General features: G+C 57.3%; 51 protein-coding genes (1 of these 51 running past the window's edge). 28 read left to right on the top strand and 23 right to left on the bottom strand.

Translation table 11 applies throughout. The annotated features are described in order from the left end of the window. On the bottom strand, positions 1-211 hold the 5' portion of the coding sequence (locus tag CPA59_RS00270) for a sulfite exporter TauE/SafE family protein (protein WP_049855498.1). It extends 596 nt beyond the left edge of the window; only the first 211 of its 807 coding nucleotides appear in the window; the start codon lies at positions 209-211; its stop codon lies off the left edge, out of view. A gap of 188 nt (positions 212-399) precedes the next feature. On the opposite strand from CPA59_RS00270, the gene CPA59_RS00265 reads away from it, so the two are divergent. The 3 genes from CPA59_RS00265 to ghrB all read left to right on the top strand — a co-directional run bounded on the left by CPA59_RS00265 (position 400) and on the right by ghrB (position 2,927). Further along, the gene (locus CPA59_RS00265; protein WP_107758481.1) at positions 400-960 is read left to right on the top strand and encodes a DNA-3-methyladenine glycosylase I; all 561 of its coding nucleotides are present in this window, start codon (positions 400-402) and stop codon (positions 958-960) included. Further along, positions 957-1,412 carry an N-acetyltransferase gene (locus CPA59_RS00260; protein ID WP_107758480.1) on the top strand — a complete coding sequence of 152 codons (456 nt, stop codon included), beginning with the start codon at positions 957-959 and terminating at the stop codon, positions 1,410-1,412. Before CPA59_RS00265 ends, CPA59_RS00260 begins: the two co-directional genes overlap by 4 nt. Positions 1,413-1,964: 552 nt before the next feature. Further along, positions 1,965-2,927 carry a glyoxylate/hydroxypyruvate reductase GhrB gene (ghrB, locus tag CPA59_RS00255; RefSeq protein ID WP_038920655.1) on the top strand — a complete coding sequence of 321 codons (963 nt, stop codon included), beginning with the start codon at positions 1,965-1,967 and terminating at the stop codon, positions 2,925-2,927. Positions 2,928-3,029: 102 nt separating this feature from the next. On the opposite strand, the gene CPA59_RS00250 is transcribed toward ghrB, so the two are convergent. Continuing rightward, positions 3,030-4,238, bottom strand: a complete 1,209-nt coding sequence (locus CPA59_RS00250) for an aldose 1-epimerase family protein (protein ID WP_107758479.1) — start codon at positions 4,236-4,238, stop codon at positions 3,030-3,032. 392 nt (positions 4,239-4,630) lie between these two features. On the opposite strand from CPA59_RS00250, the gene CPA59_RS00245 reads away from it, so the two are divergent. Further along, positions 4,631-5,887: a valine--pyruvate transaminase gene (locus tag CPA59_RS00245; protein WP_038663807.1), complete on the top strand. Its 1,257-nt coding sequence runs from the start codon at positions 4,631-4,633 to the stop codon at positions 5,885-5,887. Positions 5,888-6,323: 436 nt separating this feature from the next. On the opposite strand, the gene CPA59_RS00235 is transcribed toward CPA59_RS00245, so the two are convergent. Further along, positions 6,324-6,575: a YdgH/BhsA/McbA-like domain containing protein gene (locus CPA59_RS00235; protein WP_049855495.1), complete on the bottom strand. Its 252-nt coding sequence runs from the start codon at positions 6,573-6,575 to the stop codon at positions 6,324-6,326. 329 nt (positions 6,576-6,904) lie between these two features. On the opposite strand from CPA59_RS00235, the gene CPA59_RS00230 reads away from it, so the two are divergent. Genes CPA59_RS00230 through CPA59_RS00205 form a run of 6 tightly spaced genes read left to right on the top strand, consistent with a single transcriptional unit; the run spans position 6,905 to position 14,238 of the window. After that, complete coding sequence (locus CPA59_RS00230; RefSeq protein WP_107758477.1) at positions 6,905-8,548, top strand: TIGR04028 family ABC transporter substrate-binding protein; 1,644 nt, start codon at positions 6,905-6,907, stop codon at positions 8,546-8,548. Between the two features lie 25 nt (positions 8,549-8,573). Further along, on the top strand, positions 8,574-9,515 hold the full coding sequence (locus CPA59_RS00225; protein ID WP_038663815.1) for an ABC transporter permease: 942 nt from the start codon (positions 8,574-8,576) through the stop codon (positions 9,513-9,515). A gap of 1 nt (position 9,516) precedes the next feature. After that, positions 9,517-10,377, top strand: coding sequence for an ABC transporter permease (locus tag CPA59_RS00220; RefSeq protein WP_038920660.1), 861 nt, complete (start codon positions 9,517-9,519; stop codon positions 10,375-10,377). Further along, positions 10,374-12,053, top strand: coding sequence for an ABC transporter ATP-binding protein (locus CPA59_RS00215; protein ID WP_107758476.1), 1,680 nt, complete (start codon positions 10,374-10,376; stop codon positions 12,051-12,053). Before CPA59_RS00220 ends, CPA59_RS00215 begins: the two co-directional genes overlap by 4 nt. A gap of 29 nt (positions 12,054-12,082) precedes the next feature. Then, complete coding sequence (locus CPA59_RS00210; protein ID WP_100848631.1) at positions 12,083-13,123, top strand: putative FMN-dependent luciferase-like monooxygenase; 1,041 nt, start codon at positions 12,083-12,085, stop codon at positions 13,121-13,123. Continuing rightward, complete coding sequence (locus CPA59_RS00205; protein ID WP_038920663.1) at positions 13,120-14,238, top strand: alkylhydroperoxidase domain protein; 1,119 nt, start codon at positions 13,120-13,122, stop codon at positions 14,236-14,238. Before CPA59_RS00210 ends, CPA59_RS00205 begins: the two co-directional genes overlap by 4 nt. Positions 14,239-14,433: 195 nt before the next feature. Here the strand turns inward: CPA59_RS00205 and glk are convergent, their stop codons facing one another. Then, positions 14,434-15,402 carry a glucokinase gene (gene glk, locus CPA59_RS00195; protein ID WP_107758475.1) on the bottom strand — a complete coding sequence of 323 codons (969 nt, stop codon included), beginning with the start codon at positions 15,400-15,402 and terminating at the stop codon, positions 14,434-14,436. Between the two features lie 140 nt (positions 15,403-15,542). Next, entirely contained in the window at positions 15,543-15,833 is a 291-nt protein-coding gene (locus CPA59_RS00190; protein WP_038663832.1) for a DUF3861 domain-containing protein, read from the bottom strand. Between the two features lie 110 nt (positions 15,834-15,943). On the opposite strand from CPA59_RS00190, the gene CPA59_RS00185 reads away from it, so the two are divergent. Next, positions 15,944-16,387: a MarR family winged helix-turn-helix transcriptional regulator gene (locus CPA59_RS00185; RefSeq protein ID WP_038921171.1), complete on the top strand. Its 444-nt coding sequence runs from the start codon at positions 15,944-15,946 to the stop codon at positions 16,385-16,387. 24 nt (positions 16,388-16,411) lie between these two features. On the opposite strand, the gene CPA59_RS00180 is transcribed toward CPA59_RS00185, so the two are convergent. After that, on the bottom strand, positions 16,412-16,864 hold the full coding sequence (locus CPA59_RS00180; protein WP_084682755.1) for a GNAT family N-acetyltransferase: 453 nt from the start codon (positions 16,862-16,864) through the stop codon (positions 16,412-16,414). 396 nt (positions 16,865-17,260) lie between these two features. Continuing rightward, entirely contained in the window at positions 17,261-18,157 is an 897-nt protein-coding gene (locus CPA59_RS00175; protein WP_107758474.1) for a LysR family transcriptional regulator, read from the bottom strand. Between the two features lie 700 nt (positions 18,158-18,857). Here CPA59_RS00175 and CPA59_RS00165 point away from each other — a divergent pair. From CPA59_RS00165 to frc (CPA59_RS00145), 5 genes are all read left to right on the top strand, one after another. Then, positions 18,858-20,165, top strand: coding sequence for an MFS transporter (locus CPA59_RS00165; protein WP_038920669.1), 1,308 nt, complete (start codon positions 18,858-18,860; stop codon positions 20,163-20,165). Positions 20,166-20,218: 53 nt separating this feature from the next. Then, positions 20,219-21,964 (top strand): oxalyl-CoA decarboxylase, encoded by a 1,746-nt coding sequence (oxc, locus tag CPA59_RS00160; protein WP_107758472.1) that lies wholly within the window; start codon positions 20,219-20,221, stop codon positions 21,962-21,964. 38 nt (positions 21,965-22,002) lie between these two features. Then, a complete protein-coding gene (frc, locus tag CPA59_RS00155; protein ID WP_107758471.1) occupies positions 22,003-23,280 on the top strand; it encodes a formyl-CoA transferase in 1,278 nt (425 codons plus the stop codon). A gap of 5 nt (positions 23,281-23,285) precedes the next feature. After that, positions 23,286-23,717 carry a PAS sensor domain-containing protein gene (locus CPA59_RS00150; RefSeq protein WP_038920673.1) on the top strand — a complete coding sequence of 144 codons (432 nt, stop codon included), beginning with the start codon at positions 23,286-23,288 and terminating at the stop codon, positions 23,715-23,717. Positions 23,718-23,843: 126 nt separating this feature from the next. Continuing rightward, positions 23,844-25,091 carry a formyl-CoA transferase gene (gene frc, locus CPA59_RS00145; protein WP_107758470.1) on the top strand — a complete coding sequence of 416 codons (1,248 nt, stop codon included), beginning with the start codon at positions 23,844-23,846 and terminating at the stop codon, positions 25,089-25,091. A 273-nt stretch (positions 25,092-25,364) separates the two neighbouring features. On the opposite strand, the gene CPA59_RS00140 is transcribed toward frc (CPA59_RS00145), so the two are convergent. From CPA59_RS00140 to CPA59_RS00120, 5 genes are all read right to left on the bottom strand, one after another. Further along, complete coding sequence (locus CPA59_RS00140; protein ID WP_107758469.1) at positions 25,365-26,627, bottom strand: MFS transporter; 1,263 nt, start codon at positions 26,625-26,627, stop codon at positions 25,365-25,367. A 46-nt stretch (positions 26,628-26,673) separates the two neighbouring features. After that, the gene (locus CPA59_RS00135; RefSeq protein ID WP_038663863.1) at positions 26,674-27,378 is read right to left on the bottom strand and encodes a 2OG-Fe dioxygenase family protein; all 705 of its coding nucleotides are present in this window, start codon (positions 27,376-27,378) and stop codon (positions 26,674-26,676) included. A 15-nt stretch (positions 27,379-27,393) separates the two neighbouring features. After that, positions 27,394-28,800 (bottom strand): acetyl-CoA carboxylase biotin carboxylase subunit family protein, encoded by a 1,407-nt coding sequence (locus tag CPA59_RS00130; protein WP_107758468.1) that lies wholly within the window; start codon positions 28,798-28,800, stop codon positions 27,394-27,396. 22 nt (positions 28,801-28,822) lie between these two features. Then, on the bottom strand, positions 28,823-29,983 hold the full coding sequence (locus tag CPA59_RS00125) for a KamA family radical SAM protein (RefSeq protein ID WP_100848622.1): 1,161 nt from the start codon (positions 29,981-29,983) through the stop codon (positions 28,823-28,825). 233 nt (positions 29,984-30,216) lie between these two features. Further along, positions 30,217-30,444: a hypothetical protein gene (locus tag CPA59_RS00120; protein ID WP_159077917.1), complete on the bottom strand. Its 228-nt coding sequence runs from the start codon at positions 30,442-30,444 to the stop codon at positions 30,217-30,219. Positions 30,445-30,553: 109 nt separating this feature from the next. Here CPA59_RS00120 and CPA59_RS00115 point away from each other — a divergent pair, with 109 nt between their 5' ends. After that, positions 30,554-31,675 (top strand): aminotransferase class V-fold PLP-dependent enzyme, encoded by a 1,122-nt coding sequence (locus CPA59_RS00115; RefSeq protein ID WP_107758466.1) that lies wholly within the window; start codon positions 30,554-30,556, stop codon positions 31,673-31,675. Positions 31,676-31,677: 2 nt separating this feature from the next. Here CPA59_RS00115 and CPA59_RS00110 read toward each other — a convergent pair whose 3' ends face one another. Beyond that, positions 31,678-32,148, bottom strand: coding sequence for an Lrp/AsnC family transcriptional regulator (locus CPA59_RS00110; protein WP_012767803.1), 471 nt, complete (start codon positions 32,146-32,148; stop codon positions 31,678-31,680). A 218-nt stretch (positions 32,149-32,366) separates the two neighbouring features. Here CPA59_RS00110 and CPA59_RS00105 point away from each other — a divergent pair, with 218 nt between their 5' ends. Continuing rightward, positions 32,367-32,996, top strand: a complete 630-nt coding sequence (locus tag CPA59_RS00105) for a YitT family protein (protein ID WP_225622622.1) — start codon at positions 32,367-32,369, stop codon at positions 32,994-32,996. Positions 32,997-33,010: 14 nt separating this feature from the next. Here CPA59_RS00105 and CPA59_RS00100 read toward each other — a convergent pair whose 3' ends face one another. Then, a complete protein-coding gene (locus tag CPA59_RS00100) occupies positions 33,011-33,745 on the bottom strand; it encodes a GntR family transcriptional regulator (RefSeq protein ID WP_107758465.1) in 735 nt (244 codons plus the stop codon). Between the two features lie 207 nt (positions 33,746-33,952). On the opposite strand from CPA59_RS00100, the gene CPA59_RS00095 reads away from it, so the two are divergent. Continuing rightward, on the top strand, positions 33,953-35,305 hold the full coding sequence (locus CPA59_RS00095; protein ID WP_038663885.1) for an adenylosuccinate lyase family protein: 1,353 nt from the start codon (positions 33,953-33,955) through the stop codon (positions 35,303-35,305). Between the two features lie 42 nt (positions 35,306-35,347). Then, positions 35,348-36,769 carry a DASS family sodium-coupled anion symporter gene (locus CPA59_RS00090; RefSeq protein ID WP_049855475.1) on the top strand — a complete coding sequence of 474 codons (1,422 nt, stop codon included), beginning with the start codon at positions 35,348-35,350 and terminating at the stop codon, positions 36,767-36,769. A 159-nt stretch (positions 36,770-36,928) separates the two neighbouring features. On the opposite strand, the gene gorA is transcribed toward CPA59_RS00090, so the two are convergent. Then, entirely contained in the window at positions 36,929-38,281 is a 1,353-nt protein-coding gene (gorA, locus tag CPA59_RS00085) for a glutathione-disulfide reductase (RefSeq protein WP_107758464.1), read from the bottom strand. Between gorA and CPA59_RS22785 the strand changes: the two genes are divergently transcribed. Beyond that, positions 38,270-38,521, top strand: a complete 252-nt coding sequence (locus tag CPA59_RS22785) for a hypothetical protein (protein ID WP_159077916.1) — start codon at positions 38,270-38,272, stop codon at positions 38,519-38,521. The genes gorA and CPA59_RS22785 overlap by 12 nt on opposite strands. Before the next feature lie 49 nt (positions 38,522-38,570). Here the strand turns inward: CPA59_RS22785 and CPA59_RS00080 are convergent, their stop codons facing one another. The 3 genes from CPA59_RS00080 to CPA59_RS00070 all read right to left on the bottom strand — a co-directional run bounded on the left by CPA59_RS00080 (position 38,571) and on the right by CPA59_RS00070 (position 41,561). Then, positions 38,571-39,356 carry a nucleotidyltransferase domain-containing protein gene (locus tag CPA59_RS00080; protein ID WP_038920688.1) on the bottom strand — a complete coding sequence of 262 codons (786 nt, stop codon included), beginning with the start codon at positions 39,354-39,356 and terminating at the stop codon, positions 38,571-38,573. Positions 39,357-39,369: 13 nt separating this feature from the next. Continuing rightward, a complete protein-coding gene (locus CPA59_RS00075) occupies positions 39,370-40,593 on the bottom strand; it encodes an RtcB family protein (protein ID WP_107758463.1) in 1,224 nt (407 codons plus the stop codon). Positions 40,594-40,667: 74 nt separating this feature from the next. Then, the gene (locus tag CPA59_RS00070; protein ID WP_107758462.1) at positions 40,668-41,561 is read right to left on the bottom strand and encodes an SPFH domain-containing protein; all 894 of its coding nucleotides are present in this window, start codon (positions 41,559-41,561) and stop codon (positions 40,668-40,670) included. 256 nt (positions 41,562-41,817) lie between these two features. On the opposite strand from CPA59_RS00070, the gene rtcR reads away from it, so the two are divergent. Further along, positions 41,818-43,407 (top strand): RNA repair transcriptional activator RtcR, encoded by a 1,590-nt coding sequence (gene rtcR, locus CPA59_RS00065; protein WP_107758461.1) that lies wholly within the window; start codon positions 41,818-41,820, stop codon positions 43,405-43,407. A gap of 10 nt (positions 43,408-43,417) precedes the next feature. Next, complete coding sequence (gene rnz, locus CPA59_RS00060) at positions 43,418-44,332, top strand: ribonuclease Z (RefSeq protein WP_049855473.1); 915 nt, start codon at positions 43,418-43,420, stop codon at positions 44,330-44,332. Between the two features lie 36 nt (positions 44,333-44,368). Here the strand turns inward: rnz and CPA59_RS00055 are convergent, their stop codons facing one another. Beyond that, positions 44,369-45,211: a 23S rRNA (adenine(2030)-N(6))-methyltransferase RlmJ gene (locus CPA59_RS00055; protein ID WP_038920694.1), complete on the bottom strand. Its 843-nt coding sequence runs from the start codon at positions 45,209-45,211 to the stop codon at positions 44,369-44,371. Between the two features lie 359 nt (positions 45,212-45,570). On the opposite strand from CPA59_RS00055, the gene CPA59_RS00045 reads away from it, so the two are divergent. The 5 genes from CPA59_RS00045 (at position 45,571) to CPA59_RS00025 (ending at position 51,285) form a co-directional block, all read left to right on the top strand. Further along, the gene (locus CPA59_RS00045; protein ID WP_038920695.1) at positions 45,571-45,855 is read left to right on the top strand and encodes a DUF2623 family protein; all 285 of its coding nucleotides are present in this window, start codon (positions 45,571-45,573) and stop codon (positions 45,853-45,855) included. Between the two features lie 146 nt (positions 45,856-46,001). Further along, complete coding sequence (gene prlC / locus CPA59_RS00040) at positions 46,002-48,044, top strand: oligopeptidase A (RefSeq protein ID WP_107758459.1); 2,043 nt, start codon at positions 46,002-46,004, stop codon at positions 48,042-48,044. Beyond that, entirely contained in the window at positions 48,041-48,793 is a 753-nt protein-coding gene (gene rsmJ / locus CPA59_RS00035) for a 16S rRNA (guanine(1516)-N(2))-methyltransferase RsmJ (protein WP_038920697.1), read from the top strand. The genes prlC and rsmJ overlap by 4 nt, the downstream gene beginning before the upstream one ends. A gap of 195 nt (positions 48,794-48,988) precedes the next feature. Beyond that, the gene (locus CPA59_RS00030; RefSeq protein ID WP_107758458.1) at positions 48,989-50,173 is read left to right on the top strand and encodes an MFS transporter; all 1,185 of its coding nucleotides are present in this window, start codon (positions 48,989-48,991) and stop codon (positions 50,171-50,173) included. Between the two features lie 248 nt (positions 50,174-50,421). Further along, positions 50,422-51,285, top strand: a complete 864-nt coding sequence (locus tag CPA59_RS00025; RefSeq protein WP_107758457.1) for a hypothetical protein — start codon at positions 50,422-50,424, stop codon at positions 51,283-51,285. Positions 51,286-51,413: 128 nt separating this feature from the next. Here CPA59_RS00025 and gyrB read toward each other — a convergent pair whose 3' ends face one another. The 4 genes from gyrB to dnaA all read right to left on the bottom strand — a co-directional run bounded on the left by gyrB (position 51,414) and on the right by dnaA (position 57,572). Further along, a complete protein-coding gene (gyrB, locus tag CPA59_RS00020) occupies positions 51,414-53,825 on the bottom strand; it encodes a DNA topoisomerase (ATP-hydrolyzing) subunit B (protein WP_038920700.1) in 2,412 nt (803 codons plus the stop codon). 17 nt (positions 53,826-53,842) lie between these two features. Next, on the bottom strand, positions 53,843-54,928 hold the full coding sequence (recF, locus tag CPA59_RS00015) for a DNA replication/repair protein RecF (RefSeq protein ID WP_013320098.1): 1,086 nt from the start codon (positions 54,926-54,928) through the stop codon (positions 53,843-53,845). Positions 54,929-55,078: 150 nt separating this feature from the next. Beyond that, positions 55,079-56,179 carry a DNA polymerase III subunit beta gene (gene dnaN, locus CPA59_RS00010; RefSeq protein WP_033568156.1) on the bottom strand — a complete coding sequence of 367 codons (1,101 nt, stop codon included), beginning with the start codon at positions 56,177-56,179 and terminating at the stop codon, positions 55,079-55,081. Positions 56,180-56,183: 4 nt separating this feature from the next. Beyond that, positions 56,184-57,572, bottom strand: a complete 1,389-nt coding sequence (dnaA, locus tag CPA59_RS00005; RefSeq protein ID WP_174213722.1) for a chromosomal replication initiator protein DnaA — start codon at positions 57,570-57,572, stop codon at positions 56,184-56,186. Between the last annotated feature and the right edge of the window lie 99 nt (positions 57,573-57,671).

The following is a 57,671-nucleotide window of genomic DNA, read 5'->3' as shown; positions in this document are numbered from 1 at the left end:
TACGCAGACTGGAGATGGCGGTAATCACAATCGCCGCCATCGACGTGCCCAGCGCCAGATGCACCAAATGCGACGTTTCCACACCCTGCGCGGCAAACAGCGCCGTCAGCACCGGCACCATGATGCCGCCCCCGCCAATGCCCAGTAATCCAGCCATAAAACCCACCACGGCGCCCAGCGCCAGATAGGCCAGCACCCACTCAATCCCCATTCTTGTCCCCTGTCGCTTATACTCTGTTATTTCCGGCGTCATGCCTCACACGGCCCCTGTCTGCGCAGGGTTGCATCGCACCGCGCTTAGGCTGATGATCGCCATGCCACGCGGGTGATGCGCTGAAACCGGCCATCATCAATACCAACAATGCCGGTGGATCTCAACCGGGGAGCAAGGAGAAGAGGATGACGCGCTGTGGTTGGGTCACGCAGGACACGTTGTACCTGGATTATCATGACAACGAGTGGGGGAAGCCCTGTACCGACGGGCGGGAACTGTTTGAACTGTTGTGTCTTGAAGGCCAGCAGGCCGGGCTGTCGTGGATAACCGTGCTCAAAAAACGGGAGCACTACCGCCGCTGCTTCCACGGATTTGATCCCCATCGCGTCGCCGCCATGACCGACGACGACGTGAACCAGCTGGTGCTGGACCCCGGCATCATCCGCCATCGCGGCAAAATTGAAGCCATCATCCGCAATGCTCGCGCCTGGCTGGCGATGCAGCAGCAAGGAGAAGACTTCGCCGCTTTTATCTGGTCCTTCGTCGACCACCAACCGGTTGTCAACCGACACGCCTCGCTGGCCGACGTGCCCGCGAAGACAACGGTGTCGGACGCGATGTCCAAGGCGCTGAAAAAACGCGGCTTTACCTTCATCGGCTCGACCATCTGCTACGCCTTTATGCAGGCCGCCGGACTGGTGAACGACCATACCACCGAATGCTTTTGTCATCCGGAGGCGTCGTGATCCGACCCTATCGGCCGCAGGATCTGGATCCGCTGGTGCGGTTATGGCTGGAAAGCACCACCCGGGCGCATCCGTTTATCTCGCCGCGCTATTGGCGGGAAAGCGAGGAGCTGGTGCGCGGGCACTATATCCCCCACTCGCAGACCTGGATTTATGAGGATGAACAGGGCATCGGCGGTTTTATCAGCGTGATGGATCAGCGTTTTATCGGCGCGCTGTTTGTCCATCACAACCTGTACGGCCAGGGGGCGGGCGCCGCGCTGATGCAGCATATCCAACACCGCTTTCCGATGCTCAGCCTGGAGGTGTATCAGCAAAACCACCGCGCCTGCGCCTTTTACCGCAAACAGGGGTTTATCACCGTGCAGGAAAATTACCAGCACGAAACCCGCTCACGCCTGTTGATCATGCACTGGCAGGATCAGGAACTGCTCGCCTCCGTCATGTCCTGAATCAGGTTTGTGCAGCTGAAGAACGTCCTGCTACGGTTGCATTACCGCCATGAAATGATACTTTATAACATACCAACTCATGCCGCTGGCGTGAGTGTGGCTGCCAATTATTTCATCTTTTTTGTAACACCGCTGATTTCAGCCAATACCAGGGTTTTTAGCGGGAGCGCGCCTTCGGGCACATCAGAAGGCGCGCCGCCCGACTACCGTCTGACTTGCAGTCTCCCGCCATGTCGACCATCATGCCTGAAGCAACCTGTTCAGAACCCGCAGTCTCTGGGCCGATTTATGCCTTACGGGTCGGGCGGCGCTTTCCCCAACAGAACAAATCGCTTCGCATCCGGTCGTTGCGCGTGAATGGAGCGCGGATGATAAGCACATATGACTGTTTACCATCGTATTTTATTGAATCTTCCAATCGTTTTTGGGCGATGGCACGGCAGAGACCGGGCATCAATATGCGAAGCTAGCAGAGAACCCTTTTTTAAAAGACCTCTTTTAAATACAACCGTCGTTTTAATCAGACAATCGCCTATCAGCCGGAGTGAACTGATGAAACCTGAAGTGATCCTCTACAGAAGTATCCCTGACGCCCTGCGCGCTCGCCTTGAGCAATACGCCACCGTGCATGAATTCAACGGGCTGCCGCCGGTCGATCACCCCGTACTGGAACGGGTGGAAGGCCTGATCGGCTCCAGCGCCACGGTTAGCCGGGAATTTCTCTCCCATTTACCGCGCCTGCGCGCCGTCTCAACCATCTCGGTCGGCTACGACAATATCGATCTCGCCACCCTGAACGACAAAGGGGCGCTGTTGATGCACACGCCGACCGCCCTGACGGAAACGGTGGCGGATGCGGTGCTGACGCTGATGCTGATGACCGCCCGCCGCGGGCTGGAAGTGGCAGAGCGGGTTAAGGCCGGAGAGTGGAAAGCCAGTGTCGATAAAGACTGGTTTGGCATTGACGTGCACCACAAAACCATCGGTATTCTGGGTATGGGGCGCATCGGTCTGGCGGTGGCGCAGCGCGCGCATCTGGGCTTCGGCATGCCGGTGCTGTACCACGCCCGCCGTCATCATCAGGAAGCGGAAACCCGCTTCAACGCCGGTTACCGCGATCTGGACGGCTTGCTGGCAGAGTCGGATTTTCTGTGCATTACCCTGCCGCTGACACCGCAGACCCATCATCTGATCGGCCGCGAGCAGTTGAAGAAAATGAAGTCCAGCGCGATTGTGATCAACATCGGTCGCGGCCCGGTTATCGACGAACCGGCGTTAATCGACGCGCTGACTGACGGCACTATTTACGCTGCCGGTCTGGATGTGTTCGAGCAGGAACCGCTGCCGGTGGACTCGCCGCTGCTGAAGTTGCCCAACGTGGTCGCGCTGCCGCATATCGGCTCCGCTACCCATGAAACCCGCTACAACATGTCGGCCTGCGCGGTGGATAACCTGATCGCCGCGCTGAGCGGCAACGTCAAAGAGAACTGCGTCAATCCGGACGTGCTGAAGTAATTCAGCACGTTACCCCCGTTTTATATTCAATATTCCGCCCTCCTGATATCAGGAAGGCGGAATAACAGCATGAATCCTGACCTTAACCTACGGTAAGCGCGATTACTCCACCGCAATCGGTTTTTCGGTCAGCGTCGTGGTGCGATCGCCCTGAATCGCTTTCACTTTCTGCTCGGTTTGTTGTACCGCGGCCGGGCTGCTCAACAGGCTGTAGGTCAGCTCAAACGTGGTGCTCTGGCCGGGTTGCAGCTTCTTCACCCTTCCCTGCTGGCGTTCGATGGTGACCGGGTAGGCGTAATTGGTGCCGGGTTCGATGCCGGTAACGTAGCCCTGTTTCAGGGTGTCGGTGTTTTTCCACAGCGTCAGCAGCGGCAACTGATGGGTATCAAAGGCGATGGACACCCCTTTGTCGCCGGCGCGATTCACCAGCGCAGCCAGCGTCTTGCCCTCTTTATCCGCGTACGGCGTCATGTTAAACACCATTTCGTCGAAGTCTTTGGTCGGCCCTTTATACGTCTGCCAGCTTTTCAGGCCCGCTTTGGCGTAGTCGTTAAACGGCGAAATCTCCTTCACCGGCGCCAGGAAACGTGCGCCTTCTTCCAGAATCGGCGTACCGAAATTACTGTGGTAGATGATCTGGTAATCGCGGGCGTAATCCGACTTGTTGGTCAGCACATCGTGTACGGTAAAGGACTCGCTGCCCGGCACGTAACGCAGTTCGGTCCAGGTTTCGAGATTGGATTTCTTGAAGCTGTTTTCCTTCAGCAAACCGCGCACGGTGATGGTGTAAGGCGCCTTGTCGCTGACGTCCACGATCACTTTCGACGCCGGCGTATTACCGGCACGGCCGTGCAGGGTGTAAATCATGCCGTCGCTGGTGACCGGATGGCCGGTCCACTCATAGCCGCAGCGCACCATCATCTCATTGAAACCTTCCAGCCAGCCCAGCCCGTTGCGGCTTTCAAGCGTGATGGTATTCGGGTTCACCACCTCATCCACCGGCGAATCCCAGCCCAGCCGGATGTTTTTGCCGGTGACATGCAGCAAATCCATGCCGCGAGTCGGACTGAGGGTGATTTGCAGCCCGTTCGGGCTGGTGATGGTGAGAATTTTGCTGCCTTCCTGACGTCCGCCGTGCAGCACTTTCTGCTCTATGCTGAAGCGCTGATCCTTGATCTTCAGCGCGTCGCTGCTGATCTGCCAGTTTCCTTTCTCGGTGCTGCTTTCAACGTCCGTCAGCACAAAGGTCTGAGCCGATGCCTGCCAGGAAACCAGCGCCAGAGCGATACTTATTGCCAGTACATTTTTCATCCCATTCGTCCTTCTAGCTGAATTGATTAAGCCTGCGGAGCTAAAAGACTACAAATCCGGCTGACGGGAGAATGTGACTGCTATCACCAGATAACCAACTGCTCTTTTTTCACGATAGATTTGGATTACACATCACAATTTTAATAAGCATAGTGAGTAATTTTGCAGAAAAAACGTGAGAGAAATCAGCCAAAAGCTGAAGCACGTTCAGCTTTTGGCGTCATGCGGGTGGGTTGCGCTGAAGCAGACAGTAACCACAATAGTTAACTATTGCGCCATAACAAAAATAGACAGCATAAAGAGTGGAGAGGGATTTTCCGTTACGATTGCACCGACCCGGCACGCGCGCTAAGGTGTCGGTTTACCTGTGTTTTACCCTTTATTGACAAACTATGAACTTTTCCCGTTTCGGCAACAAATTTACCCGCCATGCCGGCATTACCCAACTGATGGACGACCTGAACGACGGGCTGCGTACCCCCGGCGCCATCATGCTGGGCGGCGGCAATCCGGCCCATATCCCGGCGATGGACGATTATTTTCAGCAGTTGTGTCGCGACCTGCTGGATCAAGGAAAACTGACCGATGCCCTGTGCAACTACGACGGTCCGCAAGGCAAGGATGTGCTACTGCATTCGCTCTCCGGCCTGCTGCGCGAACAGCTGGGCTGGGAGATTGGACCACAGAATATTGCACTGACCAACGGCAGCCAGAGCGCGTTTTTCTACCTGTTCAACCTGTTTGCCGGCCGCACCGACGACGATCAGCGCCGCCGGGTGCTGTTCCCGCTGGCGCCGGAATACATCGGTTACGCCGATTCCGGGCTGGATGAAGACATGTTCGTCTCCGTTCGCCCCCAGATTGAGCTGTTGCCCGAAGGGCAATTCAAATACCACGTCGACTTCGAACAACTGCGCATCACCGACGACATCGGCATGATTTGCGTCTCGCGGCCCACCAACCCCACCGGCAACGTGCTGACCGACGAAGAGTTGCAGCATCTGGATGCGCTGGCCCGCGAACATCAGATTCCGCTGGTGATCGACAACGCCTACGGCGTGCCGTTCCCCGGCATTATTTTCAGCGACGCCACGCCGCTGTGGAACCCGAACACGATCCTGTGCATGAGCCTGTCGAAACTCGGTCTGCCCGGCTCGCGCTGCGGCATCGTGATCGGTTCGGAGCAGGTGATCGAAGCACTCGGCAACATGAACGGCATCGTCAGCCTGGCGCCCGGCTCCATCGGCCCGGCGCTGGCTCACGAGATGATTCAGCGCGGCGACCTGCTGCGGCTATCCAACGACGTGGTGCGGCCGTTCTACCGTCAGCGGGTGGAACAGACTATCGCCATCATTCGTCGCTATCTGTCGCCGGAAGTGTGCCTGATCCACAAACCGGAAGGAGCGATTTTCCTGTGGCTGTGGTTCAAAGACCTGCCGATCACCACCGAAGTGCTGTACCAGCGGCTGAAACAACGCGGTGTGCTGATGGTGCCGGGCCACTACTTCTTCCCCGGTCTGGAACAGGAATGGCCGCACGCCCACCAGTGCCTGCGCATGAACTATGTGCCGGAACCGGAAAAAATCGAGCAGGGGGTCGCCATTCTGGCCGAAGAGGTAGAGCGGGCGCGGAAAGAAGCCGGCATCTGATACCTGAACATTCCGGACACAAAAAAGCCGCCCGAAGGCGGCCTCAGATTGCCGACAAAGTCCTTAAGTACAGGATGAAGCATTTTTCCGGCGTCAAAAACTGTGCTGAGGTGGGCGACTTCGCCGGGTGAGCGACAGGACGTCGCGAAAGCCCGTGCCGCGTCTGGAGCGCGTCACGGGCGGCCCGAACAGCGAAGGCGAACGCCGAAGGTAGCGCACAGCGCCGCAGTTTAGCCTCCAGCCAGTGGTCAAGGAGAGGTGGCGTTTGAACCTCTCCTTGTCGTGCGTGCGATGAAACAGCAAAGAAATTACACCGCTTATACCGCACGAAACTATTCACTGACCGGACAAACTTCACCATTCACAAGACAACATAGCTGTTTGCCAACAGCCTCAAGCCGCCCGAAGGCGGCCTGTGCGGGCTGGAGAGCGATTATCAGTTGTAGATTTCCGCTACGCCGCGCAGCTGGTTATCGTTGCCGGTGGCGGAGATGATGCGAAATGACTTGGCGCCGGCGGCATTGGCTTTTTCAGACAGGCTGGCCTGCAAGCCGTCCAGCGTACCAGCGGTGGCGCTCACGGTGCCAACAGACTGGCTGCCAGCGTGCTGTACTTCGGTCGCTGCAAAAGTGCCGAAAGAAAGGGTAGCCAGAGCGATAACTGCAACAACGTTTTTGATGGTTTTCATGGTCAATATCCTTCACTTTGAATTCGGTTAGTGTTCTTAACTGGAGGCGTTCTCGCCTTCGATGGAAGTGATAATAGACCTGTTGCCCGCACGTTAAAACCGGGTTTATTTGCAGATATCATTCAAATTTTATGAAATAAAAAACCCGCCATTTCGGCGAATTCTCACCCACCTTCACTTACCCCAAAACCAGATATTTATTACCAGTATTGTACTTTGCGGTTTCACCATGCCTGTGGAAGTATCCCTTTCGTATGACAGCCTTTTTCCAGCCCTGACACCACCTGCACAGCGGCTGATATAACTCTGATAACTAAAAGGAAAAAACCATGTCTGGTTTCTTGAACGCTCGGCAGAAGCGGGGGATTGGTCTGCTTGTTTCATTAGCGCTACTGGGGAATGGCGCTCAGGCGCTGGCCGCCGACGCTTCGCCCAAAACCGGCGGTACGTTGATCTATCTGGAACAACAGCCGCACACCAATTTGTATCCGCCCGCAGGCGGTTTTTACCCCAACGGCGGCATCCTCAACCAAATTACCGACAAGCTGACCTACCAGAACCCGGAAACGCTGGACATCGAGCCCTGGATCGCCGAATCCTGGACTATCAACGCCGACAGCACCGAATACACGTTCAAACTGCGTCCCGGCGTCACCTTCTCTGACGGCACGCCGCTGGATGCCAACGCCGTCGCCAAGAATTTCGACACCTACGGGCTGGGCAACAAAGAACTGAACCAGCCGGTATCCGAGGTGATCAACAACTACCAGCGCAGCGAAGTGATCGACCCGCTGACGGTGAAGTTCTACTTCAACAAGCCGTCGCCCGGCTTCCTGCAAGGTACCGCCGCCATCGGCTCCGGGCTGGTGTCGCTGAGCACGCTGGCGCGCAACTTCAACCAGTTGGGCGATGCTACCCGCATCATCGGTTCCGGTCCGTTTGTGGTCAGCAGCGAGAAACCGGGGCGTGAGCTGAAACTGGCGGCGCGCAAGGATTACCACTGGGCGCCGGTGAAATTCGCCCATCAGGGCCGCCCTTATCTGGACGGCATCACCTATCTGGTCACGCCGGAAGACAGCGTGCGCATCGGCGCGCTGGTGTCCGGTCAGGCGGATTTCATCCGCCAGATTCAGGCCTATGACGAAAAACGGGTGCAAAGCGAAGGCATCCGGATTTATGCCGCCCCTACCCGCGGGGTGAATAACAGCGTCAACTTCCGTCCCGATAACCCGCTGGTGGCGGATATCCGCGTGCGTCAGGCGCTCCGTTACGCCACCAACCCGAAAGAAATCATCCAGACGCTCTACTCCGATAACTACCCGCAGGCCACCTCGGTGCTGGCGAAAACCGCCGCCGGTTACGTCAATCTGTCCGACAAGCTGACGTTCGACCCGGCCGCCGCCGCCCGCCTGCTGGACGACGCGGGCTGGAAAGCGGGCGCACAGGGCATCCGCCATAAAGACGGCCAGTCGCTGGTGCTGACCGCCTATGAATCGCCGCCGCAGCCGCAAAACAAAGAGATGCTGCAACTGGTGGCGCAGCAGTGGGCCAAAGTGGGCGTGAAACTGAACGTGCTGGCGGGCGACGCGGGCACCAAAACCGTCGATAGTCTGGATCCGCTGAAAACCGGCGTATCGCCGGGCATGGTGGGACGCGCCGACCCGGATGTGCTGAAAAGTCAGTATTACCCGACGCTGCGCAACGTGCTGCTGCAAAAAGGCGGCGCCAGCGACAAGGTGAAAACCTTTGAAGACACACGCCTCAACACGCTGCTGGACGGCATCGCTTCCGCTACCGATCGCGGCAAACGGCTGGCGCTGGTGGGCGAGGTGCAGAACTACCTGATCGATCAGGCGTATGTGATCCCGATATTTGAAGAACCGCAGGTGTTCGCCGGGCGCGCCGCCACCAAAGGAATCGGCTTCGAAGCCGTGGGCCGCCCCAGTTTCTACAACACCTGGCTGGACAAGTAACCAAACCGGCGACGGAGGGCAAAACGTGCGGATAACCTATCTGGCGACACGCCTCGGGCAGGCGCTGCTGGTGCTGTGGGCGGCATTTACCCTGTCGTTCATTCTGTTGCAGGCGCTGCCGGGCGACGCGGTGCTGATCAAATTCATGAGTCCGGAACTGGGGCTCAGCGCCGGCCAGATCGCCGAATTGCGGCTGGCCTACGGCGCCGATGTGCCGCTGCTGACGCAGTACGCCGCGTCGCTGTCGCGCCTGCTGCACGGCGATTTCGGGCTGTCGCTACAGGCTGGCTTGCCGGTCAGCGACTTGCTGGCGACTAACCTGCCGCCGACGTTGCTGCTGGCGGTGCTGGGGTTTGGCGTGGCGCTGCTGCTGGCGTTCGCGCTGGCGTTTCTCTCGGCGCTGACGTCGTTCGCCTGGCTGCGCCAGCTGTTTCAGTCGGTACCGTCGCTGCTGATTTCCATTCCCACCTTCTGGCTCGGCATCGTGCTGATTCAGGTGTTTTCCTTCCGGCTGGGATGGATTTCGGTGATCAACCCCGGTGAGTGGGAAGGGCTGATTCTGCCGGTGCTGACGCTCTCGGTGCCGATTGCAGCTCCCATCGCCCAGGTGCTGATGCGCAGCATCGATCAGGTGCTGGCGCAGCCGTTCGTGGCGGTAGCGCGCGCCAAAGGCCTGAGCCGCCGCGGCGTGCTGTGGCGCCACGTGGCGCGCAACGCCATGCTGCCGGCGCTGACGCTGGCGGGCCTGTTGCTGGGCGAGCTGATCGCCGGCGCGCTGATTACCGAAACCGTGTTCGGTCGCAGCGGCCTGGGCCAGTTGACGCAGGAAGCGGTCAACACTCAGGACGCCAGCGTATTGCAGGCCATCGTGCTGGTTTCCGCCACGGCGTTCGTGGCGGTCAACCTGCTGGTCGACCTGCTCTACCCGTTGCTTGATCCGCGTCTGAAAACCGCCCCGGAGGTGTGATATGGCGAGTATTCAACTGGAAAAAATCGCTTTTCCGCTGCTGCGCAAGACGCCCCGCTTGCGCCGTTATGCCGCGCAACCCGGTCTGGTGATCGCCTGGCTGGTGCTGCTGACGGTGGCGCTATGGGCGCTGTTCCCCGGCCTGTTTACCCACGCGTCGCCGATTGAAGGCGTGCCGGGCGCGCAACGGCTGGCGCCGGGCGGCGACTACCTGCTCGGCACCGACCAACTGGGGCGCGACCTCTACACCCGCATCGTCTACGGTTCGGCGCATTCGCTGTCCGGCGCGGTGATCGCCGTGTCGCTGGGTCTGGTGCTCGGCAGCCTGCTGGGGCTGCTGGCAGGCGCGGTCGGCGGCCGGCTGGATACGCTGGTAATGCGTACCGTCGATGTGCTGCTGGCGATCCCCGGCCTGTTGCTGGCGTTGAGCGTCATCATCCTGCTGGGGTTCGGCAACCTGAACGCCGCTATCGCGGTGGGCGTAACCTCGGTGGCGAACTTCACCCGACTGGTGCGCGCGGAAGTGCTGCGCGTACGCCGCAGCGATTACGTTGAAGCGGCGTTTGGCAGCGGCGGCACCTTTTTGGGCGTGCTGTGGCGCCACATCCTGCCCAACTCGCTCACCAGCGTGCTGGCGTTCGCCGCGTTGCAGTTCGGCAGCGCGATTCTGGCGCTCGCCACCCTGAGTTTCCTCGGCTACGGCGCGCCGCCGCCGACGCCGGAATGGGGGCTGTTGATCGCCGAGGGCCGCAACTATCTGGCCACCGCCTGGTGGCTGACTACCTTCCCCGGCCTGCTGGTGGTCGCCGTGGTGCTGGCGACCAACCGCATCAGCCAGTCGATCCGGAGGCCGACGCGATGAGCCTGACGCTGAGTTTGCAAAGCAGCACGACAACGCCGGTGCTGGAACTGGAAGACGTCGCCATCGCCTACCGCGGCGACGACGGCGAACGCACGGTGGTGGAGGGCGTGTCCTTCGTCATCCAGCCCGGCGAAGTAGTGGCGCTGGTAGGCGAATCCGGCTCCGGTAAAACCACCACCGCGCAGGCGGTGATCGGTCTGCTGGCGGATAACGGCCGTCTGGCGCGCGGCGCGATTCGCCTTAACGGCGCCGATATCAGCCGCTGGTCGCAACAACGGCTGGACAGCATTCGCGGCAGCGTGGTCAGCCTGGTGCCGCAGGACCCCGGCAGCTCGCTCAACCCGGTGAAAACCATCGGCGAGCAGGTGGATGAAATTCTGCGGCTGCACCAGAAAAGCGATCGCCATAGCCTGCGCCGACAAACGCTGGCATTGCTGACGCGCGTCGGGCTGACAGAGCCGGAACTGCGCGCCAGCCAGTACCCGCACGAGCTATCCGGCGGCATGAAACAACGGGTGCTGATTGCCATCGCCATCGCGCTGAAACCGGCGCTGATCATCGCCGACGAGCCCACCAGCGCGCTGGACGTCACGGTGCAAAAACGCATTCTCGATTTACTGGACGAACTGCGCCGGGAAAACGGCACCGCCATTCTGTTCGTCACCCACGATCTGGGGGTGGCCGCCGAACGCGCCGACCGGTTGCTGGTGTTCCAGAAAGGCTACATCCAGGAACAGGGACCAACCCGGCAGGTGCTGAGCACGCCGCAAAGCCAGTACGCCCGCACCCTACTGGCTAACATCCCGTCGCTGGCGCCGGCCCGTCGACCATCACGCGCCGCCGTTCACCCCGCCGCATCCGCTCAACCGATTTCCAGTCAACCCATACCCAGCCAACCCATTGTGCAGGTGGAGCAACTGGTGCAGGAGTTCCCGCTGGCGGGCAACCGGAAAGCGCCGTTCCGGGCGGTGGACGGGGTGTCGTTCAGCGTAGCGCCCGGCACCACCCATGCCATTGTCGGCGAGTCCGGTTCCGGCAAAACCACCACCGCGCGCATGATTCTTGGCTTCCAGCGTCCGACCGCTGGCCGCATCCTGATCGACGGCACCGACATTACCCGGCTGCGCGGCGAAGCGCTGCGCCAGTTCCGCCAGACCATCCAGTTGGTTTATCAGAATCCGTTTAGCTCGCTCGACCCGTCGCAACGGCTGTTCGACATCGTGGAAGAGCCGCTGCGCAATTTTAATCGTTACTCCCGGCCAGAGCGGGCCAACCGGGTGCATGAGATGTTCGAGCGGGTGGCGCTGCCCGCTTCGCTGCTGCAACGCCGCCCGCTTGAATTGTCCGGCGGCCAGCGTCAGCGGGTCGCCATCGCCCGCGCGCTGGTGCTGGAGCCGAAAGTGCTGGTGCTGGACGAAGCCGTCTCGGCGCTGGATGTCACGGTGCAGGCGCAAATCCTGCGCTTGCTGGAAGAGCTACAGGCCTCGCTGGGGCTGACCTATCTGTTTATTTCCCACGATCTCGCCGTGGTGCGACAGATAGCCGATACCGTTTCCGTGCTGTATCACGGCAAACAGGTGGAATCCGGGCCGGTAGAGCAGATTTTTGCCCAGCCGGCCGAGCGCTATACCCGGGAACTGATCGACGCGATCCCCGGCCAGCGCCATGTCTCTTAAGGGACACAGCCTAAACCAAGGATTTAATCATGACTCAAAAACGTCTGGGGTTTTTCACCCGGCTGCTGGATGACGCGCCCGCCGGGCAGCGCTACCGGCTGGCCGCCGAGCAAATCATCAAAGCCGAACAGCTGGGCTTCGACAGCGCCTGGGTAGCGCAGCATCACTTTCACGCCGACGAAGGCGGCCTGCCGTCGCCGCTGGTGTTTCTGGCGCAGGTCGCCGCGCAGACTCGCCGCATCCGCCTCGGCACCGGGGTGATCACGCTGCCGATGGAGCAGCCGCTGCGGGTGGCGGAAGACACCGCGGTGCTTGACCTGCTCAGCAACGGCCGGTTGGAAGTGGGCATCGGTTCCGGCGGCACGCCGTCATCGTTCGCCGCCTTCGGCCACAACAGCGAGCAGCGCGGCGAGATTCTGGGTCGCTATCTGGCGCAGGTGCGCGCCGCCTGGGCGGGGGAACCGCTGAGCGCCGACGGCAACCAGCTTTACCCGGCCGCGCCGCACCTTAATCGCCGCGTGTGGCAGGCGACGTTCTCGGTGGAAGGCGCCATCCGCGCCGGTCAGGCGGGCGACGGGCTGATGCTGTCGCGTACCCAGCCGCGCCCAGACGGTTTCCCCGACGCCACGCTGGCCGACCTGCAAAATCCGATGATCGATGCCTATCTGGACGCGCTGCCATCCGGCATTACACCGCGTATCATGGGCTCGCGCAGCGTATTTGTGGCCGACGACCGGGCGCTGGCGCTGCAACTGGCGCAAACCGGGCTGCAACGCTCCGCCGCCCGGCTGGCCCAGTTGGGCCGCCCGGCCCGCGACGGTTCGGTGGAAGAGCTGATCGCCTCGTTCGACAGCCATGTCGGCACGCCGGAAGACGTCATCGCCTCGTTGCAGGCCGACAGTTCGCTGGCGCGGACCACCGATCTGGCGTTTCAGGTGCATTCCATCGACCCGCCGCACGCCCATATTCTGCGTTCGCTGGAACTGATCGCTACCCGGGTGGCGCCCGCGCTGGGCTGGTCGCCCGCTAAAGATAAACAAACCAGCCCGGTTGGGCAGGAGGTCGCATGACGCAATCTACATCCGACATTTTAGATACGCTGGCGGAGATCGCCCCGGATTCGCCGCTGGCGCAGGCCAGAGCGACGCGCGATGCCGCTACCCGGCACACGCAGGGCAGCTATGACGCGCTGTTCAGCCAGACGGCGGGCAATGCTCTGCCGCTGGCGCTGCGCTTTTTCATCGCCGAAAAGGTCAGCGGCTGGCATCAGAACACGCGGTTACAGCACTTTTACGCCCAACGGCTGGCGGATTTTCCGGCCCCGACGCCCGGTGCGGCGCTGGACCGGGCGCTGGAACATGCCGAGCGGCTGGCGTTCCAGCCCATCGCCGCGCAACCGCAATCATTGCAGGCGCTGCAACAGGCCGGCTGGAAGGTGGATGATATCGTCACCCTGTCGCAACTGGTGGCGTTTGTCAGTTTTCAAAGCCGGTTGCTGCACGGTTATCGGCTGCTGGCCGGTCATGCCGGAGAGTCGTCGCCCGCTGCGCCCGCGGCCGTCGCCGGGCGCTGGCACACCCAGCCGCTGACCCACAGCGGCAAAACCGCCCCGGATGCGTTTACGCAAGGTGAACTGGGCTGGGAGCCGTGGGTTACGGCCAAGCCGCTGGCGGAATTCACCGCCGACGAACAGGCGATTCTGGCGCGCTTCGGTCATACCGATTCCGACTACTTCCGCCTGTTGGGCCGCAACCTGCCGGTGCTGGAACAACGCACCCTCACCGACAAAGGCATCTTCTATACGTCCGGTGGCCTGCCGCGCAAAGACCGGGAGCTGGCGGCCGCGGTAGTCAGCAAGGTCAACGGCTGTATTTATTGCGCCTCGGTGCACGCCCGTAAAGCCAGCCAGCTGTCGAAACAGGACGACGCGGTACAGCGCCTGCTCGATGTGCCGCCGGGCGGCGATCTCGCCGCCGGACAGGACGCGCGCTGGCAGGCGATCATCACCTTTGCCGCCCGGCTGTCCACCACGCCGTCGCAGACCAACGCGCAGGATCTGGCGCGCCTGCGCGAACAGGGGCTGGACACGCTGGAGATTCTCGACCTGATTCAGTCCACCGCTTTCTTCGCCTGGGCCAACCGGCTGATGCTGACGCTGGGCGAGCCGTTCTGGCCGGGCAGATAGATATCCACATCGAAATGCAGGGTATTTTTCGGCCGCAGGAGAACGATCGTCAGGTGGTGGCACTGATCAGCGATGCCGACGGCGTAGACATTCAGGCGACAGCTCTCGCTTATCACGCTCACATCCAGTAAACACAAACCGTCAAGTAACCGATAGGTTACTTGACGAAGAGGTTATCGAAGCCGGATAGGGGGATTACAGGATCTGGCCCAGCGCCTGACGCAGATACGCGCCCGCGCCCAGCAGCCCCGGCTGCGGGTGAGTGATCATAAACACCGGAACGTCGGCGAGGTAATCGCGGAAACGGCCTTTGTCTTCAAAGGCGCTGCGAAAACCGGAGTTGCGGAAGAATTCCAGAAAACGCGGCACGATGCCGCCGGCGATGTAGACGCCGCCGAAGGTGCCGAGCGTCAGCGCCAGATTGCCGCCGAAACGCCCCATCAGTACGCAGAACAGCGACAGCGCGCGCAGGCAGTCCACATCGCTGTGCGCCAGCGCCCGTTCGGACACGACCTGCGGCGTCAGCGCTTCCGGCACCCGGTCGTCCGCCTTGACGATCGCCCGATAAATATTCACCAGCCCCGGCCCGGACAGCACGCGCTCGGCGGAAACGTGTCCCAGTTCCTGACGCAGCACCTGCAACAGGATGTCCTCTTCTTCGCTGTTGGGCGCGAAATCTACGTGACCGCCCTCGCCCGGCAGGCTCAGCCATTTGCCGTCCACCGGCAGCAGGTGCGCCACGCCGAGCCCGGTTCCGGCGCCATACACCGCCACCGGCTTACCGGCGACCGCATCGGCGCCGCCCAGTTGAATCACATCCTCCGGCGTCAGCACCGGAATCGCCATGCTGACGGCGGTAAAATCGTTGATCACCGCCAGACGCTCAAACCCCAGGCTCTGCCGCATGGCGTCAATGGAGAACGCCCAGTGATGATTGGTCATCTCCACCCAGTCATCGGTCACCGGGCAGGCAATGGCAATACAGGCTTCTTTGATAGTGAGACTCGCGTGCTCCGTCAGAAACAGACGCATGGCGTCTTCCAGACTGTCGTGCTCCTGAACCGCGTACTGTTTACTGTGTGACAGATGCCCATTCGCCAGTTCGCAAAGGGCAAGACGTGCGTTGGTTCCACCGACATCACCTACCAGCGCATACTGATGCATAAATTACGATCTCCCATTGAAATATCATCATGCGTACTTGAGCACACGGAGAAAACCGCGCGCCGATGACGGCAAGCACGCCCGAATTTCACTCATATTCACTGGCGGTCCATGCCATCAGGGAGACACGACATATCACATCAGGCCGTTTCTCCCCGTTTCAGCCGCAGCATAAAGTCCCGAAATGCGGGAGCCAATTCCTGAAACAGAGCCTCTTTGCGGTGGGTCATCATGACCTCGCTAAACAGCTTCAGCCCGGTGCAGAACGCAGCGACCTCCGAGTCCGGCAAAATCCCCTTTGACCGAACTTTCTCAATGATTTCCAGAATATCGTCATGATTGGTGACGTCAAACGTCAGTGCGCGATTTTGCGGCGTTTCGTCGCGATTATCGGTGAGATTTTCCAGCGTGATACGATAGTGATAAGGCATGATTTTATCCTTGCGGTTGTAATCGTGCGACTGAATGGGCGACCGGGCGTCGCCACATGGTTGATATTATCAACCATATAATCCGAATAGTTGATAAGGTCAACAAATTAATGCGCGACACCCTTGATACCCAGACTTTCGAGCTGCTGGGAGAACTGATCCACGGTTTTAAACAGCGTCTGCAGGAGAGCGACGCGCTGACGCAGACGGGCCTCGCCCCGTTTCAGGCGCGCACGCTGGGGCTGATAGCCCGCCACCCCGGTCAGAGCCAGCATTTTCTGGCGCAGTACATGGGGCGGGATAAAGCGCAGATTGCCCGTCTGCTGAAAGATCTGGAAACGCTGGGGCTGATCACCCGCCAGCCCTCGCCGAATGACCGGCGGGCGCAGGTGGTGTCACTGACGAAAAAAGGCGAGGACACGCATCGCCGGTTCGCCGACGCGCGCACCGACCTGTTGCAGCGCGCCTTTGCCGACGTGACGCCGGAAGAGCGCCGCCGGTTCGCGCAGGTATTGCAGAAAATGAAGGCCAACCTGGCCTCAATATCGGAATAAAAGCCTGATGATGAGCCGCTGATCTCAGCCTGCCGTCCCGGTGCTGTAGATATCCTTGCGGACAAACGTCCAGGCGTAATCCTGACGATTGACGGGCTCGTAGCCCACTTTTTGATACAGCCACGGCGCGGTAGAGGTGAGCAGCAACTGACGGCGCAGGCGCTGCAATCGCGGGTGGTTGACCGTGCACTCCACCAGAAAACGGCCCAGCCCGGCGCCCTGATGCGCGGGCAGCACAAATACATCGCACAGATAGCCGAAGGTGGCGAAATCGGTCACCATGCGGGCAAAGCCAATCTGGCGGCCCTGATGATACAGCCCGAAACACAGGCTGTTGGCGACAGACAACGCGACCGTTTCCCGGTCGATGCCCGCTGCCCAACTGGAGGTGGTGAGATAGCCATGAATGATGTCCAGATCGAGCCGCTGCGAATCCGTCGAGACCTGATAGTCCTTTTTCTCCCATTGCGCTGACACGGTGTTACTCCTTTTGATCATGATGAGGGTTTATCATCCCACCAGACCGCTCACCTGAACAACGCCGACAACAACGATAAAGTCCACTCTTGCATCACACAGCAACCGCAGCAATGGTCATGCCGGCAGCGAAATCGGCGCCGCCTGTGACCTCGCGAATAAAATGCTTACCCGCCTGATGTGTTTACCTTCCCTGATATTGGCGCAATGAAATATTGCAAATAGCCGGTCTGACTCGCTCCTGGCTCTCAACATGGTCAGATCCGTTATTCTGGAAACGTGAAAAGTATCAACCGGCGAATGACTGATGGCAAAGCGGGTTAGCCGCCTCTGCTGCTCATCGTCAATCTGTTTTATGTATACGGCATGAGCCCGTTGGCTAAGGCCGGTAAAAACTTAGGCCTGACACAGCGTCTGAATTAACGTCCATACTGCGGTTGCCGCAGTGGAGAGCGAATGATTACGACGGCGTACCAACTGCAATCGCCGGTTCTCGATTGGCCATAACTGACGTACGGCCAGACCAGAGCATTCAAGGGAAGATAACGCCAGTTGCGGGATGACCGAAACCCCGATACCCGACTGTAAAATGCGAAATATTGTAGTGACATGCCCAAGTTCCTGAATGACATGCGGCGTGACGCCATGACGAATTAATGCATTGTCGATTAAGGGGCGGCTACCTGAGGCATAGTCAAGTAACACCATTTCTTGATTCTGTAGATCACGCCATGTCACCTGTTTCAGACGTGCAATCTGGTGGTTCTCAGGCAATACCAGACAAAATGGTTCCTCCATAAATGTCTCCGTGTACAGGTCGGACGGTACGGAGGGTTCGATAATCACGCCAAAATCAACTTCACCGTTCAATACCATCTGCATTGCCTGCTGTTGTACCTGATCATGGATTATCAGATTGATCTGTGGATAATTCTCAACAATCTGCGCGATGCAATCAGGCATGATTCCTGCCGAAATCGTCGGACTGGTCGCCACATGCACCAGTCCACGGCGCCGTTCTCCTCTGCTCTGGACATTACACAGTGTGGTTTCCAGCTCACCCAGCACACGGCGGAGTTCTTCCGACAGCTCGGCCCCCTCTTGCGTCAACAACACCTCCCGGGTCGTGCGCTTAAATAATCTGATCCCAAGTTCATTTTCCAGTTCACCGATACTGTGACTCATGGCTGATTGCGTCAGGGAAATCATGTTGCCTGCGCGACTAAAGCCATGATGCTCCGCAACCGCTAAAAAAATACGTAACTGTCTTAACGATATATTTGAAATATTCATGATTTTAAGTCATCGATAGATTAAAAAAAAACATTTCCACATTTAGAGTCTTGTGGTTATTAATAAATACCAGAAACAGAGCGAAGCGCAATTTTATTCTGGCAACAATGAGTCAGTTATCAAAATGACCAAAGAAACGAGTTGAATTTATTAAAAGAGGCGACAGTCAGTGTAAATAAAAAATGAATAGTTATTAATTGGTAACAACAATGTTTCATGTTGCCTTGTCGTCGACAACATTGAATCGCACAGTCAGTCCATGTCTGATGGATTGTGTAATCCTGATAGATTGTGTAATCCTGATGGATCGTGTAATTCTGATGAATTGTATAAGCAGGATTTTAATCATTCTCGATTTTAAAATCGTAACCATCTGTATCCAGAAACATATCGTGATTTTTTTAAAATCAGCAGGAGCCGCATGTAACAAGGGAAAATACTTAAAAACAGAATCAATTAGCCAGGTGAAAAATAACTCATCAGACATAAATACAGCCATCGAGTGAAACCATATCGTTTGAATAAGTAAACCACTGGAGGTAAGTAAGACAATCAACACACCTGCAAACAAAATAAATCACAAACAGATAAATTAAGTAAAACACGTCGTGAATAAGTGGCCATTATTATGGCCACATTATTCACTTCATGTTTCATTCCAACTCTTATTTTCAAATTCTCGAAGTCAGGAGAGTGTATTATGAGTGAAAAAATAGATGTGCAGAATCGAACGGATAAGGAAATACTCGGTTTTAATCGATGGTGGCTTTTTGCATTGGCTTTTCTGGCAATGTCCGTTATTAGCCCTTATGAGTACGCCTGGTCAGTCATTGCGCCGCATTTTGCAAAGATGTATAGCTGGGAACCGACAAAAATATCGCTAATGTTCAGCATGTTCGTTATTTTTCAGGCATTCGGCACCCTGCCCGGCGGGATTTTTCGTGACAAGTTTGGACCCAAGGCCGTGTCTGTCGTTGCCGGTATCTTTTCAGGCATCGGGCTGCTGGTTTGCGCATTTGGGCAGGTACTGTCGTATAACATCGTGCTCACGGTCTGGTGTATTGGCTGTTTTTTCTGCGGATTTGTCTACAACGCGGCGATAACCACCTGCAACAAATGGTTCCCCGATCACAGGAACATCACCATAGGTCTTATCTCTGCCGCTTTCTCCTGGGGAGCATTGCCTTTTATTTTCCCCATTCGAAATATTCCGGAAGATGCCCCAGATAATATCTTTTTTAATGTCATTTTTATTATGGCAGCGGTTATCTCCGGCGTTATTATTATTACAGGTCTGTTAATGAAAGACCCACCGAAAGGCTGGTGTAATTTCACCCCATCATCGGCAACAAAACATACCGTAGTAAAACGCCCTTGTGAGAAGCAATACAGTATGGGAGAAGCAATGCACACCTGGCAATTCTGGGTGTTAATTGCCTCTTTCGTTTTGGTATCTGCATCTGGTTTAACGTTTATTTCAAATAGCATCAAGTTTGCGTCAGCGTTCCACTTTAGTCTGACGGCAGGCACGGTAGTCACCGTAGGAATGGCAATTACGAGCGGTCTTAGCCGGGTTGTCGGCGGTTGGATTGCAGATAAAATCGGCATCGATAAGACCATGACTATCTTTTATATCCTGTGCGGATTGTTTTCTCTTATCGCGCTGTTTCTTGCAGAAGCGGGCAGCGCAACAGGATTTATCAGCAGCTGTATTATCTCGATATTCTTCTGGGGCGCATTATATTCCCTGTTTGCGTCAATCGTGGGTTATTACTACGGCGAAGTCGCTTCCGGCTCCAACTACGGCATGCTGTATGCCTCAGCCAAAGGGATAGGCGGGATTTATGGCGGTGTACTCTCCGCCTATTTAATCTCCACCTATGGACACCCCTTCACCATTATTACCTCTTCCGTCATGGCGTTACTTTCCGGGCTCATTCTCATTCCACTTTGGAAACATCCGCCCGTCTGGAAGGAAACGAATGGAATGCTAATAACCACACACTAACAATTTAAATTTATTACAGAAACTAATGACATTGGAAATTAAAGCGAGGTCTTATGTCTTCTATTACCGAAATTGATACTACCGTTGAGGCCGTATCAGAAAAAACAACACTGATTGATGGATTTCACCTCTTTCTGGATGCACTCAAGCTCAACGATATCGACACCCTCTTCGGCTTACCCGGCATCCCGATTACCGATCTGCTGCGTATGGCCCAGGCGGAAGGATTGCGGGTGATTTCTTTCCGGCATGAGCAGCACGCCGGTAACGCGGCGGCGGCGGCCGGTTTCCTCACCGCCAAACCCGGTATCTGTATGACGGTTTCCGCCCCGGGCTTTCTGAACGGCCTGACCGCTCTCGCCAACGCGACGACCAACTGTTTCCCGATGATCCTGATCAGTGGTTCCAGCGAGCGTGAAATCGTCGATTTGCAGCAAGGCGATTACGAAGAAATGGATCAGTTGGCCATCGCCAAACCGCTGTGTAAGGCCGCCTTCCGCGTATTACGGGCCGAAGACATCGGCGTTGGTATCGCCCGCGCCATCCGTGCAGCCGTCTCCGGACGCCCCGGCGGGGTCTATCTGGATCTGCCGGCTAAACTGTTCTCACAAACCCTACCGCTGGATGCCGGGCGCAAATCGTTAATCAAGGTTGTAGACCCAGCGCCTCGCCAGCTCCCCGCGCCAGATGCAGTAGCCCGTGCGCTTGAACTGCTCAAAAAAGCCCAAAAACCGCTGATTCTGCTGGGCAAAGGGGCCGCCTACGCCCGTGCCGATGCCGAGATTCGCGCCTTAGTCGAAAAAACCGGCATCCCTTATCTGCCGATGTCGATGGCTAAAGGCTTGCTGCCGGATACGCATGAACTCTCAGCCGCCGCCACACGCTCCTATGTATTGAAAGAAGCGGATGTGGTGCTGCTGATCGGCGCTCGTCTGAACTGGTTGCTCTCACACGGTAAAGGCAAGACCTGGGGGCAGGAAAACGGGCCGAAGAAATTTATCCAGATCGATATCGCACCGACTGAAATCGACAGCAACGTCGCTATCGATGCGCCGCTTATCGGTGATGTCAGCTCTTGCGTCACCGCCTTGTTGAACGGCATCGGCAACGACTGGGCCAAACCCTCGAATGACTGGACCGGCGTTATCGCAGAACGCAGAGCCAAAAACATCAACAAGATGGCTGACATGTTGGCCGCCCGCCCATCACCGATGAACTTCCATAGCGCATTGAGCGTAGTGAAAGCGATCGTAAAGGACAACCCAGAAGCCATCGTCGTCAGCGAAGGCGCCAACACGCTGGATTTTGGCCGCAGCATCGTGGACATGTACCTGCCGCGCAAACGTCTGGATGTCGGCACCTGGGGGGTGATGGGCATCGGCATGGGCTTTGCCGTCGCAGGCGCGGTGGTGACGGGCAAACCCGTCATCGCCATTGAGGGCGATTCCGCCTTCGGTTTCAGCGGTATGGAAGTTGAAACGATCTGCCGTTACCACCTGCCCGTCTGCATTGTCGTGTTCAACAACAACGGCATTTACAAAGGGACCGACACCAATGCCTCTGGCGGCGATGACATGGCGCCCACCGTGTTCGTCAAAGACGCACGCTACGAAATGATGATGCAGGCTTTTGGCGGCGTGGGCGTGCATGTCACCACCACGGATGAACTGCATCGCGCCATGAATGAAGCCGTTGCCTCCGGTAAGCCAACCCTTATCAATGCCGTCATCGACGAGACGGTCGGTACCGAAAGTGGCCGCATTACCAACCTGAACCCAGCCAAAGCAATCAAAAAATAATCGCTTTGGTCGTTCATACATAAAATGGAGATAGTTCTATGAATAACAAAAAAGATCTGCCTTTGGCCGGCGTCAAAATCATCGACTTCACCCACGTTCAGGCTGGCCCGGCATGTACACAAATGCTGGCGTGGTTCGGCGCAGACGTGATCAAAATCGAACGTCCGGGTTCAGGCGACATCACCCGTAACCAATTACGCGACATCCCGGATGCGGACGCCCTGTATTTCACCATGCTCAACAGCAACAAGCGCTCACTCACACTGGATACCAAAAAGCCCGAGGGCAAGGAAGTGCTGACCCGACTGATCAAAGAATGTGACGTGATGGTGGAAAACTTCGGCCCCGGCGCGCTGGATCGCATGGGGTTTACCTGGGAGCACATTCAGGAACTGAACCCCCGCATGATCCTTGCCTCTGTCAAAGGCTTCAGCGAAGGCCACCACTACGAACACCTGCGAGCCTATGAAAACGTGGCGCAATGCGCAGGTGGGGCGGCGTCAACCACCGGCTGGTGGAAGGGTGAGAATGCCGTACCGACCATTTCAGCCGCCGCGTTAGGCGACAGCAATACCGGTATGCATTTAGCCATCGGTATCCTGACTGCCTATATCGGTCGCCAGAAAACCGGCAAAGGGCAGAAAGTCGCCTGCGCCATGCAGGACGCCGTGCTCAACCTCTGCCGCGTCAAAATGCGCGATCAACTGCGTCTGGACAAAGTCGGCTATCTGGAAGAGTACCCGCAGTATCCGCATGAACCGTTCTCCGACGTGGTACCGCGCGGCGGGAATGCCGGCGGCGGCGGCCAGCCCGGCTGGATCCTCAAGTGCAAAGGCTGGGAGACCGACCCCAATGCCTACATCTACTTCACGGTACAGGACCTGGTCTGGACGCCGATTTGCGATGCGATAGAGCGCCCAGAGTGGCGGGAAGACCCGGCCTATACCACCCCGAAGGCGCGCCAGCCGCACATCATGGATATTTTCGGCGCCATTGAAAGTTTCATTCTGAGGACCGGTAAAAACAAATTCGACGCGGTGGAATACTTCGGTAAGTTCGGCATCCCCTGTGCGCCGGTGATGTCGATGAAGGAACTGCTGCACGACGAATCGCTGCGTAAAAGCGGCTCCATCGTCGAAGTGCCGCACAAAGTGCGCGGAAGCTATTGGACCGTCGGCTGCCCGATCAAGTTCTCGGCGCTCAAACCTGAGATTACCGCCTCGCCGCTGCTCGGCGAGCATACCGACGACGTGCTGGCGGAACTGGGCTACTCGACAGAGCAGATAGCGCTCATTCACACAGCCAAAGCGGTGTAAGCACGATGGCGCTCACGCTACAGCAGTTCCTCTCAGCGGTGGGTGATGCCGTGATTATTTGCGATGCCGACGGCATCATCACCGCCTGGAACCCCGCAGCCGAACGTCTGTTCGGCTTCACCCAGGGCGAGGCGCTGGGCGCCTCGCTCGACATCATTATTCCCGAGCGGCAGCGCCAGCGGCACTGGTCTGGCTACCACCAAACCATGCACAGCGGCACCACCCGGTACGGCACTTCGTTACTTCACGTACCGGCCCTGACGCGTGACGGCGGCACGATTTCCATCGCCTTCACCGTGGCCTTGCTGCCTGGGGAGGCGGGGCAGCCAGCCTCCATCGCCGCCGTCATCCGTGACGACACGACGCGCTTCAACGAAGAACGCACGTTGCGCAAGCGTCTGGCTGAGGCAGAACAGCAAGCAAAGCGACCGACATAAACCGCCCTAAAAAGTCGACTGACGACACGCCCTGACCGTCGCCACTGACGCTCAGGGCAAACAGACCGAGGAAGGATGAAGAGCGGTGAATCACGTCGAGGTGAATTAGAGTCGAGGAGAATCATCATGAGCAAGGCATTAGACGGGATCAGAATTATCGATTTTACCCATGTTCAGTCTGGCCCGAGCTGCACCCAGTTACTCGCCTGGATGGGCGCAGACGTTATCAAGATCGAACGCGTCGGCGAGGGTGACGCGACACGCAAGCAATTATGCGACATTCCCGGCGTGGACAGTTTGTATTTTACTATGCTGAACCACAACAAACGCGCCGTCACCCTCAATACCAAGACGCCCGAAGGCCTGCAGGTACTGGATAGCCTGATCAGGCGCTGTGACGTACTGGTTGAGAACTTTGCTCCCGGCGCGCTGGACCGCATGGGGCTGACCTGGCAGCACATCCACGCCACCAATCCACGCCTGATCCTCGCCTCGGTCAAGGGCTTCGGGCCAGGTCGTTACGAGGACTGCAAATCCTACGAGAATGTGGCGCAATGTGCCGGCGGCGCGGCGTCAACCACCGGCTTCAACGATGGCCCGCCGATTGTTACCGGCGCGCAGATCGGCGATTCAGGCTCAGGCTTGCACCTGGCGCTGGGTATTGTCTCCGCGCTTTTCCAGCGTCATACCACGGGGCGCGGACAAAAAGTCTCGGTGTCGATGCAAGACGCCGTGCTCAATCTATGCCGGGTCAAACTGCGTGACCAGCAACGGCTGGAACGCACCGGCGTATTGGACGAATATCCGCCATTCCCGGATGGTCACATTGGCGACGCGGTGCCGCGCGCAGGCAATGCTTCGGGTGGGGGCCAGCCGGGTTCTATCCTCAAATGCAAAGGGTGGGAAACCGACCACAACGCCTACCTCTATTTCATCGCTCAGGCGGCGGTCTGGCCGGCGATATGCAACCTGATCGGCGAACACAGCTGGATCGAGGACGAGCGTTTCAGCACCCCCGCGGCCCGCCTGCCCAGACTCAACGCCATCTTTCAGCGCATCGAACAGTGGACCATGACCAAGAACAAATTCGAGGTGATGGAAATTCTCAACCATTACGACATCCCCTGCGGCCCGGTGCTTTCAATGAAAGAGATCGCCAGAGACGATGCCCTGCGCGCCAGCGGCACCATCGTCGAGGTTGATCATCCAATGCGCGGCAGGTACACCACCGTTGGCATGCCGATAAAAATGTCCGACAGCCCGGTGGATATCACCCGATCCCCTCTGCACGGCGAGCATACCGACGAGGTTCTGCGTGAACTGGGCTATGACAGCACAGCCGTGGCGGCCCTGCGCGACAAGAACGTCATTTGATGGCTTGATACCTCTTACCGACGCTGACGGGTGAATGCCGGTGACATGACATCCCGTCTATCACCATGTACCGGCACCTCCCCAGCGTCGGGGGGCATGGCAACGGAATGCTCAGCCGGTACACAATCCATTCAGTAAACAAGCCAGTCGGTAAACAAGCTATTCGTTAAACAAGCTATTCGTTAAACAATCCATTCTGTAAACAGGCCAGTCGGTACACAGCCCGCATGGCGTCACGGCGTCAACGGTGAACGTGCGCTGAGGCGCGACCCGTTACGCATCGCGCTGTTTCGCAACATCGCCTTTGGCGACCTGAGCACGTTGCCCATAACGATAAGCCCACCCTTGCACCACCAGCAGCATAGTCAGCGGCAAACCGTGGAACAGCACAATCACCGCCGCAGGCGTCCACCACACATAAAACGGCGCCACCACCAGCATGCCGATACCGAACCCGGTCATCTGCATCAACGTCAGCAGGCTGAAAATAGGCAGACGCAAAGATTCCGGTTCGCTCTGCGCGCGGGAAATCAGGCTGACCTCCGCCACGCCATCGCCAATGCCCGCCCACACCACAAACACCAGCAGCCACATCAGCCCGGTCTGCTGGAAGGTCAGAATAAAACCGGTGGACATCAGCGCCACGCCGATGAAAAAAGCCCGCTCCATCGCCCGGCGCCGCCCTTGTCTGAGCAGAAAACCGCTGACCCGCGCGCCGGCGAATTTACCCACCGCCCACAGCGCCAGCATCAACCCCATGGTCTTACTGGCGCTGTCGGGAGAAATCAGTGCGGACAACACCGGGAAACCCACGTTATGCGCGGCGCTGCCAAGCGTGTCCGCCATACTGACGATCAACATGCCCGCCAGCATCGGCGCGCCGCGCAGCCCTTCTTTCAGTTGACGCCATTCGCTGAGCCGATCGCGCTGACTTACCCGCGGCTGCGGCTTTTCCACCATGCGCAGCGGCAGAATCAACAGCGCGGCCGCCAGATAGGTCGCCACGTTCAGCGCAAACACCACCGGGTAGCCAAAACCGGCGACCAGCAGGCCCGACACCAGGCTGCCCAGCACCGCGCCGCTGGCCGCCACCGAAGTCAGCCAGGCGTTGGTGCCGAGCCGCATCGAACTCTCCACCCAGTAGGGCAACTGGCTGTTGAGCCCAATCGCGAACATGGCGTTCCCGCCCCCTACGCCCAGCGCGATCACCGGCAATAACGGCAGCTGCCACGCCGGCGGCAACACCAGCAGCAGCGAAAGCAGCGCCGCCCGCAGCAGGTCGAAGCCGACCAGCGAGGCGCGTCCCTGAAAGCGGCGGAAAAACGGCGTACCGATCAGGCTCGCCAGCAGACCGCCCGCCACCCGGCAGGCCAGAAAAATACTGACGCTCACCACGCTGTTGCTCAGCAGATAAACGTAGGTGGACAGCGCCACCATATTCAGAAACGCGCCAAAATCGGAAATAAAACGCGCGGCAATGATCAACCCGGCATTGCGCCGGGATTGTCCCATGTCGATATCATGATACTCAGCCATGACGGATTACCTTTTGTTTTCCCTGTGGTGTTCCCTGTTAACGTTCCTACGCCGGCCGAAACGTCACCAGCAATAAATCCCGGTAGGCTGACTCCGCCGTCGCTGCCGGTCGAACCGGCCCGGCGCGGTGGTACAGCTTTTTGTCATTCACAATCAGCGTCTCCAGAAACCGGCTCATCGCCGTTGCCAGCAACGGTGGGGATGCTTCCTGCGCCGAGGTGAAAATTTCAGACACCACCGGCTGCGTGTCCACACTCTGAATGAAATGCATGCAAATCCACGCCATGCCGTCCTGATGAATGCCGGAGGTGGTCGGGCTGCTGTGCCCTTTTTCCGCCCTGACCCGGAACTGATGAATATCGACGGCATATTGCTGATCGGCCGCCATCCAGGGTCGCATCATCGCGATATCCGTCGCCACGATGCGCTGTAACAGCGGGTGGCGGATAAACCCCTCTTCGGCATACTGCAGGTGGTTCGGCCCCGGTTTGTAGTCGATGTCGTATTTCACCGTGGAGCGGTAATCCGCGTCGGTATTCAGTTGCAGCGGTCGGCCAGGCTGGTGGAAAAACCGCAAAATCCGCCGTTCGCGGCAGGTGTAGTTTTTGAAGTTTTCATCCTCGGCCAGATTATCCCAGTAGGCTTTGAAGGTCTTTTCTTCCTCCGGCTCCACGGCGATCCATTCCCGGCTGGCGGCAAAATGGCAATAATCCTGCCGCGCCAGTTGCTCAACAATCCTGTCTGTATTCATAGCGGTTTTCCTGATTTAACGCATCGCGACAGGCGCGGGCGATACGCCGTCGGCGACGGCGGGCGGCATCGGGTCGATCATTGGGCGGAGGTGGTGCTGCAACGCGTCGTACAACGCCTGCGCGTCTTGCGCCGACGCGACGCGGGCCCACCCTTTAAACAGGTAATGCTCTTCGATATCGGCATCCACGTAATGCCCCACCGGATAATGGCCGAACGCCAGTACCGCCGGGTGACGCTCGACCCACGGCAGACCATCAAAACCGTTGAAATAGCCGCTGGCGGGAGGATAAATCGCGAACATCGAATAGTGTTGCCGGTGATGGGCGACGCGCTCGCAGGCCGTGCGCACCGACGCCTCAATCCCTTCCTCCGCCAGCAGCAAAGACAGGTACAGATCGTAAGGGTCCAGCCCAGCGATATCCTGAAACGCCGCGTTCACGTACAGCCCGCCCAACCGCGGATTGACCTCGATAACCACCGGCCCCGACGCCGTCATACGGAACTCGACATGCGCCACGGCGTAAGTCAGCCCCACCGCCTGCAGGCAGGCGACGGCGTATTCCCGAATCTGTTGCTGCTGCACGTCGGAGAAGGCGACCGGCGGCGTAATCAGCAGGTTTTCCAGCACCGTAGTGTCTTGCGTGGTCAGCAACAGTTTTTCATTAATCAGCACCGGAAAAACCGCCTGCGCTGTCGCCACGCACTCCACACTGCCTTCAACGCCGTCGATGTAGGACTCCAGCAGAACCGAACAGCCGGGCACATAGTGGTGTGAATGCCCGTCAAGATCGGTGAAATGGTGCGATTCGCCATAGAAACTGGCGACGGACGCCCGATCGTACTGTTCGAGAAAGGTGCGGTAATAGGCCCGCAGCTGCGGCCAGTCGAGGCATTTGCGGATAAAGGCGGAAGCCGCCCCGTAGGGCGGTTTGGCGATCAGCGGGTAGCCGACCCGTTCGGCCTCGCGCTGCAATTCGGCTTCATCATGGCACAGCGCATACGCCACGGACCGGACGCCGGCCCGCGCCAGCGCCTGACGCATCAGGAACTTGTTATTACACCGGTCTACCGCCTGCGCCGCGCTGTAGACCAGGCCGTGACGCTGACACAGCTCCGCCACCAGACACCCCATCTGCCCCAGCGGCGAGGCGTGGCCGGCGTGACACAACACCGCCCGCACCTGATAACGCTCGGCCAGTTGCCGCAGCAGCGTATCCAGCGACGCCACCGAGAGCGTCGGCAGCCAAAACACCTCGTCGCTGTCCGCCTCCAGCCGCTGAGGTTGCCGGTGACCGCGCCACGCCGCCGTCAGGCACGCCAGCCCCCGGCGGCGCGCGGCGGCGAAGTGCGGCTCGCGGTAGGTATAGACGGGCACCGCGGTATCGTTGACATCAACAAACAAAATCGCTTCGGGTTTCATGCCGGTTCTCCCTGTGTCGCCGTTAGCTGTCCTGCCAGCGGCACACATCGCCCTGCCAGTTGGTGAAACGGTAAAAACGCGTTCCGTCGATGTCTTCAAACTGCGGCATCTCTTCCACGCCGCTGAGCAACGGTACGGTGAATTTCCCTTTGGCGTGAGGCAGCACGTACTCCGGCAGCGCAATATTGGATACCCGGCGTTTCAGCCGATTCATGATGGCGATGGCGTCGCGAATCGATGCCTTGTATTCCGAAGCGCCCGGCGAAAACGGCATAAAGTGGTATAAATAATAGGGCTTGACCCCCATGCGGTATAATTCGATAAACAAACTTCTGAGCGTTTCCTCATTGTCATTCACGCCGCGCAGCAACGGCATATTGGAAAACACAATCGGCACCACCTGCTGAATACGTGTTACCGCATCGCGGAATGCGCCGCTCAATTCCAGCGGATGACAAACGTGAACCCCGAAGGCATTAACGCGGTGCCGCCGGAGAATATCCAGCAGATTATCGGTAATACGGTAAGGGTTGAAGGTCAGCGAACGGGAATGAATACGAATCAACAGGGAATCACGGATATTACGGATCGCCCCCAGACACTCATCCAGTTTGGCGTCCGTCAGCATCATCGGATCGCCGCCGCTGAGAATAACTTCCTCCACCTCGGGGGTATTTCGAATATAATCCAGCGAATCCTGAAAGGCTTTTCGCCCGGCATTCTCTTTTTCCGAATCGACCTTTAACGTTCGCAGCGCTTCAAAGCAGAACTGGCAGTAGGAATTACAGGTATTGACCATCCGTAAAATAACCCGATTGTCATATTTGTGCTGACAAATCGGCGTTTTCATTTCATGCGACAATTCCCAGTTTTCTGATTCGCCGTCGTAACCGGTTACGCCGTCATCATGCCAAAACGGCACCACCTGGCGCCACAGCGGATTATCGACGATATCCGTGTACGCGGCTTGTCGTATCAGGTCGGCATAATACGGCGTGATCTGCATTTTGCGGTCTTTGAGATTATGGACGATGTGTTGCGCCACCTCCTCGCTCCAGCCGCCGCAGGCCGCCCGTAATGCCGGCTCGTCCCGGATCGCGTTTTTCTGCTGCCAGCGCCAGTCCGTCCAGCGCGAACGCTCTTCTGCCGGGAATAACGCCAGTTCGGTTACTGATATATCCATATTACCTCCGTGATCACCGTGTTTTCAGCGATGCAAAGTCACGTCAGGCTGCTGACCATTATTTCTCTTCATGGATGAATTCGGTATTTTTAATACCAGATTAAATCTGGCGACAATAAACGTTCGACTAACGTGAAAAGATAAAAATACGATCACATGAAAAAAATAACGATAGCAGACCGACGATACTTCACATTGAAATACCCTTTCCTGGTGATCACATAGCCAACCGTTTAGGCATTGAGAAATAATTCAGTTTGCAATAATTTATTCTTTTGGAAAAAGCGATTCTCTTTGAAAACATTATTTTTTGGGAAAAAATCAATATAACGACTGGCGACAACCACCATCGCCCCTGCCAATAACATTACCGTTATTATTGTTATAACAAAATGCGTTTTTTGCAAACAGATAATTAACATTTTGGTATCGTATTTCCCTATCATGCCTGCTTTCAGCACCAACGCCACCGTGCTATTACGTTGAAATAGTCGTACCGCTTTTCCTCCATCCTGCGTATTCTCATAGCAACAACATCATGAAAACAATACAGAACCCGAGGAGAGACGTGTGGCGATAACCCTTCCTGAAGCACTGATTCCAGCCGACCCCCGTTTTGGCTGCGGCCCGTCGTTGATTCAGCTTGACGATCTGACGCAACTGAAAGACAAAGGGCCGCATCTGCTGGGCACCAGCCACCGCAAGGAGCCGGTGCGCGCGCTGTGCCGCGAGATTCAGCAGGGCCTGCGGGATTACCTGTCGGTGCCGGACGACTACAGCATTGTGCTGGGGAACGGCGGCGCCACCGCGCTGTTCGACATGGTCGGCCTCGGACTGGTCAGAAAGCGCATCGTCCACCACACCTGCGGCGAGTTCTCCGACAAATGGTTCAAAGCCTCGCGCCGGATTCCGTGGATTCAGGCGGACAACGCCGCGGTGGAATACGGCCAGGCAAACACCGCGTTTGTGACGGAAGGCGCGGACGTGGTGGCCTGTACGCTGAACGAAACCTCCACCGGGGTGATGAACACCCGTTTGCCCGAAGTCGGCGAGGATTGCCTGCTGGCGGTAGACGCCACCAGCGGCGCGGGGCAAATCGCCTGCGACCTGTCCCGCGTGGATGTGTTCTTCTTCTCGCCGCAGAAGGTGTTCGCCAGTGAAGGCGGGTTGTTTGTCGCTATTTTGTCGCCGCAGGCCAAAGCGCGGATCGCCGAGATCGCCGCCGATCCCAACCGCTATATCCCGGCGTTCGCCGACTGGCGGCTGGCGCTGAGCAACAGCGAACAGCAGCAGACTTACAATACTCCGGCGGTGGTGACGCTTTTCCTGTTCGCCGAGCAGGTCAAACGCATGAACGCGCTGGGCTTCGCCGAGGTGGAACGTCAGGCCGCCGCTAAAGCGGCGTTGCTGTATCAGTGGGCCGCCGACCGGGATTATCTGTCCGCCTATGTGGCCGACCCGGCGTTTCGCTCCACCACCGTCGCCGCCATCGACGTGGCGGATACGATTTCCGTGGACAAGCTGACCCGCTATCTGGATGAACAAGGGCTGGCGCACGGCATCGAAGGCTACCGGGCGCTGGGGCGCAATCAGTTACGCATCGCGCTGTTTCACAACATCGCCTTTGACGACCTGAAAACGCTGACCGCGTTGATCGATTTTCTGGTCGCCAGCGGCGAATTCGCCGCCTGACGTCACACCGTCGCCTTAACCGGCAGCGCGGTTTTGTGAATCAGCCGCCGCAGTGAAAACGAGGACTGCACATCGCGCAGTCCTTCGATTTTGATCAGTTTCTTCTGCAAGAATTTCTCGAAATCCGACAGGCTGGCGGCCACCACCCGCAGCATGAAATCGTGGCTGCCGGACATCAGGTGGCACTCCATCACTTCGTCGAAGGTGGCGATCTGCTGTTCGAATTTGCGGAAGGTGGCTTCCGACTTCGGCTCCAGCGTCAGCGAAATGTAAGCGTTCACCGGAAACCCGGCCTTTTCCTGATCCAGCAGCGTCACATAGCGGTCGATCATGCCTGCGTCTTCCAACTGCTTCAGCCGCCGGGTGCAGGGCGTGGCCGACAGGCATACCCGTTCGGCCAGCTCGGTGGTTTTCAGCCGCGCATCCTGCTGTAGCTCATTCAAAATCTGTGCGTCGATGCGGTCGATCTTCATGAGTGAAAGTCTCTATTTATGCCATTACGATGGGTGATTATCCCTAATTTAATGGATAAATGGCTTTTCTTTTAGTTAAAAGTCACTCCGTGATCAATGTTAACTTGAGCGCCATAAATGAATGTTCAGTCATGAAAGACGCAAATATATGCATTTCTTATGGCTAAATCAGACAAGATCGCGCTGAGAGGGCAACACCCGTGCTGAAAGAGTCTGTCGTGCTACCCAAGACAGCGGAAACCGGCCAGAAGCCGGGGCTGGCTCACACCCTGAAAGACGACGTGTATGGCCTGATGCTGGGGGTGATGTTTATCGCCTTCGGCCTGAACATGCTGAAACTGTCCGGTATGGTCACCGGCGGGATCGCCGGCATCGCTTTACTGCTTTCCTACTTTGTTCCGCTGTCGATCGGCGTACTGTTTATCCTTGCCAACATCCCGTTCATGGTTTTCTGCTACTTCAGCATGGGGCGCGCCTTTACGCTGAAAACGCTGATCGTCAACATCGCCCTGAGCGCCGCCACTCAGGCGGTGCCCTACCTGCTGAGCATCAATTACATCCACCCGCTGTTTTCCGCCTTGGTGGGCGGCACCTTTCTCGGCATGGGCATCCTCTCGCTGGCGCGCCATAATGCCTCGGTCGGCGGCACCGGCGTCGTCACCCTGTGGCTCTACAAACGTTTCAACATCAACGCCGGCAAAAGCCAGATGCTGCTGGATGTGCTGGTGTTCGCCGTATCGATGATCACCATGCCCGTTCACCTGCTGCTGTGGTCGGCGCTCAGCGCGCTGGCGATGAACGCCATGCTGATGAACTGGCATAAGCCGGGGCGTTATCAGGGCGGGTAAAAAACGCCGCCGGCCTAGCTGTTCCCATCGTGGTGTTTCAGGACGATCGAACAGGTATATCGCCCGGCGGGATGAATGGAGATGGTGGTTTCAAAGGTCTCGCCGTTGCGATCCACATAGCGCCGTATGATTTTCAACGCCGGCGACCCTGCTTCCACCCCTAGCTTTTTGGCGATTTTGGCCGGCACGCCAACCGCGGTAATGGTCTGGTGCACTTCCTTGCTTTTCACGCCATAGTGATTTTCGATCAAATCGCTGATCAACGAAAACGGGTCGCTGCGCACCAGACGTCTGACCTTGTCGTAGGCAACGCTGGCATAGCTGTCCGTCCAGCAAATCGGCGCGTCCGGCTTTATGCTGTCTTCCCGAATACTCGCGATATGCAGCCAGCGCGACCCCGGCGGGCAACCGATGACTTGCGACAATTCATAATCGGCGACGATCTCATCAATCTTTTTCACCACCCGCAAATTATTCCGCGCCAGCGCCAGCAAATCTTCCAGGTTTGCCAGCGGGTGATTCGTGTTCCCTTCTCTGGCATCGGTGACGTGGGTCCCGGCGCCTTTGCGTCTTGAGATCAGACCCTGTTCGGTCAGCTCGCGCAGCGCTTCCCGCACGGTATGCCGGCTGGCCTGATACACCTCGCAGAGCGCCTTTTCGGTCGGGAAAAGCGCGCCGGCGGGGTACTTGCCGGAAACAATATCCTGCGCCAGCTCTCGGGCAATGCGCTTATAGAGGGACTCTTTCATAAGGATACATTCTTCAAAAATTAATGATCATTATCACAAAGCAGTGAGTAAACACTTCCGCTAGCCATTTATGCTCGCTATAAATGTCCGTACATTTGAAATATGTCCGGACATTTTCATCACCATTGTCGGTCGTCGCGGACATACCGTACCAAGACCGTTGCTATCGGTCAGTCTATCACTAAATCAGACCCGGGAGGGTTCACTATGGCATCGAATGTTCTTGATTCTATTCTGTTCAGGGACTCGTTCGGCACGCCGGAAATGCGCGCCATCTTTGACGATCATGAACTGATCCGCAAATACGTTGAGGTGGAGATCGCGCTGGCGAAAGCCGAAGCACGTTGCGGCGTCATCCCGCAGGAAGCGGCGGAAGAGATCGCCAAAACCTGTAACGCCGACACGCTTGATTTCGACCTCCTGCGGCATGAAACCGAAATCGTCGGCTACCCGATTTTACCGCTGGTCCATCAGATCTCGAAGCAGGCCGGGGCCTCCGGCGGCTACGTACACTGGGGCGCGACCACCCAGGACATCATGGATACGGCGGTGGTGTTGCAAATCCGCGACGCCTTCGACCTGATCGACGCGGATATCAAATCACTGCGCAAAATTCTCGCCGATCTGGCGCTGCGCTACCGCGATACGCCGATGGCGGGCAGAACCCATCTGCAACAGGCGTTGCCCATCACTTTCGGCTACAAGGCCGCTATCTGGCTGGATATGTTTGACCGCCACGCCGAGCGCCTTGAGCAGGCTCGCCCGCGAATTCTGGTCGGCGAGTTCGCCGGCGCCGCCGGTACGCTGGCTTCGCTGGGAGACAAAGGTCTGGCGGTGCAGAAAGCGATGATGGCAGAGCTGAAACTGGGCGTGCCGACCTCAACCTGGCATGTGGCGCGCGACGGCTTCGCCGAAGCGGTGAACTTGCTGGCGGTCATCACCGGCTCGCTGGGGAAAATCGCCTATGACGTCATGCTGATGGCCTCCAACGAGTTTGGCGAACTGTATGAGCCCTTCGTCAAAGGCCGCGGCGCCAGCAGCACCATGCCGCAAAAACGCAATCCGATCTCCAGCGAACTGATGCTCGCCTGCGCCAAAGGCGTGCGCCAACACGCCGGCTTAATGCTGGACGCGATGGTACAGGATCTGGAACGCGCCACCGGCCCGTGGCACGCGGAGTGGATTGCGATCCCGGAAAGTTTTGTGCTGGCCGCCGGCGCGCTCAATCAGGCCAAATTCATGCTCAGCGGTCTGATTGTCGACGAACAGGCGATGGCGAAAAACCTCGACATGACCAAGGGGCTGATCGTGGCGGAAGCCGTGATGATGGGTCTGGCGCCTTACATGGGCCGGCAGGATGCGCACGACGTGGTTTACGACGCCTGCCGCATCGTCAATACGCAGGGAGGACGCCTGGCCGACGTACTGAACGCCATGCCTCAGGTATCCAGTCGTCTTGAACCGGCATTAATCGAACGGTTAACAGACCCGGTCAACTATCTCGGCATTGCACCGGAAATGGTCGACCAGGTACTGGAAAAATCGGCCAAACGGCAATAATCCCCCAGAAAATCAATAACCCGTAAGATTGAGGAGATGATCATGTCATCTGATTCATCTAAGGGAAAATCGATAATCGCCTTTATGGTTCCCCTGTTACTGGGAACCATAATCTGGTTTTCCCCTGTACCCGAAGGATTAACGCCTCAGGCATGGCATATGTTTGCCATTTTTCTCGCCACCATTGCGGCAATATTAACCCAGCCGTTGCCCTCCGGCGCCGTTATGCTGATTGCGTTATGCGTTGTTATTTTCACCAACACATTACCGGAAGCAAAAGCGCTGGCCGGCTTCTCCAGCGGAACGGTATGGCTAATATTTTGCGCGTATATTCTTTCGCTGGGATTTGTCACCTCCGGTCTTGGAAAAAGAATCGCCTATAAAATGCTGTCGTTATTTGGCGGCAGCAGTCTGGGCATCGCCTACTCATTAGGGGTTTCCGACCTGATTATGGCGCCCGCCATGCCATCGGTTACCGCTCGATCAGGGGGGATTATTTTCCCCATCGTGCGCTCCATCAACGAAGTATTAGGTTCCACACCGGGCGAGTCAGGGAAAAAAATCGGCGATTTCCTGATCATGGTTTGCTTTCAGTTCACCCCGATAACCGGCGCCATTTTTCTGACCGGCATGGCGGCGAATCCGCTGGTGGGCAGCCTGGCGAAATCGTCGCTGAATGTGGAAATCACCTGGGGAAGCTGGTTCGTTGCCGCGGTGGTGCCGGCGATGGTGTGTTTCTGCCTGATGCCGCTGCTGGTATACAAGCTGTTAAACCCCGAATTAAAGCGCACCCCGGAAGCAAAACAGATGGGAAAACAGGCGCTCGCCGAGCTGGGCGCCATGACGTCCGCCGAGAAGAAAGTCGCGCTGGGATTTCTGCTGGCGCTGATTGGCTGGGGCACCAGTTTGGCTACCGGGCTATCGGCCACCGCCGTTGGGCTGGGCCTTGCCGCCTATCTGTTTGCGTCACGCGCGGTTGACTGGAAAGCCCTGCTCAAAGACCATGCCGCCTGGGACACCGTCATCTGGTTCAGCGTGATCATCAGCCTGGCCGGCGGCCTGTCCGATTTGGGTTTCATCAAATGGATGACGGTTAAAATGGGCGGCGCCATTCACGGCTTTGGCGCGATGGGCACGTTTATCCTGCTCGGGCTTATCTATATTTACGTCCATTACCTTTTCGCCACCGCGACCGGCCATGTCGCCGCGCTGTACGCGCCTTTTGCCGCCACCGCGATTGCCGCAGGCGCCCCGCCCGTCATGGTAGCGATATGCTTTGGTATTTTCAGCAACCTGATGTGGGGAAATACCGAATACGGCGGCGGCCCCGGTCCGATTTATTTCGCCCAGGGCTATTTTGAACGACCGCGGTTTTACAAAATCAATTTATGCGTGGTGACGGTCAATGTCCTGCTGACCTTTGCGGTCGGACTGGTGTGGTGGAATCTGCTGGGGTATTACTGACCTATCGAAGTACTACTGACCCAAATAAATCAGGGTGAGGATAACCTCACCCTGATTGTCATTGCGTAGTGCTAACCGCGTCGTTATCACCCTGTAGCGATCGTCGTGTTGTTGTACTATCACGCCGTCACCACCGTAAGCACACCACGGTTCTGCGCGTTAGCGCATGGTGACAAACTCTTCCGCCGCCGTTGGATGAATCGCCACGGTGTTGTCGAAGTCTTTTTTGGTCGCGCCCATCTTCACCGCCACCGCAAAGCCTTGCAGGATTTCATCCATGCCGAAGCCGATGCCGTGTATACCGACGATTTTCTCTTCCGGCCCCGCGCATACCAGCTTCATGCGGCACGGCTGACGGTGCTGCGTCACCGCGGTGTACATGGCGGTAAACGCGGACTTATACACCTTAACCTGATCGTCGCCGTACTGCTCGCGCGCCTGCGGCTCGGTCAGCCCGACGGTGCCGATCGGCGGGTGGCTGAACACCACGGTCGGGATATTGCTGTAATCCAGATGCTCGTCCGGCTTGTTGTTGAACAACCGCTCGGACAGACGGCGCCCTGCCGCCACGGCGACCGGCGTCAGCTCAACGGCGCCGGTGTTGTCGCCCACCGCGTAAATGCCCGGCACGCTGGTGTTCTGGAACTTATCCACCACGATGTAGCCTTTGCTGTTGAGCGCCACGCCTGCGGCGTCCAGATTGATATTATCGTTCGCCGGTTCGCGGCCGATCGCCCAAATCAGGCAATCTACGGTTTGCTCATGCCCGCTTTCCAGCTGCAGCGTCAGGCTGCCGTCGGCGTTTTTCACCACCGCGTTGGGAATGGACTCGGTATGCAGCGCCGGGCCTTCGGTATTCATCACTTCCACCAGCGTGTCCACAATCAGCGGATCGAACTGGCGCAGCGGCGCATGCTTGCGCACAAACAGGTGCACATCGGAGCCGAGCGCGTTCAGCACGCCGGCGATTTCCACCGCGATATAACCGGCGCCGACCACCGCCACCCGCTGCGGCAACGCCGTCAGCGCAAAGAAACCATCGGAATCAATGCCGTATTCCGCACCGGGAATCGCCGGGCACGTCGGCCGACCGCCGGTGGCGATCAGGATATGGTCGGCGGTGATGCGCTCGCCGTTCACTTCCACCGTTTTCGCATCCACGAAACGGGCAAAGCCCTGAATCACCTCGACCTGATTTTTCCCCAGCACGTTATTGTAGGACTGATGGATACGGTCGATGTAGGCGCTGCGGTTTTTCAGCAGCGTGTCCCAGTTAAACTGATTGACGGTGACATCAAAGCCATAGTCCGGTCCGTACTGGTGAATGGCCTCGGCAATCTGAGCGGCATGCCACATCACCTTCTTCGGCACGCACCCGACATTGACGCAGGTACCGCCCAGGTATTTGGCTTCAATCAGCGCGCATTTCTTGCCATACATGGCCGCACGGTTGATGGAGGCAATGCCGCCGCTGCCGCCACCAATGGCGAGATAGTCATAATGTCTGGTCATCAGGGCTCCACGCTTGCTTTCGATAAACGTTCAATAAAGGTAAATAGACCGTATCCCGCCGCCGCACCGATGCTGGCGCCGATGGCGAAATACGGCTCACAGTGTAACGCCGGCGAAAAAAATGTAACGCCAGCGAAAAGTGTAACGCTGGAGAAAAGTGTAACGCCAGCGATCGGTATCCGGCAAAGACAGAAAGCGGGATTGTATGAAGAAATGCGCAGCGGTTCGCAACGGTTTTGAAAATCGGTGCGATAGGTAAAGCCGGTTGTAACCGGCTTTACGCTCTCAGTCAGGCCATCATAACGGTATCAAACAGCAGTTGGTTCAATACCAGGTCCATCCTGGCTAACGCCTCATCCAGCAACGGTCGCTCACGATTCAGTTGCCGTTCGATAAAAGCATGAATGTGCGGCAAGCGCGCACCGTATTCCGCTTCACCGCACTGGCGTTTGATATGCAACAGATGCGCAATTTCCGCCAGCAAATTGGGATCAGTCACCGTACCTGCCAGCAATGACTCAAAGCGCATCGGCGGACACCCTTTATCCGCTTCAATCCATAGCACAGCCAGTATCGGTCTTAGCACATAGAAGTATTTCTTCAGTCGTACCGATTCCCCCTGCAAATATCCACGAAAATTCTTTCGAGCCATCGACAGATAATGGTAACGGGCGCGCCCCGGTGAAAAGTGGTTCGATGCCAATGCCCGCACCTGAGCCATCACCTCGGCGTCCTGACGATACACCACCGGCGAATCAAGCCACTCCATCAATGTCGGGTTGGCTCGCTTAAGTAACCCCAGAGCCTTGCGCAATTCCCATCCACTAACATCCAGTTCATCATCGATCGGCAGTTCAATCACATCCCTTGCCGGCTCAACCCGCAAATACCACTCTGGCGGATGCACATAGATAAAACGCACATCATAATCACTGTCCGGTGAGGCAAATCCCCACCCCCGGCTACCCGATTCACAGGCGTAAAGTACACGTACGCCAAACTGTTGCTCAACATCCATCAGAACGCCACGGACACGCTCACGCATCACGTGGCTTACATCCGATTCGTTTTCCATATTTTTCTCACTATTACCCTTTTACACACACCACCTGCCGCAACGTGTGAACAATCTCGACCAGTGATGACTGTGCCGCCATGACTGCGTCGATGTCCTTATAAGCCATAGGTATTTCGTCAATCACCTCGCAATCCTTACGGCACTCGACATGAGCGGTTGCCCGGATCTGGTCTTCCACTGTGAAACGTTTTTTCGCTGCCGTTCGACTCATGGTGCGCCCTGCGCCATGACTGCATGAGCAGAAACTCTCGTGATTACCCAGACCACGCACAATGAAACTTTTGGCCCCCATCGAGCCGGGAATAATCCCCATCTGTCCTTTGTGAGCCGATACCGCTCCCTTACGCGTTATCAGCACCGACTGACCAAAATGCTGTTCCTGTTGCACATAGTTGTGGTGGCAATTCACGGCTTCTTGTCTGGCGGCAAAAGGTTTAGGAATCGCTTTCGCCAGCGCTTGCAGCACATGCTCCATCATTACCTCACGGTTGTGACGCGCATAATCCTGCGCCCAGCCGACCGCAGCCATATAGTCATCGAAATGGCGGCTACCTTCGGCAAAATAGGCCAAATTACGATCGGGTAAATTAGCAATGTGCTGCTTCATATCCTGCTGCGCCAGCGTGATAAACAGGTTACCAATGGCGTTACCGACACCACGGGAGCCGCTATGCAGCATCACCCACACCCGATCTGTTTCATCCAGACATAGCTCAATGAAATGGTTGCCGGTCCCAAGCGTGCCCAAATGATGGTAATTGTTGGTTTTCAGCAATGACGGATATTTATCCGTCATACGTCTGAACCCGGCGTCCAGTTGCTGCCAATGAGCATCGACACGCTGAGGCGGCTCATGCCATGCGCCTTTGTCCCGCCCACCGCGGTTCACGCTACGCCCATGAGGTACAGCCTGTTCGATAGCACTGCGAATACCGAACAGATTATCCGGCAGATCGACAGCCACCAGCGAAGTGCGTACCGCCATCATGCCGCAGCCGATATCCACCCCGACCGCAGCAGGGATGATGGCGCCCAATGTGGGGATGACGCTGCCAATCGTGGAGCCTTTTCCCAGATGCACATCCGGCATTACCGCCAGATGTTTGAAGATAAATGGCATTTTTGCCGTATTGAGTAACTGCTCCCGGGCTTCAGGTTCAACCGGAACACCGTGCGTCCACATTTTTATTGGCACGCTCAGGGGCGTTTCCAGTATCCGGTAATCGTTATTCATTATGTAAAACATCCTTTAAATTTATTATTTAATCCAATGAGTTATTCTTTTAATCAGATTTAACGCCACTGCTGTTACCAGGCAGCGTTATATCCCTCGGTATCCATCACCGTCAGCGATACCAGATCCAGCCCATAGCCTGCCAGTTGTTGTTCCATTTGCTCACTGACCTGCGCTCCAACGGTATGTTTACCGGCAAGCAACTCAGAAAACGTGTGTGCAGCAACCACCCGGTGAAGCGCAGCCTGCAAAGCGCAACGCAAGTGTGCTTCTGGCTGAGCCAACTGTGAAAACGCAGCCATAACATCACCGTATCGCCAGGTAGCCACCAGAGTCAGACGTACATTGATTTGATCGGCGGTTAACACTTCCACACCGTCGATATCCTGTGCCTGCAAACGGGTGTCTACGATCTCCACACTTACACGGCGATTGAAACGCCAGTAACCATGATTATCCGGGGGTAACAACGTCAATGGTTGCCCATCGACATGTAAAATCCCCACGTGCCATGCTGGAATGGCTGCCAGTAGCACACCTTCATTGCCCTTGACCGCCCTATTGCGTAACACAGGCTGCATTAACGCGGGCAATAATGTTGTCGGTACCTGAACCTCATGCGCAGAAACACGCTCGACAAGCTGTTGCTCATCTCGCCGCCAGTACAAACGTCGGGTACCCGGCGGCAAAATTTCCTGCAATTGTTTCCGGTCATAACGCAGACCGATTTCATCATCAGCCAGATCTACCGACAGGCAGTAACGAGTCACCCATTGCGGATGAAACTGACGCAAATGGTCAGCAAGAGCGGTCTCAACCATAGAGCCATCCTGCGCGATGATTGCCACCGTCATTTTGTGCGGCCAACAAAACAGTGTGTGCTCGCCAGTTTCAAGCACCTGGAGCAAATTGTCGTTTTTACTGAGCAAACCGAGCTGCCCTTTTCTTATTGTTATGTTCTTGAACATCTTTTCTTTTTAATCCCTTTAATAAAACACCCGGGAACAAAACCACCGGCTCCCCCAGCCATCGCCGGATATTCATCCCTTCCTGTGGTGCAACCCCTATGGTATTGCCAGAACCGTGCCAGCCTTTCCCGAACGGAGATAAATTCATTTAATTAACTGATTTATAATATTTTTATTTTCATATTTTTTACCATGCCAATTATTAACCTGATAAAGTAATATCTGAAAAGATAAGGACTTATAAAAAGAGATAAGCATGAAGCGTAGAGTCATGATTGGTGTACTAGGCACCGCACTGGATAAACGGGGGAAAAGGCAAAACCGCTGGAATAGATGGCGACCGACCATCGCGGCTTGTCAGCAGCCGGATTTACCGATTGATCGACTGGAGTTGTTATATCAACCACGCAGTCTTGGACTGGCGCAGCAGGTTCAGGAGGATATAAACCAGATATCACCCTCCACCACCGTCAACCTGCATGAGGTTGAGCTAAAAGATCCCTGGGACTTTGAGGAGGTGTACACCACATTTCTTGACTTCGCCGCTCACTATCCGTTTGATACGGAACACGAGGAGTACCTGATACATATCACTACCGGTACTCATGTGGTACAGATTTGCTGGTTTCTGCTGACGGAAGCACGCTATCTCCCAGCCCGTTTACTACAAACCAGTCCATCAGACCACGACGACGAAACGCCTTCTCCAGCCGGACAGTACACCGTCATTGACCTCGATCTCAGCCGCTATACTGCGATTACCAGCCGCTTTCTGCGGGAACAGCAGGCATCCGTCTCATTTCTGAAAGCCGGCATCGCCACTCGTAATGCCACGTTCAACCGAATCATCGACCATATTGAACAGGTTGCGCTACGTTCTTCCGCCCCGATTCTGCTGACCGGTCCCACAGGTGCGGGCAAATCCTTTTTGGCTGAGCGTATCTATCAGCTCAAGGCATCACGTCATCAGGTCAATGGAAAATTTGTCGCTGTCAATTGCGCCACGCTGCGTGGCGATAATGCGATGTCTACACTATTTGGTCATGTGCGCGGCGCCTTTACCGGCGCGCAACAAGCCCGTGCTGGGCTGTTGCGCGAAGCCGATGGCGGAGTGCTGTTTCTGGATGAAATCGGCGAGCTGGGATTAGATGAACAAGCCATGCTGCTTAAAGCGATAGAAGAAAAACGCTTTCTGCCATTCGGTTCTGATAAGGAAGTAAACAGTGATTTTCAATTGATTGCGGGCACCCACCGGGACATGCCACATTGGGTGGAGAATGGACATTTTCGTGAAGACCTTTATGCACGCATCAATATGTGGACGTTCCCGTTACCAGGGCTGGCCCAACGGCGTGAAGATATCGAACCTAATCTGGATTTTGAGTTACACCGTTTTGCTCAGCAGCAGCAAATCCAGGTCCGGTTTGATAAAGAGGCACGCCAGCGTTTCCTGACCTTCGCCTGCTCGGAGCAAGCCAGTTGGCGAGGCAACTTTCGCGAACTCGGTGCCAGTGTGCACCGCATGGCCACATTCGCTACTCAGGGTCGCATTAACATCGCACTGGTGGACGAGGAAATCCAACGTCTCAGGCAACAATGGCGTGGTAAATCCGCCAGCAACACGTTGCCTGCCGAAATCGGCGAACTGGATATCTTCGAACAATGTCAACTTGAACAGGTTCTGGAGGTATGCCGAAATACCCACAGCCTGTCAGAAGCGGGACGTACGCTGTTTGCCGTCTCGCGCCAGCAGAAAAAACAGCCTAATGATGCCGACAGGCTGCGCAAATATCTGGCTCGTTTCGGACTGAATTGGGACAGCCTGAAAGACACATCGCCGTTATAAAGGATTTTGCATGGAACTGATTTTTCTCGGCACCAACGCGGGCGTGCCAACCAAAGAGCGTAATGTCACCAGCATCGCGCTCGATCTACACGGCATTCGCCCGGCGTTCTGGCTGTTTGACTGCGGCGAGGGCACCCAGCACCAGATTCTGCGCACCCCGGTCAAACCCGGCAAACTGGAGAAGATTTTCATCACCCATCTGCACGGCGATCATCTGTTCGGGCTGCCCGGCCTGCTCTGCTCGCGTTCCATGGCGGGCATCGAGACGCCGCTGACGCTTTACGGCCCGGCCGGGCTGAAAACCTTCGTCGAAACCGCGCTGACGTTGAGCGGTTCCTGGCTCACCTATCCGCTGGAGGTGGTGGAGGTCGTTCCCGGTACGGTGTTCGAGGACCATCAGTTGCGGGTGACGGCGCATGAGCTGTCGCACACCCTGTATTGCGTGGGATACCGTATTGAGGAACGCCCCAAACCGGGCCCACTGGACGTGAATAAACTGGCGGCGGAAGGCGTCAAACCCGGCGCCTATTTCCAGCAACTGAAACGTGGGGAAACGGTGACGCTGGACGACGGACGGGTGCTGAACGGCTGGGATTACGTCGGCCCCGGTCTGCCGGGCAAGTCGCTGGCTGTCTTCGGCGATACCCGCCCGACACCGGAAGCGCTCAAACTGGCCGCCGGTGTCGATGTGATGGTGCACGAAGCCACGCTGGAAGGGGCGATGGCGGAACGCGCCAACGAACGCGGGCATTCCACCACTTTGCAAACCGCCGCCGCCGCGCGAGACGCCGGCGCCAGACGGTTAATTATCACTCACTTCAGCGCCCGCTACGGCCAGGAAGATCTGGAACGGCTGCGTCAGGAATGTCAGACGCTGTTCCCGGCTACCGAGGTCGCGACCGATCTCGCCACTTTCCGGGTATAGCGCCGGGCGGCGCTTAGCGCTTAATGGTATAGGCCGTTACTCCGGCACCACCCACTCGACGCGCGTGTGGCCGGTACCGCCGGGCACCAGCGCCTGATGCAGCCACGGCAGCACGCTTTTCATCTGGGATTCCAGTTTCCACGGCGGATTGATGACAATCATGCCGGAGGCGGTCATACCATGACGGTCGCTGTCCGGCAGCACCGCCAGCTCGATTTGCAGGATATTACGGATACCAGTGCCTTCCAGGTCTTTGAGCAGGCGCTTGATATGCTGACGCAGCACCACCGGATACCACAGCGCGAATACGCCGGTGGCAAAGCGGCGATAGCCTTCCTGAATGCCTTTCACCACCGCCTGATAATCGGTTTTCAGTTCATAAGGCGGGTCGATCAGAATCAGCCCGCGGCGCGACAGCGGCGGCAACTGAGCTTTCAACTGCTGGTAGCCATCCTCGCGCACCACCCGCGCCCGATCGTCACGCAGAAATTCCTGACGCAACAGCGGAAAGTCGGTGGGGTGCAGCTCGGTCAGATGAATTTTGTCCTGCTCGCGCAGCAACTGACGGGCAATCAGCGGCGAGCCGGGGTAATAGCGCAGCTTATCGCCGGAATTATAGGAACGCACCACCTGCATGTACGGCTCCAGTTCCGCCGGAATATCGTCCCGCTGCCAGATGCGGCCAATGCCGTCGAGGTATTCGCCGGTGCGCTCGGCGTGTTCGCTCTGCAACTGATAACGGCCTGCGCCGGAGTGCGTATCCAGATACAGGAACGGTTTGTCCTTCTCTTTCAGCGCGGTAATGATCAGGCTCTGGACAGTGTGTTTCAGCACGTCGGCATGATTGCCGGCATGAAAACTGTGGCGATAACTCAGCATAAAGTGTGGATTTCCGGTCAATGAGGGCGCGTTTGCCGCTAATCGCCATAGTATACCCTAAATAATTCGAGTTGCAGGCAGGCGGCGACGCAGCGAATCCCCAGGAGCTTAGACTGGGGTGAGCGACAACTCTGCCGGGAGCAGATTTGAACGCAGCTCGCTGCGGCCCGTAGGGCGAGGCCCAGGGATGGGCCGAGTAATAAAGCCAACACACCTGCAACTTGAAGTATGACGGGTATATAAACGGTTAGCGTCGCAAAATAACCCGACAATCACTGCGATCCGTCATCCGGTACTGCAATAACGGAGCTTTTTCGATATATAATCGTTTATATATCGACTACCCGGAAACGACCTTCATGAAAAACCACTTTGGCGACGGTATTCTGGCAGGGTTGCAAGCCTCCACGCCGCAATCGATGAGCGACATCCGTCATTACTGCGACGATTACCGCCGCGGCTACGTCTGCGGCTACGCGCATCAACGGGCCTCGCAACGGGGCAGACAACAGGCCGCGTTCGAAGCCGGGCAGTTGTGCCGCCGTTACGGGCTGATGCGCGATATCGTGGCGGAATTCTTTACCGACGTCAGCAACCCGTCGCTGGTGGCATGGTTTTACGCCGGTTATAACCAGTCATCCTGAATCTCTTCGTCCGCGATGCGATGAGTGACGCTTTTTTCCGGCCGGCGTTGCGCACTGGTGGTACTCGTGATTGTGCCCTCGGCCATTGATTTTCCCTTCATTACCCCCCATGTTAAGTCATCATCAACACATTTCAGGACTGTGCCATGACCAATCCATTGCTTTCCTCCTTTACCCTGCCGCCGTTCTCCCAGATTCAGATTGAACACATCCTCCCTGCCGTGCAGGCCGCGCTGGACGACTGCCGTCAGACTGTCGAGCGCGTGGTGGCGCAGCCGGGTCCGTTCACCTGGGATAACCTGTGTCAGCCGCTGGCGGAAAGTGATGATCGGCTGGGGCGGATTTTCTCGCCGGTCAGCCACCTGAATTCGGTCAAAAACAGCCCGGAACTGCGCAGCGCCTACGAACAGTGCCTGCCGCTGCTGTCCGAATACAGCACTTGGGTGGGTCAGCACGCCGGGTTGTACCGCGCCTACCGCGACCTGCACGACGGCGAGCATTACGCCAACCTGAGCGTGGCGCAGAAAAAAGCGGTGGATAACGCCCTGCGCGACTTCGAACTGTCCGGGATTGCGCTGCCGCCGGAACAACAGAAACGCTACGGCGATATCGCCTCCCGCTTGTCCGAACTGGGCTCGCAGTTCAGCAACAACGTGCTGGACGCCACCATGGGCTGGACCAAACTGATTACCGACGTCAACGAGCTGAGCGGTATGCCGGAAAGCGCGCTGGCGGCGGCCAACGCGCTGGCGGAAGCCAAAGAGCAACAAGGCTGGCTGCTGACGCTGGATATCCCAAGTTACCTGCCGGTAATGACCTACTGTTCCAATCAGGCGCTGCGCGAAGAGATGTACCGCGCCTACGTGACCCGCGCGTCCGAGCAAGGCCCGAACGCCGGTAAGTGGGACAACAGCGAGGTAATGGCACAAACGCTGGCGCTGCGTCATGAACTGGCGCAGTTGCTGGGCTTCGCGAGCTTCGCTGACAAATCGCTGGCCACCAAGATGGCGGAAAACCCGCAGCAGGTACTGGATTTCCTGACCGACCTGGCCAAACGCGCCCGCCCGCAAGGGGAGCAGGAACTGGCGCAACTGCGCGCGTTCGCCAAAGAACACTTCGGCGTCGATGAACTGAACCCGTGGGACATCACCTACTACGCCGAGCAGCAGAAACAGCACCTGTATTCCATCAGCGATGAACTGCTACGCCCTTACTTCCCGGAACCACGCGTGCTGGAAGGGCTGTTCGAGGTGGTGAAACGCATTTACGGCATCACCGCCAAAGAGCGTCAGGGCGTCGACGTCTGGCATCCGGAAGTGCGCTTCTTCGATCTGTTTAACGATAGCGGCGAATTGCTGGGCAGCTTCTACCTTGACCTGTACGCCCGCGAGCACAAACGCGGCGGCGCCTGGATGGATGACTGCGTAGGCCGCCTGCGCAAAGCCGACGGCGAGCTGCAAAAACCGGTGGCGTACCTGACCTGTAACTTCAACCGCCCGGTCAACGGCAAACCGGCGCTGTTTACCCACGATGAAGTCACCACCCTGTTCCACGAATTCGGTCACGGGTTGCACCATATGCTGACCCGCATCGATACCGCCGGCGTATCAGGCATCAACGGCGTGCCGTGGGACGCCGTCGAGCTGCCGAGCCAGTTTATGGAGAACTGGTGCTGGGAGCCGGACGCGCTGGCGTTCATTTCCGGTCACTATGAAACCGGCGAGCCGCTGCCGCAGGCGATGCTGGACAAGATGCTGGCCGCCAAGAATTATCAGGCGGCGTTGTTCATCCTGCGTCAGTTGGAGTTCGGCCTGTTCGATTTCCGTCTGCACGCCGGTTATGACCCGGCTAAAGGCGCGCGCGTGCTGGAGACGCTGGCGGAGGTGAAAGCGCAGGTTTCCGTGGTGAAAAGCCCGGAATGGAACCGTTTCCCGCACTCCTTCAGCCACATCTTCGCCGGCGGTTACGCCGCGGGTTACTACAGCTACCTGTGGGCCGACGTGCTGGCGGCGGACGCCTTCTCCCGCTTTGAAGAGGAAGGCATTTTTAACCGCGACACCGGCTTGTCGTTCCTGGAGAACATTCTGTCCCGCGGCGGTTCCGAAGAGCCGATGGAGCTGTTCAAACGCTTCCGCGGTCGTGAACCCAAACTGGACGCCATGCTGAAGCACTACGGCATTCAGGAATGAGGATTGGTTTACTGACCGAAGCCGGCGCCGACCCCGAGGCGCTGGCGGTACTGGCCCGGCGCTGGGGGCTGGAGAACGACGCCGCCGCATCGCTGGCGCTGGTGCTCACCCCCGAGAGGCTGGAACTGCGTAAATGCGACGAGCCGAAGCTGGGCGCCATCTGCGTGGATTTCGCCTCCGGCGCGCTGGCGCACCGTCGCCGCTTCGGCGGCGGACGCGGCGAAGCGGTCGCCAAAGCGGTCGGCATTAAAAAAGACTATCTGCCCGACGTAGTAGACGCCACCGCCGGCCTCGGCCGCGACGCCTTTGTGCTGGCGGCGCTCGGTTGCCGGGTGCGGATGGTGGAACGTCACCCGGTAGTGGCGGCACTGCTGGATGACGGTCTGCAACGCGGTTATCAGGACCCGGAAATCGGCGGCTGGCTGTGCGAGCGCCTGACGCTGGTGCATGCCTCCAGCATCGACGCGCTGTCCGCGATTACCCCGCCGCCGGACGTGGTCTACCTCGACCCGATGTTTCCTCATCGGCAGAAAAGCGCCTTGGTGAAAAAGGAGATGCGGGTATTTCAGACACTGGTGGGTGCCGACGATGACGCCGATGCCCTGCTGGCGCCGGCGCGCCGTCTGGCGAAAAAGCGGGTGGTGGTCAAACGCCCGGACTACGCGCCGCCGCTGGCCGGCGTACCCGCCCAGTCCGCGCTGGAAACCAAAAGCCATCGGTTTGATTTTTATCTGCCGCTGGCGGAGTAACGCCAGGTTCTGGCTGCGCTTTTTAACCGCCGCAGCCAGACACCTTGTTTTCCGCAATCGATCGTCCTGCCGCACCCTCGCTAATTTTAAAACCCTCTCCCATAAAAGATAGACGGCTAACCGTTCTGGCGATATGTTAACCTTATTGCTGAATCCATCCTTGCGCGCCCGCGCATTTAATCTATTAAAATAACGATGAAAATAAATAAGTTACCACTACTGGCACAGGTTTCTGCCGCTCACTGGGTTAGTCATTTTCACATGATGGTGCTGCCGGCGCTGATGCCGTTGATCTCGGCGCAGCGCGGCATCAGTTACGTGGAAATCGGCGTTGCACTCGGCGTATTCAACGTTGTCTCCGCTATTGTGCAGACGCCGATCGGTTTCGCCGTCGACCGCATCGGGCCGCGCCGCACGCTGATCGCCGGGCTGACGCTGGGCAGCCTGTGCTTCCTGTCGCTCGGTCTGTTTACCAGCTACAGCTGGATGCTGGCAGCCATGGCGCTGGCAGGGCTGGCCAACGCGGTCTATCACCCGGCCGATTACGCGCTGCTGTCGCGTGGCATCGTCGAAAACCGCATGGGGCGCGCCTTCTCGGTCCACACTTTTTCCGGTTTCCTCGGCACCGCCGTCGCTCCCGCGGTGCTGCTGGCGGTCGCGTCCGTCACCAGCATCGAATTCGCGTTTGTACTGTCCGGGATATTCGGGTTGCTGACCGTACCGATGCTGCTGGGCGAACGGGAAGCCCGTCCTTCCGCCGCCGCGCAGAATAAGCACAGCCAGGCGCCCAAGGTGGCGGTGTTCACCCTGCCGATTCTGTCGCTGCTGGTGCTGTTTATGCTGCTCAACCTCAGCACCAACTCGATTCAGAATTTCTCGGTTACCGCACTGGTGAACGGCTACGGTATGCCGCTGACCGAAGCCAACCTGGCGCTGACCGCGTTTCTGTTTACCAGCGCCTTCGGCGTGCTGGCCGGCGGCTCGCTGGCGGACAAAACCCGTCACCACGGCATGGTTGCCACCGGCTCGCTGGTCATTACCGCCGTGCTGGTCGCCATCGTGGCGATGTATGCGCTGCCTTCGCTGGCGACCATCCTGATTCTGGCCGTCGCCGGTTTTCTTTCCGGTATTATCGCGCCGTCGCGGGATATGCTGGTGCGTAACGCCTCGCCGGCCGGCGCTGAAGGTCGGGTATTCGGCGTGGTCACGACCGGTTTCAATATCGGCGGCGCCGGCGGCCCGGTGGTGTTCGGCTGGCTGCTGGATCAGGGCCACCCGTCCGCCATTTTTTGGTCGGCGGTAATCTTTATGGTGGTTACCGCCGTGATGGCGCTGGCGCAGGAACTGTACAGCACCCGGCAGCGGATACCGGCAATCTAATAGCGGAAGATTGCATCACTTTGAAAAAATGGCTTTTTTTTGCCAGTCCACTGAGACTTGATTCACCAACTGGAGAATGGAAGCCCTATTTTTTCCAGCAACATGTATCTTGACGCATATACATAGAATTTTATTCGCATGTGCCATAAGATGGTGCATATATTGTCTACGTTTTAAGACTTATGCCTCCAGCGCCCCAATTTATACTCTATCGTATCGCACAGGCAAAAAATAAAGAGGAAGTACCGATGACAGAGTTAGTAGAAAATCAACCAAGCAAGAATACTTTTAATCTTCGTGTCGTTCCCTGGTGGACGGATGGACTCTCGACCTTCCTCAATAATGTTTTTAAATGGTATCCTGCACTTATTGATCACCCGATGCAGGCGCTTGAATTTGGCGGTGGCAATTCAACATTTTACCTACTGGGCAAAGGCATAAACGTTGTCACGATCGAAAGCGATGATGCATACATAAAATTTCTGGTTGATGTATCCAATAGCATCGGATACAAGGCAACAAGCTGTGATGCCAAAGACTTCGACAAAAGCCAATTCTCTAACTTCAATCTTATTGTGATAAAAGCATCCAGCATAGCTGAAACTGATGGCATTATTCATAAGACAAATTGGGATTTTATTATCGATGATGGTATATCCCGAAAAGAAATTTTGCAGGAAATTCAAAATTCATCACTAAATACCATTATTATTCTCGACAACGTCGAATATTGCGCAAACTGGGGTCGTCTGGATAGAAGCAGCGCTAAACCTGATCTCATTAAAGTCTACCGTGGTATATTACGGGATAAAAACTGGCGTAACTATATTTTTGAAATGCCAGAAGGCCGTGGTGGCAGAGGAAGCGCGGATAAGACTGGTTGGGAATCACCGCATCGATGGTTATCCGCTATTTTATGGCCAACCGAACATTTATTTTCAGAACTGATGCTCTCAAATATCGGCATGCCGCTGGTTAATCCTCAAGGTATTGAGGATAAAGATATTGAGAGCCTGGGAGAGCGCTGCCCGTTTGACTGGAAAGAAATGAAATGGCTAAGTACTTCTTTCCCGGAAAAGCTAGATCTCAAGCTGGAAAGGAAATTCGATTAAATTAGAAGTGGCTGTACAAACAGCCACTTTATTTCAAAAAATGAAACCAGCACAACTATCTCTTACAAAGCTCATATCTGAAAAAAAACCCTGTGCGACGACAGGGTTTTTACCATCACGAGTTTCTATCAGATATCAATATTCGCCGCTTTCAGGGCGTTTTCTTCGATAAAGGCGCGGCGCGGTTCAACGGCGTCGCCCATCAGGGTGGTGAACAGCTCGTCGGCAGCGATGGCGTCTTTCACCGTCACACGCAGCATACGGCGGCTTTCCGGGTCCATCGTGGTTTCCCACAGCTGTTCCGGGTTCATTTCGCCCAGGCCTTTATAGCGCTGAATCGCCAGACCACGGCGTGACTCTTTCACCAGCCAGTCCAGTGCCTGCTCGAAGCTGGCGACCGGCTGTTTGCGCTCGCCGCGCTCCACGTAGGCGCCATCTTCAATCAACCCGCGCAGTTTTTCGCCCAGCTGATTGATTTTGCGGTACTCATTGCCCTGCACAAACGCCAGATCCAGCGCATAATCCGAATCCACGCCGTGGGTACGCACCCGCAGCACCGGTTCATGACGCTCGTTCGACTGACGCAGCAGGAAGCTATAAGTACTGCCGTGCTGCTCTTTCTCGTTGAGATAGTGAATCAGCGAGTCAATCCACTGCTGAGCCTGCGCCTGATCGTTCAGCATCGCTTCCGTCAGAGTCGGCTGATAGACCAGCGCATTAAGCAGCGCGCGCGGATAGCGGCGCTCCATACGGTCGATCAGCTTCTGCACGCCGTAGTGATCCGCCACCAGTTTCTCCAGCGGCTCGCCCGCCAGCGCCGGTGCGTGAGCGTTGGCGTGCAGCGTGGCGCCGTCCAGTGCCAGCATGATCTGGTACTGGTCCATCGCCTCGTCGTCTTTGATGTACTGCTCCTGCTTGCCTTTCTTCACCTTGTACAACGGCGGTTGAGCAATGAACACATGGCCGCGCTCGATGATTTCCGGCATCTGGCGGTAGAAGAAGGTCAGCAGCAGGGTACGAATGTGAGAGCCGTCGACGTCCGCATCGGTCATGATGATGATGTTGTGGTAACGCAGTTTGTCCGGGTTGTATTCGTCGCGGCCGATACCGCAACCGAGCGCGGTGATCAGCGTCGCCACTTCCTGCGAAGACAGCATCTTGTCGAAACGCGCTTTCTCCACGTTCAGGATCTTGCCTTTCAACGGCAGAATGGCCTGATTCTTACGGTTACGGCCCTGTTTGGCGGAGCCGCCCGCAGAGTCCCCTTCCACCAGGTAGAGTTCGGACAGCGCCGGGTCACGTTCCTGACAGTCCGCCAGTTTGCCCGGCAGGCCGGCCAGATCCAGCGCGCCTTTGCGGCGGGTCATCTCACGCGCCTTACGCGCGGCTTCACGGGCGCGGGCGGCGTCGATGATCTTGCCGACCACGATTTTAGCGTCGTTGGGGTTTTCCATCAGGTAGTCCACCAGACGGTCGTTCATCAGCGATTCCACCGCCGATTTCACCTCTGAAGACACCAGCTTGTCTTTGGTCTGGGACGAGAATTTCGGATCCGGCACTTTCACGGACACCACGGCAATCAGCCCTTCGCGCGCGTCGTCGCCGGTGGCGCTAACTTTGGCTTTCTTGCTGTAGCCTTCCTTGTCCATGTAGTTGTTGAGCGTACGGGTCATGGCGGCGCGGAAGCCGGCCAGATGAGTACCGCCGTCACGCTGCGGAATATTGTTGGTAAAGCAGTAGATATTTTCCTGGAAACCATCGTTCCACTGCATGGCGATTTCCACGCCGATGTCGTCTTTTTCGGCGCTGAAATAGAACACCTGCGGGTGGATCGGCGTCTTGTTGCGGTTCAGGTACTCGACGAAAGCTTTGATACCGCCTTCGTAGTGGAAATGATCGGCCTTGTTCTCTTCGCGTTCGTCGCGCAGGCGGATGGACACGCCGGAGTTGAGGAACGACAGTTCGCGCAGGCGCTTGGCCAGAATGTCATATTCAAACTCGACCACATTGGTGAAGGTTTCCAGACTCGGCCAGAAACGCACCGTGGTGCCGGTGGTGTCGGCGTCGCCCGTCACGCTCAACGGCGCCTGTGGTTCACCGTGGCGGTATTCCTGACGATGCACCTTGCCTTCGCGGCGGATAACCAGTTCCAGCTTCTCGGACAGGGCGTTCACCACCGATACCCCCACCCCGTGCAGACCGCCGGACACCTTGTAGGAGTTGTCGTCAAACTTACCGCCTGCGTGCAGCACGGTCATGATGACTTCAGCGGCGGACACGCCCTCTTCTTCGTGGATGCCGGTAGGAATACCACGGCCGTCGTCCTGCACCGATACCGAGTTGTCGGCATGAATGGTGACGACAATATCTTTACAGTAGCCAGCGAGCGCTTCGTCGATAGCGTTGTCCACCACCTCGAATACCATGTGGTGCAGACCGGTTCCGTCATCCGTATCACCGATATACATCCCCGGGCGTTTACGGACCGCATCCAGCCCTTTTAATACCTTGATACTTGAGGAGTCATAAGAATTCGACATCAACGTTTCTCGCTCATTTAGTCCTGTGATTGAACGGTTATTTTACCCTGTTCCACGCGGAACATCTTGCCATTTTCGCCCACCATGTCGCTAATCTGCTCAGCGGTAATGGCGCTGACGAACACCTGCGCCTGCGTCGCCTTCAGCCGCTCGGCCAGCAGGCGGCGACGGGTGCTGTCCAGTTCGGAGGCGAAGTCGTCGATCAGGTACAGGCACTTCAGGCCGTTTTGCCGGGTAAGAAACTCCCCCTGCGCCAGCCTGAGCGCGCACATCAGCAACTTGAGCTGGCCGCGGGACAGCATGTCCTCGACCGCCACGCCGCCGGCGCGGATGCGAAAATCGGCCTTGTGCGGCCCCAGCGCGGTATAGCCCAACTGTCTGTCGCGCTCGAAATGGCGCTCCAGCAGTTCAGCGTAGTCGCTCTCTTTGTCCCAGCCGCGCTGGAAGGAAAAACTCAGGGAAAATTCCGGTAAAAACTGAGCGCAGGTGGAACCGATATCCGCCGCGATAGCGGCGCTGTAGTCGGCGCGCCACTGGCTGATGCCCTCGGCTAACGGCACCAGTTCCCGATCCCAGGCGCGTAGTTGCCCGTAATGGCTGACCTGACGCAACGCCGCGTTACGCTGGCGCAAAAGCCGCTTGAGGTTGCTCCAGGCGCTGAAAAAACCGGGTTCGTTGTGAAAACAGCCCCAGTCCAGAAAGGCGCGGCGATATTTAGGGCCGCCGTTAAGCAGGGTAAAGCCTTCCGGGGTGATCAGTTGGATAGGCAGCAATTGCGCCAGCTCCGCCACTTTGTGGCCGTCGCTGCCGTCGATGCGCACCGTGCTGTCGCCGTCGCGGTTCTTGCTCAAGCCCACGGAACGCTCGCGCTCCTGCCCCTCAATACGGCCGTGCAGAATAAATTCGGCCTGCTCGTGGCGAATCACCCTGGCTGCCTGAATACTGCGAAACGCTCGCCCGTGCCCCAGCGTATAGATGGCTTCCAGCACGCTGGTCTTGCCGCTGCCGTTGGCGCCCACCAGAAAATTGAAGCCGGGAATCAGCGCCAGATCGGCCGATTCGATATTACGGAAATCGCGGATAAGAAGACGGGTCAGCGCCATGTTACAACCATTCTGCTTGATTTCTTGCCCAGGCCGGACGTTTTCGCACGCTCACGCCACCATCCCGATAACAACATCTTGATAACAACACGCCGCACCTGATGGCGCGGCGTGTGAAAACGGGCAAAAGCGGACGCCCGCCGCGCGGGATTACAGACGCATCGGCATGACCACGTAGGCCGCCGCCTGACTGGCCGCATCCTCGATCTGGACGCTGGACACCGAATCGGTCAGCAGCAGACGAACGTCTTCGCATTTCAGCGCGTTGAGCACATCCAGCACGTAGCTGACGTTAAAGCCGATTTCCATCTCCGTGCCGCCGTATTCCACATCCAGAATCTCTTCCGCCTCTTCCTGTTCCGGGTTGTTGGCGGTGATCCGCAACTGGTTCTGGTTCAGGTACAGCCGCACGCCGCGGAATTTCTCGTTCGACAGAATCGCCGCACGGGAGAACGCCTGACGCAGCAGGTCGCAGCTCGCTTCCAGCGTCTTGTCCGGGTTTTTCGGCAGCACGCGGCGGTAATCCGGGAAGCGGCCATCCACCAGTTTGGAGGTAAAGATAAAATCGCCGACATGGGCGCGGATATTATTGCTGCCGATCTGCAACTGCAGCGGCGTATCGCCGCCATCCAGCAGACGCACCAGTTCCATCACCCCTTTACGCGGCACGATCACCGAATGCGACGGCAGCGACTGCCCGACCGGCATGGCGCACACCGCCAGACGGTGACCGTCGGTCGCCACGGTGCGCAGTTCTTCGCCGCCGGTTTCAAACAGCATGCCGTTCAGGTAGTAACGCACATCCTGATGCGCCATCGAGAACTGGGTGGCTTCGATCAGGCGTTTCAGCGTCGCCTGCGGCAAGGTGAATTCCACCTCGCTCTGCCAGTCGTCCAGATTGGGGAAGTCCGCCGCCGGCAGCGTGGACAAAGAGAAGCGGCTACGCCCGGAGCGCACCAGCATCCGATCCCCTTCCAGAGTGACGGAAATCTCCGCGCCGTCCGGCAGACCACGGCAAATATCGAACAGCTTGCGGGCCGGAACGGTAGTCGCGCCCGGTTCATGGGGCTGCGTCAGCGCCAGATGCGCCACCATCTCCATTTCCAGATCGGTACCGGTCAGCGATAACCGACCTTCGCTGACCTGCAACAACAGGTTGCCCAGAATCGGCAACGTCGGTCGCCCGCCCAGCGGGCTGCTGACCTGTTGCAACGGTTTTAACAGATGCTCACGCTCAACGATAAATTTCATGATGTTATGACGATAAGGTTCGGATTAAATTGGAAAAATCTTCTTTGATGTCGTGACTTTCCTCGCGCAGCTGCTCGATCTTGCGACAGGCATGCAGCACGGTGGTATGGTCACGGCCACCGAACGCGTCGCCGATCTCCGGCAGGCTGTGGTTGGTCAGCTCTTTGGCCAGCGCCATCGCCATCTGACGCGGACGGGCCACCGAACGTGAACGCCGTTTGGACAACAGGTCGGCCACTTTAATCTTATAGTACTCCGCCACCGTCTTCTGAATATTGTCGATGGTGACCAGCTTTTCCTGCAATGCCAGCAGGTCGCGCAGCGCTTCGCGCACAAAATCGATGGTGATCGACCGGCCGGTAAAATTGGCGTTGGCGATCACGCGGTTCAGCGCGCCTTCCAGCTCACGCACGTTGGAACGCAGGCGCTTGGCGATGAAAAACGCGACTTCGCCCGGCAGGCGAATATCGTTTTCGTCCGCCTTCTTCATCAGGATCGCCACGCGGGTTTCCAGCTCCGGCGGCTCGATCGCGACGGTCAGCCCCCAGCCGAAGCGGGACTTGAGACGATCTTCCACCCCGTTGATCTCTTTAGGGTAACGATCCGACGTCAGGATGATCTGTTGGTTGCCTTCCAGCAAGGCGTTGAATGTGTGGAAAAACTCTTCCTGCGAACGCTCTTTATTGGCAAAAAACTGGATGTCATCGATCAGCAGCGCGTCCACGGAGCGGTAATAGCGTTTGAATTCTTCGATAGCGTTATTCTGCAACGCCTTAACCATATCCTGCACAAAACGCTCGGAATGCATGTACACCACCTTGGCATTCGGCTTGCGGGCCATAATGCCATTGCCCACCGCGTGCAGCAGGTGGGTTTTACCCAGGCCGGTGCCGCCGTACAGAAACAGCGGGTTGTAAGCGCCGCCGGGGTTGTCCGCCACCTGACGCGCCGCCGCGCGGGCCAGCTGGTTGGACTTACCTTCCACGAAATTGTCAAAGGTGTGCTTGGGGTTCACGTTGGAGCGGTAGGTATGCTCGGCCGGCGCCGCCGGGGTTTCCCAGCTCGGGCGCACCGGCGAAGCGGCGCGCGCCTGAGGCGCGGGTACGGTAGCGCTGTGGTGGCCGGCTGGAACGACAACAGGCGTCACCGGCTTGCTGCCGACTTCAAAACGCAGTAACGGCGCATCCATGCCGCAGAAATCATTCAACAGTCCATTGATATTATTGATGTATTTATCGCGCACCCAATCCAGTACAAAACGATTAGGGGCGTAAAGCGCCAGAGTGTTGTCACTCAGTTCCGCCTGTAACGGGCGTATCCACATACTGAATTCTGTGGCAGGTAACTCATCCTGCAAACGGGCAAGACACTGCTGCCAAAGCGAAAGTGACACGGCGGACTCCACTCGAACAAGGTCAATCAAGAAAAGGAACAGACGTTAGTTATGTAACTCATGATTTTTCAGGCACCCGGCTACGCATGGATAAGGCTG

Source organism: Dickeya sp. Secpp 1600, assembly GCF_003049805.1.
In the GTDB taxonomy this organism is placed as follows: Bacteria; Pseudomonadota; Gammaproteobacteria; order Enterobacterales; family Enterobacteriaceae; genus Dickeya; species Dickeya fangzhongdai.
The sequence above is the reverse complement of the archived record's forward strand: the minus strand, read 5'-3'. Positions and strand labels throughout refer to the sequence as shown.

What these genes read in the sequence shown, in the direction of transcription:
- CPA59_RS00175 (WP_107758474.1), bottom strand. Translation starts at nt 18,157, where the DNA reads ATGAATATTTCAAATATATCGTTAAGACAGTTACGTATTTTTTTAGCG.
- CPA59_RS00245 (WP_038663807.1), top strand. Translation starts at nt 4,631, where the DNA reads ATGAACTTTTCCCGTTTCGGCAACAAATTTACCCGCCATGCCGGCATT.
- CPA59_RS00235 (WP_049855495.1), bottom strand. Translation starts at nt 6,575, where the DNA reads ATGAAAACCATCAAAAACGTTGTTGCAGTTATCGCTCTGGCTACCCTT.
- oxc (WP_107758472.1), top strand. Translation starts at nt 20,219, where the DNA reads ATGTCTTCTATTACCGAAATTGATACTACCGTTGAGGCCGTATCAGAA.
- CPA59_RS00140 (WP_107758469.1), bottom strand. Translation starts at nt 26,627, where the DNA reads ATGGCTGAGTATCATGATATCGACATGGGACAATCCCGGCGCAATGCC.
- CPA59_RS00250 (WP_107758479.1), bottom strand. Translation starts at nt 4,238, where the DNA reads ATGAAAAATGTACTGGCAATAAGTATCGCTCTGGCGCTGGTTTCCTGG.
- prlC (WP_107758459.1), top strand. Translation starts at nt 46,002, where the DNA reads ATGACCAATCCATTGCTTTCCTCCTTTACCCTGCCGCCGTTCTCCCAG.
- CPA59_RS00080 (WP_038920688.1), bottom strand. Translation starts at nt 39,356, where the DNA reads ATGGAAAACGAATCGGATGTAAGCCACGTGATGCGTGAGCGTGTCCGT.
- CPA59_RS00220 (WP_038920660.1), top strand. Translation starts at nt 9,517, where the DNA reads ATGGCGAGTATTCAACTGGAAAAAATCGCTTTTCCGCTGCTGCGCAAG.
- CPA59_RS00205 (WP_038920663.1), top strand. Translation starts at nt 13,120, where the DNA reads ATGACGCAATCTACATCCGACATTTTAGATACGCTGGCGGAGATCGCC.
- CPA59_RS00090 (WP_049855475.1), top strand. Translation starts at nt 35,348, where the DNA reads ATGTCATCTGATTCATCTAAGGGAAAATCGATAATCGCCTTTATGGTT.
- recF (WP_013320098.1), bottom strand. Translation starts at nt 54,928, where the DNA reads ATGGCGCTGACCCGTCTTCTTATCCGCGATTTCCGTAATATCGAATCG.
- CPA59_RS00110 (WP_012767803.1), bottom strand. Translation starts at nt 32,148, where the DNA reads ATGAAGATCGACCGCATCGACGCACAGATTTTGAATGAGCTACAGCAG.
- CPA59_RS00125 (WP_100848622.1), bottom strand. Translation starts at nt 29,983, where the DNA reads ATGGATATATCAGTAACCGAACTGGCGTTATTCCCGGCAGAAGAGCGT.
- CPA59_RS00055 (WP_038920694.1), bottom strand. Translation starts at nt 45,211, where the DNA reads ATGCTGAGTTATCGCCACAGTTTTCATGCCGGCAATCATGCCGACGTG.
- CPA59_RS00265 (WP_107758481.1), top strand. Translation starts at nt 400, where the DNA reads ATGACGCGCTGTGGTTGGGTCACGCAGGACACGTTGTACCTGGATTAT.
- CPA59_RS00230 (WP_107758477.1), top strand. Translation starts at nt 6,905, where the DNA reads ATGTCTGGTTTCTTGAACGCTCGGCAGAAGCGGGGGATTGGTCTGCTT.
- CPA59_RS00070 (WP_107758462.1), bottom strand. Translation starts at nt 41,561, where the DNA reads ATGTTCAAGAACATAACAATAAGAAAAGGGCAGCTCGGTTTGCTCAGT.
- CPA59_RS00030 (WP_107758458.1), top strand. Translation starts at nt 48,989, where the DNA reads ATGAAAATAAATAAGTTACCACTACTGGCACAGGTTTCTGCCGCTCAC.
- CPA59_RS22785 (WP_159077916.1), top strand. Translation starts at nt 38,270, where the DNA reads ATGTCTGGTCATCAGGGCTCCACGCTTGCTTTCGATAAACGTTCAATA.
- rnz (WP_049855473.1), top strand. Translation starts at nt 43,418, where the DNA reads ATGGAACTGATTTTTCTCGGCACCAACGCGGGCGTGCCAACCAAAGAG.
- ghrB (WP_038920655.1), top strand. Translation starts at nt 1,965, where the DNA reads ATGAAACCTGAAGTGATCCTCTACAGAAGTATCCCTGACGCCCTGCGC.
- gyrB (WP_038920700.1), bottom strand. Translation starts at nt 53,825, where the DNA reads ATGTCGAATTCTTATGACTCCTCAAGTATCAAGGTATTAAAAGGGCTG.
- frc (WP_107758471.1), top strand. Translation starts at nt 22,003, where the DNA reads ATGAATAACAAAAAAGATCTGCCTTTGGCCGGCGTCAAAATCATCGAC.
- frc (WP_107758470.1), top strand. Translation starts at nt 23,844, where the DNA reads ATGAGCAAGGCATTAGACGGGATCAGAATTATCGATTTTACCCATGTT.
- CPA59_RS00165 (WP_038920669.1), top strand. Translation starts at nt 18,858, where the DNA reads ATGAGTGAAAAAATAGATGTGCAGAATCGAACGGATAAGGAAATACTC.
- CPA59_RS00045 (WP_038920695.1), top strand. Translation starts at nt 45,571, where the DNA reads ATGAAAAACCACTTTGGCGACGGTATTCTGGCAGGGTTGCAAGCCTCC.
- glk (WP_107758475.1), bottom strand. Translation starts at nt 15,402, where the DNA reads ATGCATCAGTATGCGCTGGTAGGTGATGTCGGTGGAACCAACGCACGT.
- CPA59_RS00100 (WP_107758465.1), bottom strand. Translation starts at nt 33,745, where the DNA reads ATGAAAGAGTCCCTCTATAAGCGCATTGCCCGAGAGCTGGCGCAGGAT.
- CPA59_RS00075 (WP_107758463.1), bottom strand. Translation starts at nt 40,593, where the DNA reads ATGAATAACGATTACCGGATACTGGAAACGCCCCTGAGCGTGCCAATA.
- CPA59_RS00095 (WP_038663885.1), top strand. Translation starts at nt 33,953, where the DNA reads ATGGCATCGAATGTTCTTGATTCTATTCTGTTCAGGGACTCGTTCGGC.
- CPA59_RS00215 (WP_107758476.1), top strand. Translation starts at nt 10,374, where the DNA reads ATGAGCCTGACGCTGAGTTTGCAAAGCAGCACGACAACGCCGGTGCTG.
- CPA59_RS00025 (WP_107758457.1), top strand. Translation starts at nt 50,422, where the DNA reads ATGACAGAGTTAGTAGAAAATCAACCAAGCAAGAATACTTTTAATCTT.
- rsmJ (WP_038920697.1), top strand. Translation starts at nt 48,041, where the DNA reads ATGAGGATTGGTTTACTGACCGAAGCCGGCGCCGACCCCGAGGCGCTG.
- rtcR (WP_107758461.1), top strand. Translation starts at nt 41,818, where the DNA reads ATGAAGCGTAGAGTCATGATTGGTGTACTAGGCACCGCACTGGATAAA.
- dnaN (WP_033568156.1), bottom strand. Translation starts at nt 56,179, where the DNA reads ATGAAATTTATCGTTGAGCGTGAGCATCTGTTAAAACCGTTGCAACAG.
- CPA59_RS00185 (WP_038921171.1), top strand. Translation starts at nt 15,944, where the DNA reads ATGCGCGACACCCTTGATACCCAGACTTTCGAGCTGCTGGGAGAACTG.
- CPA59_RS00150 (WP_038920673.1), top strand. Translation starts at nt 23,286, where the DNA reads ATGGCGCTCACGCTACAGCAGTTCCTCTCAGCGGTGGGTGATGCCGTG.
- CPA59_RS00190 (WP_038663832.1), bottom strand. Translation starts at nt 15,833, where the DNA reads ATGCCTTATCACTATCGTATCACGCTGGAAAATCTCACCGATAATCGC.
- gorA (WP_107758464.1), bottom strand. Translation starts at nt 38,281, where the DNA reads ATGACCAGACATTATGACTATCTCGCCATTGGTGGCGGCAGCGGCGGC.
- CPA59_RS00135 (WP_038663863.1), bottom strand. Translation starts at nt 27,378, where the DNA reads ATGAATACAGACAGGATTGTTGAGCAACTGGCGCGGCAGGATTATTGC.
- CPA59_RS00210 (WP_100848631.1), top strand. Translation starts at nt 12,083, where the DNA reads ATGACTCAAAAACGTCTGGGGTTTTTCACCCGGCTGCTGGATGACGCG.
- CPA59_RS00130 (WP_107758468.1), bottom strand. Translation starts at nt 28,800, where the DNA reads ATGAAACCCGAAGCGATTTTGTTTGTTGATGTCAACGATACCGCGGTG.